This is a genomic window from Halopiger thermotolerans (assembly GCF_054654555.1).
Genome location: NZ_BAAIEU010000004.1, coordinates 222,359 through 275,863 on the forward strand (window position 1 = coordinate 222,359; position 53,505 = coordinate 275,863).

A 53,505-nucleotide genomic window follows, 5' to 3' on the forward strand; every position below is an offset into this window, starting at 1 on the left:
GACGCCGGTCAGGAGGACGGGCGGCTCGCCGCGGGTTTCGGGGCCGTCGCCACCGCCGCCTTCGGAAAATCCCGCCCGCTCGAGGCGTTCGTCGACGTACGCCCCGAGATCGGTTCGGTCCCACCCGTCCGGAACCGAGACGTTGTACGCGCAGCCGGCGGTCCGGCGGCCGCCGTTCCAGCCGGTCGAGAGCCACTCGGTCTCGCCGTCGCTCGCGGTCTCGGACCTGGCGCGACGAACCCGGAGGACGCCGTCCCGTCGCACCGCCTCGTACGCGCGCTCGCCGTCACCGCGGTCGGTCGGCTCCGTCGTCATCGGTCGGGATCGTCCCGCACGCCGAGCGCGGCGAGCAGTTCGTCGTTCGCCGCGCGATCCTTGACGGCGACGCGAACGTGCGACTCGAGGCCCCGGAACGTCGTCGCGTCGCGGACGGCGACGCCGTTCTCGCGGGCCGATTCGATCACCCCGGCGACGTCGCGGTCGCCGACGTCGCACAGCAGGTAGGGGGCGTCCGAGGGGTGGACGTCGAACTGTCCGTCGAGCGCCTCCCGCAGGCGTTTGCGCTCGCTCGCGACGCGCTCGCGCGTCTCGTGGACGAACTCGTCCCGCCGCAGGCAGTGCGCGCCGACCCGCGCGGCCGGCGTTCCGAGCGACCAGGTCTGGCGGGCCGTCTCGAGCGCGTCACGCTGCCGGCCGCTCGCGACGGCGAAGCCGGCCCGCAGCCCGGGCAGCCCGAACAGTTTGGTCAGCGACCGGGCGACGACCACGTTCTTGAGGTCGCGGTCCCGCGCGCGAAGCGCGGCCGACGGCAGGTCGGTAAACCCGAGAAAGGCCTCGTCGACCAGCAGCGTCGTGCCCGCCCGCTCGCAGCGGGCCGCGAACGCGGCCAGCTCGTCGGGATCGGCCGCCTCGCCGGTCGGATTGTTCGGCGTGCAGACGATCGCGAGCGCGGCCGACTCGAGGCCCTCGCTGCCGAGATCGAACAGGTCGTCGTACCGGATAAACCGCGGCCGGGCGCCCTGCAACTGGACTTCGCGGGCGTACTCGCCGAAGCTCGGGTACGGAACCAGCGCCTCGTCGCCGGGCTCGAGCGCGAGTTCGATAGCGAGCCGGATCGCGGCCAGCCCGCCGGGCGTCGGAATCACGTCGTCGGGGTCGCAGCCGACGAACCGGGCCGCTGCGGTCCGGAAGTCGGGGTACGCGTCGTCCGGGTAGCGCCGCGCGTCCTCGAGCGCGTCGGCGTACACTGCTTCGACGCCGTCGGGCGTCCGGGGGTTCGTGTTCGCCGAGAAATCGAGGACGTCCGGGTTAGGTTCGCCGCCGTGGGGGACGCGCTCGGCGGTGCGCACTGCGTCAGGATGCATCGGTGTCGGTTCGGTGGTTCGATCCGTTCCCACTTGGGTCGTCGCTTTCGATCCCGAGTCGCGCACAGACCACCTCGAACCGGGACCGAACGTCGGCCATCTGGCCGTCCGGCACCAGCGAGAGCGCGCCGCCCATCGCGACGCCCTCCTTCGCCTCGCCGGCGCAGTAGCGGGCCATCGCGACGTGCTCGCGCTCGTGGTCGTCGAAGCCGGGATCGGTCACCGTGAGGTCGCAGTCGAGACGGTCGCAGGCGGCCTCGAGTTCGCTCCCGCGCTCGTCGGCGACGAACGAGGTCGTCGCGATCGACAGCGCCGCGTCGACACCGGCGTGGCGCAAGATTGCGGCGACAGCGACCATCTGCGTGCCGCCCGCCAGCGTGACAGCGGCCCCGGACTCGAGCGCGCCGGCCGCGACGCCGGCAACCGCCGGCTGGACGGGATCGCCGACGGCGCGGATCGCCTCGAGCGGCCTCCCCTCGCACGCGCCGGGCTCAAGGTCGCTGGCGGCCAGCCCCTCGCCGACGACCTGGCGCTTGCGCTTGAGGGGGTTTTCGGGCAGCGAGGAGGAGACGCCGACCGATTCGCCGAGCGCGGTGAGGACGCCCAACGCCGTCGTCGTCCCGCCGGGGATCGTCTCGCCGAGCAGGAACTCGTCGTCCGGGAGGCTCGCGCCGTATTCGAACGCGCGGTCGAAGATTGCCGCCGCGTCCGGGACGGCCGCGGGCTCGCGGACGTCCGCGCCCGGTTCGGCAGGGCCGAGATCGACCGTCGGCGCCGCCGTCGGCTCGGCGAGGCCGGCGTCGACGACCGCGACGTCGAAGCCGACCGTCTCCCGCACGGCGCGGGTGACCGCCGCGGGCGTCGGACAGCCGGTCGGACTCACCGGCGTCACGGGCGCGGCGGCCGGCTCGCCGTACGCGAGGATCTCGGCGTCGGCCGCGGGGGTGTGGGCCATCAGTTCCGGGGACGCGCCGGCGGCGCTTAGCCCCTCGATCAGTGCGGTGTCGGTCGTTCCGGCTGCGAGTAGTACGCGCATGGCTGGGTCACTGCGTATCGTGTTCGTCTCGTTCGGTTGCATCCCTGCGATTCGTCCGTTCCTCCGCGATTCGAGCGTCCGCGAGTCGGTTCACGTTCACCGCGAGTCGCGGATCGAAGTGGACGTCGATCGAATCGGTCGCGTCGGCATCGCCGACGACGTTGACGCCCGTCGGCGCGAGGTGGTCGCGCGACTCGAGTCGCGAGTCCACGCTGACGCCGAGCCGTCGCTTGAGCGCGACGGGGACGCAGACGGTCCGCGACCGACTGCCGTCTCCGCGGCGGTGACGCTCGAGTACCTGATCGATGACCGGTCCCTCGAGCAGCGGGAGGTCGGCGGCGACGGAGAGGATCGGCGTCGAAACGCCGTCGCGCTCGAGGGCGGCCAGCAGGTCGGCGACGTAGCCCTCGCCCGGCGTTTCGATCGTCGTCACGGCCGCCCGGTCGCTCGCGACGCGCTCGAGGTGGGTCCGCGTCTCGGGTGCGTTCGGCGAGACGGCAGCGTAGATCGTCTCGACGCGACTGTCCTCGAGGGCCGCGAGGACGCGGTCGACCATCGGCCGTCCGTCGATCGGGTGCAGCGGCTTCTCGTGGGGGCTCTCGAGGCGCGTGCCTTTCCCGCCGCACATCACGAGAGCGTCCACGCGATCACCCCCGCGTGAACGCCGACGACGCGGCCGAGCTCGTTCGCGGCGCCGAAGACGTCGCCGTTGATGCCGCCGAGGTTGCGGTCGGCCCAGTACCAGGGCAGGCCGATTCCGGCGAGCGCGGCCCACGGCGCGACGGCGGCCGGGTGCGGCCAGACCAGCGCCGTCGCGCCGGCGAGGACCCCCGCCGGAACGACGAATCCGCCCGGCGTCGACGGCTCGGTGAACTGCCGGCCCATCCCCTCGAACCCGGCGGTTCCGAAGCAGGCCATCGCGGCCATGCCGAGTTTCGCGCCGACCTCGGCAGCGATCGCGACCGCGACCGCCGTCAGCGGCGACAGGCCGGCAAGTCCGAGCCCCGCGAGCGCGAGGGCGGCGACGGTCAGCGCCACCGCGAGCACCGCGCCGACGCCGGTCGTCGTGTCCTTCAGCACCTCGCGCCGGCGCGCCGCGTCGCCGTGGACGACGAGGGCGTCGCCCAGATCCGCGATCCCGTCGAGGTGGTGGATCCCCGTCACGGCGTAGACCGCGAGCAGGTAGCCGAGCGCGACGGTCGGTGCCGGCAGCGCGTCGGCCGCAAGCAGCGGCACCGCCGCCAGCGAGCCGGCGACGAGGCCGACGAGCGGAAACGCGGCGGGCCGAGACCGGAACGCGTCCCAGTCGCCCTCGCGGTGGGGGACCGGGAGCCGCGTCAGGAACCCGACCGCGGCGCGGACCGCGCCGAGCCAGCCTCGGCCGCGGGCGGTCATCGGAGCGTCACCTCCGACGCCGCGAGTCGAGACGGCGCCTCGAACGGCGCCACAGCCACATCGGTCACGACCGCGTCGACGCCAACTGCCAGCGCGACGGCGACGAGCACCGCGACCGCCGCGCCGCGACCGACGACGCTCACGGCCCGCTCGCCGTCCGCGATCGTCGGGAAGGGCGTGTCCGGGTTGAGATCGTAGACCCCCGGCTTGCGGAGTCGCACGTCGAGCGCGCAGGCCAGGGTCGCCATCGGCCACCCCGAGTTCGGCGACGGCGGCGCTCGCGCCCACCGTCGCGCCCGCCAGAGCGCGAGCGGGTCGGCGGCGACGGCGATCGCCAGCGCGCTGAGCCGGGCGGGAAGCCACATCACGAAGTCGTCGAGTCGCGCGCTCGCGGTGCCGTGTGGCTTGTCCGGGTAGCCCAGCATCGAGTCGAGCGTGTTGACGCCCTTGACCCACGCGGCCGCAGCGGCCGCGGCAGACGGCGAGATCGGAGCAAGCACCGCGAACGGAACCAGCGTCGCCACGAGCCCGTCCGCGAGGTTCTCGGCCGCGCTCTCGAGGGCGGCGCTGCGGAGCTCCGCCGCCGAGAGCGGTGCTGTCTCGCGGCCGACGAGTCCGCGGACCCGTTCGCGGGCCGTCTCGAGATCCGTTTCGGTCGCCGCGACCACGGCCTCGGTGAGCTCGAGCAGCGAACGCAGGCTCATTGTCAGAAAGAGCACGAGCGCAGCGGCGACGGCGCCGGCGAAGGGGGCGAGCGCGGCCGCGGCGAGGACGAAGACGGCGGCCACGCCGGCGGGGACGAGCGGCGCGAGGAGGGCAATCGCGACGCCGACGCGTCGCTGGCGTCGGTCGCGGGTCCGGTCCGCGTCCTCGCCCGTGGCGTCGTCCGTCCCGCTCCAGTCGCGATCGAGCGCGCCCACGAGCCGGCCGAACCACGCGACCGGATGGGCGACGTTCGGCGGCTCGCCGACCAGGAGATCGAGGCTGAAGGCGAGGCCGATCATCCCCAGCGTCGCGATCACGTCCCTCCCCCCGTTCGTCCGCCGGCGCGGTGCTCGCTCGCGGTCATGGCCCGTCAGTCCTCCTTCCCGGCCGGTAGTTCCGCGGACAGCCGGTCGGGAATCTCCTCGAGCGCCGCGTCCTCGAGCAACAGCGCCGTCCCGCCGACGTCCTCGACGCCGCCGTCGGCGTCCGGATCGTCGCCGACGTGGACGAGTTCCGTCGGGTCGACGCCGAGTTCGTCGGCGGTCAACTCGAAGATCTCGGGTGACGGCTTGCGCCAGCCGCAGCCGACGCTCGTGACGACCGCGTCGAAGGCGTCGCGCTCGAGGTCGGCCCGGATCAGCGTGCGGGCGACCAGTTCCGGGACGCTGCAGTTCGAACAGATCGCGACGGGTCCCCGTTCGCGGGCCGCGTCGACGGCCTCGCGCGCGCCCGGTCTGGTCTCGACGGACGGATCGAACGCCGCGACGACGGCCCGCCTGACCGCGTTTCGCTCGTAGTCGATCCCGCGGCTCGCGAGCGCGCGGGCGACGTGGGCCGGGAGCGGCACCTCGGCGCCCTCGGGGGCGTCGACGTGCGGCTCCGCGTACGCGGTCGCCCAGTCGTCGGGGACCGGCACGTCGCGCTCGGCGAGTTCCGTCGCGACGGCGTCGGCCGGGTCGGACGGCGTGTCGGCGGCGACGAGCGTTCCGAAGAGGTCGAACGATACTCCCACAACGATGTAACTAGGACAACTGAACTTTAATTAAGCGGTCCGACGGAAACCGACGGCACGCCGGGGCAAAACGCCGCGGCGGCGACGGTCGATCAGGCCAGTTCCGCGAACGCGAGGTTGCCGGAGATGTTCTTGATGTAGATTTCGACCACGTCGCCCTCCTCGGCGCCGGGGACGAAGATCGTGTACTCGCCCTTCTCGGCGACGCCGTCGCCCTTGCGGCCGGTGCCGGTGATCTCGACGGTGTAGGTCTCGCCCTCCTCGACGGCCTCCTGCTGCTGTTGCTGCTGGCTGCTGGTCGAGCGCTTGGTGACGGGGCGGAACGCACCGCAGGCGTCACAGCGCAGCATCGGCGTGCGGTCCTCGCGGACGAGGCGGGTGTCCGGCAGGCCGCACTCCGAACAGAGGACGTACTCGTCGACGTAGGCGTCGACGGCCGCGTCGAAGTCCTGCTCGGAGAAGGTGCCGTTGTACCGGCCGCGGCCGTCCTCGAGTTTGCCGCTGGTCCCGAGTTCGCGCTGGATGAACCGGTGGAGGTGTTCGTCCTCGCGCGAGAGGACGTCGGCGATGTCGCCGAGGTTCGTAAATCGCGTGAAGGCGCCGTCCTTCTGGGTCTCGGCGTCCGGAATCTGGAGTCGCTGTTCGTCGCCCCCGATGTCGGGGACATCGTCCATGGCCCGGTCGAGACTCGACTCGTAATCCATACGCGAACGAAGGGGATTGGAACGTAAATCCGTTCTGCTATCACGGTCCGGCGACGGCGCGGCGGTCGAGCACCGGCGCCCTCGAGGTCCGTCGCCTGCGTTCGCCGCTCGCCAGTCTCGAGGTTACAGCGAGTCGCCACCCCGCTCGCTGGGCGGGCCCTGCTTCTCCTCGTCCAGCGTCGTGAGGTCGCGTTCGGGGTTGGCCTCGTTCGGACTGCCCGCCTCGCCGGTGATCTCGCCGTACACCGCCTCGCGGACCTCCTCCGGATCGTCGTACTGCTCGTTCGCCAGGCGGTCGAAGACGCTGCCCAGCGACTCCGTCTCGTTCGGCAGGTCGATCGCCTCGTCGCCGTACTCCGAGGCGAGTTCCTCGCCGGTCACCGGGTACTCGAGGTCGCCGAGGTGGCGCTCGACGTCGTCGAGGATGGATTCGGTGTGCTCGGCCCGCTCGGACTTGCGCTGGTCGATGCGATCCTGTGCGCGGTCGCGACTGGGGCCGTCGTCGCTCATGCCCGATGCTTTCGCGAGGCGAGCGAAAAGGGACCGGCCGGCGCTTGCGGGCCCGATCGCGGCGCCGCTCCTCGCGGTCGGTTCGGTCGCGCTCCTCGACGCTGCCCCCGAATCCGCGGGCCCGCGGTCGTTATCCGCCCCGGCTTGAGGGGCTTGCACAATAGTCAACGAGAGTTTATGTGTTTCCCGTCCCAACCCGGAAATGGCCCTGGTTGATGGTGGCGCGTTGCCCAGCGGCTACCTGATTCTCCAGGGTCATTCATCATTTTCGACTCGAGCGCGACGGCGCCGAGGCGCAGGTGCGGACGGATTCCAAAACCGAGGCCGACAGCGTCGCGGCGGTCCAGTTCGTCTCGCCCTATCGGCTCATGGCGTCGCCGTCACGTCCCCGAAGCGTGGGATGACTTCCTCCTCGATCACTTCGCAGAAGGCCTCCTGATCCGGACTGTGGCTCTGGTAGACGATGTGGTTGAAGCCGGCGTCGACGTACTTCTCGGTGACGTCGACGATGTCCTGCGGATCGGTCGTGATGGTCATCTCCTCCTTGAGGACCTCGGGATCGACCTTGTCGCCGTGGGCCTGGACGACCCGCGGGTCCGCGATGTCCGCCTCGAAGAAGATGTCGAGCATCGTCCCGCGCCACGGGAGACACGGCTCGAGGGCGGCCTCCTCGCTGTCGGGGTCGTAGGAGACGTGGAGGTGGATCGAGCGATCCATCCCCTCGAGGGAGTCGTTCCGGTCGGACCTCTCGACGCCCTTGCGGACCGACGGGAAGAGCTCCTCCTGGACGCGTTCGGGGGATTCGAAGACGGTGACGTAGCCGTCGCCGAGGTCGCCGGCCATCCGAGCGAGCGTCGGCCCGTTACTGGCGATGTAGACCGGCGGCATCTCGTCGGGGCCGGTGTAGAGGTTCGCCTCGTCGAACGACCAGAACTGGCCGTCGTAGCTGACGAACTCGTTCTCGAAGAGCGCGCGCATCATCCGGACCGCCTCGGCGGTGCGCTTGGCGGACTCGCCGAACTCGGGCATCGGCAGGCCGAGCGGACTCTCGTTTAGCGCCTCGCCGGAACCGAGGCCGAGGAAGATCCGGTCGGGGTACATCTCGGCGAGCGTCGCGAGTCGGTGCGCGACGTTGCCCGGATGGTAGCGGTGGATGACCGCGGTGACGCCCGTCCCCATGACGAGATCGTCGGTGCGCTCGAGCGCGGCGGGGAGCCACGACCAGGCGTTGCCGGCGTTGCCAGAGGACCCGTCCTGCTTGTGGTCGAGCCACGGGTGGAAGTGGTCGCTCACCCACGCGGTGTCGAAGCCCGCCTCCTCGGCGAGTTCGACCTGCCGCAGACACTCGTTAGGCGAGAACTCCTCGAGAGAGGCAAACCAGCCAAATCTGACCATATTTTAACCTCCGGTGACGGGGCACTAAGTCCATTCTTCACGGCGAATCTAACCGACATCCGTGACGCCGGTGCCGATCGTATCGGTCCCCGCTTGCGCGGGCGCTCGCGTCGCTCGGCGTCGCGAGTCGTCACGCCAACTCGCTCGAGGGTCGCCGCCGGCACCCCCTCGTTTCGCGTAGCGTTCACGGACTGTAAGACGGCGTATCAGGTCCTATAGCGACACGGCGATTGGCCGCCGTCCACATGCGGGACAGTCCGCCGGTCGCGGCAGTCGGTCCCGCGCCGCATCACCGCTTCCCTCGTCGCTCGCTGCCGGGCAGTCGTCGGACGGCTCGCGGATCCGACCGAAATCGGTCTCGATTACGAGTGCTACCGCGGTTCGACGAGGACGGAAGTCCGCCCGCCCCGATTCGAACGGATGAGAGACGGGCTCGCTTCGCCCGCGAACGTGCGACTCTCGCGTTCAAATCGGCTCGGTTACCCGTTCGTTCCGCTCACGAATTTGGTCGCGGAAAAGCAGTCCGCCCTCCCCGTCGTGAACCCTCAACGTGTTTGGTGTTCTCTGATTCCGTCATGGCTATTTTCATAGTTCGAAGAAGCTACGGCGCTGTTCGGCCTTCTGGCGCTTGCTGCGTCGGTCGTAGTGCTTATCGAGAATCTCCTCGCTCGCGTTCATGCGATCGGACACAAGCGATCGGTCCTGGTCGGCCAGTCGGTGAGCGGTCACTCGACCACTTCGGACGTCGTGGGGAGACCGAGCCGACGGGCACTTGCTGTACTTCGAGTAGTCCGTCGCCTCGCAGTTCTCCGGCTCGCGGTCGTGGGGACACTCCTTCCCGCGCCAACAGGGGCGAGTAACACGGTAGAGGGTCGTCCGACAGGCGTTCGTCGAGACGCGTCCATGTTCAGTCGTTACCAGCGGTCGGCGACCGTGTTCGTCGGTGATATCAACCCGCGGTCCGTCCTCAGCAATGTAGTCCTCGAGCACTTCGGCGACTCGCGGCGCAATCGCGTTCCACCGCTCGCCGTTCTGCTTGTTCTTCAGCGGCGTGTCCGTCTCTGGCCGATGGACGAAATGGACTGCTGGCCCTTCGGCACGCGGACGATCGCCCTCGAGGTCGAGGTCTCCGAGATCGAGCGCACGGAGCTCGCCGACGCGGCACCCGGTGTGCCACAGCATCAGGACGATAACGTGCATCCGACTGGCGTACTCGTAGCGGTTGAGCCAATCGACGATCTCAATTGCGCGGTCGGGATCAAGCGTGCTATTGCTCACTTCCTCTTGACCGTCCAACCGCGGGAGCGGGACCTGATCGTACAGGCCCTCTTTCACCGCGTCGATCTCTCCACAGAACCGGAGGAACGCGCGCAACGTCGCGAGATCGCCCCGAAGGGTGATCGTCTTCAGTTCTTCATCGGAGTAGTTTCCTTCTCGTCGCCAGACGCGATACGCGTAGAGGTCACGGCCTGATAGCGTGTTCAGGTTCGCGATCCCCTCTTCGTCACACCACGCGACGAAGGCCCGCAGGCGATAGTACTGTCCATCGAGGGTCTTCTCCGAGGTATCGTCGCTCCGCGACTCGAGGTACAGGTCGAGTGCTTCGGACGGCTCGAGCGGCTCGAGATTTTCACTCATCGGCTCTCACCATCCTTCCAGTTCTCCGGGGCACCCCAGCGGAGTTCGGGGTGTTCGTCTTCGGCGCGATCGCGATCGAACAGCCGATCCTGAACGTCCCTCTGGAGTGCGCGGCCGGATCGATCGCGGGGTTCGCTCTCGGCGTGGTGGTGATCATCCACCCGCGCGGCGAGATCGTCCATCGCTTCCAGGTACTCGCACAGAACCGCGTTCTGATATCGCAGTTCCGTCGCGATCGCCTCGAGCGCCTCGGCTTGCCGCTCGAGAACATCGGCCTGTCGCTCGAGAGCGAGCCGGTCTCTATCCATCGTGATCACACTCCGTGTAGCCGGCAGGCCATGTCCAAATCGAGTCGCCGTAGGCGCCGCAGCCGCACTCGTATCGTCGCTTCCGCCATTGACCGCCCGGTCCGATTTCATCGACAAACTCGATGTCGTCGTCAGACTCGCAGAACGGACAAACGCCGGGCTCGTCTGCGGGTCGCCGGTATCGGACCCGCATAACGGGGAAGACTCCGCCGTCGCTCGTCGTCTCGATGTCTCTCAACTCGAATCGTGTCGTGCTGTTAGAAGCAGATTCACTCATCGCGATCACCCTTGTAGTAGGCTTTTCCGGACCCACCGCTCGGGAACCGTTCGGGTCGTTCGGGACAGCCGTACTGGTGGCCGTATTCGTCGCCGTCCGTACCGCGCGTACAGCGCGCGTTGCAGGTGCCACAGATGAACTCGCGCGATTTCTCGGGGACCGGATTCGAGTGCCGCTGCGCCAGCGTATTCGACTTACTCATCGAGCATCGCCTCCTCTGCCTCGAGAACTCGCTGAAATTCCTCTCGATTGCCGCCGACATCCGGATGGCAGGCCTTCTTTTTCTGCCTCGCTGCCGCTTCGACGATCTCTGGATCGGCGTCGGGCGCAACGTCGAGAATCTCGTGCGGTGGCTCTTTCGGGGCAGCAAGCTCGTCGTCCGCCGATGGAAGGCGCGCACTGGCGAACTCGGATTGTCCCGTCTTGACCGGCCGCTGGCTCATCTTGCGCTTTTCGTGGATGTAGAGGTACAGCGTCCGGATATTGTCGCGGAGCCGCGTGTACGCGTCACACGCGACTGCATACTGTCCGTTCTCCATCGTCCACCGGACTACCGCACCGGGATCGTCCGGGTTCTGATTCGCGTAGGGGTAGGACGGATTCTGATTCTGGTGGCGAGCGTCCGTCGAGAGACGCCACTCGTCGGCTCCGATCAGCTCGAGTTCATCCTCGAGTTGATCGATCGTGTCGCGTAGCGACGTCCGGAAGCGTTTGTTTCGCGTTCGGTGCTCGGCCAGCGTCCGCTCGAAGCCGTCGGGCCACTCGAGGGTCATCGCGCATCACCGTCCTCGAGAAGATCGCCTCCGTCGGTCGCGGCCAGCGCGATCTCGCAGGTGTCTGCGAGGCGCTTGGTGCGTTCGCGGAGAAGCGTGCGCCCGTCGTCCGTGAGCGCGTACTCATTCGTGCGTCTATCGTAGCTCGACTTTTCGATCAGGTCGAGTTCGACGAGCGTATCCAGATTCGGGTAGAGCCGCCCGTGATTTACTTCGCCGTACTCACGCTCGAGTTCGTGTTTGATCCCGTTTCCGTGGCGCTTCTGATCGTTGCGCTCGAGACGAGCGAGTGCCTCGAGGCAGTCGCGCTGGAACCCGGTGAGATCGGTCCACGTCGCGCCGCCGTCGGCGACGAGTCGTTGGTCAGTTGCGAGTGATGCGTCTGTCGTGTCGGGGCTTTCAAGGCCCCGCGAATCATCGGCGTACATGGCTTGCGTAGCCTGGTTACGCGAGCCGCGCGGACCCGGTGTCCCTAGCACCGGACCGCAATTTTCGTACGGTCCCAACGGACAGTCGGGACCGCGTGGTACTCGCGTTACAAACAGTCTCGTTTGTCTACACATAAATTTTACCAACAGATGCGTTTGTCTATCATACAAGATTGTTATATGGGGGAAAGTCATGAAAATAGTCAAACGAGGGGCGTTCGTTGTCAAATTAGATGCGCCCGAGGCTCGCAGACTGGATGACTCCTGTCGATAGAGACATCCTTGAACTCCTACGAAATGAGGGTGGGCGCACTGAACTTGTCCTAACACCCCGACTAATCGCGGAGAATACCGATTGGGGACGGCAAACAGTAAGAGAACATCTAATGGTTCTCCGAGAGAAAGACATGGTGGAATATTACGACGAATCCGGGGGAATCCACCAGCTCTCTGACCGCGGGCGTGCTTACCTCGAGGGCGAGATAGCCGTCGAAGAACTCGAAGACGACGGGGAGTGACTGGTGTCCGTTCTCGGCTTCGGCAGGGCGTAGAAATCGACGCCGTGAGTTTATATCTGAAACCGGGAGCAACTGTGGTATGCGGACCGATCATCCGCAGGATGACCTGCTGATTGCTGACGCACTGCTCCGACTGCAGTACCGACTCGAAGAGACGAACCCCGAGCGGGCAAATCGAGCAAACGACCTCGCTGCTCAGATCGTCGCAGTGCACGGACTGACCCTGAACGAACTCCAGACCCAGATCGACAGGGACTATCCGGACGGCGATCGCGTTTCGACTACTCTCGAGCCCGACGACGAGTGAGCGAACGCTTATCACCGCCGTTTTCACGTCTGGTGCGAGTGGATCGCCGAGAATTTGTAACATCACTTCTCGACCCCCTCGACACCGATCCGTTGCAGCAAGGGCTCGAGCCAGTTGGGGAACTCCTCTTCCTCGGAAAACGCCGCGCCGTGTAGGTCGATCAGGCCGGCAGTCTTCCCCTCAATTGCGAAGACCCACTTCCGACCGCCGTCGACATCAACATCGACGCGCCTCTTGTTATTCGTCGCCCCAACGATCTCGATATCGACAGTCCGCCCATCCTCGAGTTCCGTCCGTAATCGCGGCTCTTCTGCGTTCGAATCGAGCGTTTTGATAGACATACTCGACTCGAGGGAAGAAATGGGATTAAAACTACACCGGGGATGGGCAAAAGACGACCCGAATCCGCTCTATTCACTGATACCGAGGGAATCATGCCCTAACTCGCGATGGGCAAAAGATGGGCAAATGGAGAAAAGTGGTTCTGTTGAAACCGTCTGCACCTGATAGGAATAGCGTGCTGTATACAGAGTATCCATTCATCAAATGATTTGACCGGAGAGGACCACTATTCGTAAAAGAGATTATCAAATTATGATTCCAGTTGATGTTGGTCCAGAACTGGTCCTACTTGTGGTCACAGTCTGCCTGAGTTCGATGAATGTAATTTTGGCTTATGACACAAGGGTGTTCCAAAAGCGGGCTACTATTCGGGAAGCACTGGAACAGTTAGATCCGTTTATTGAAGAGAAGCCAGACTTTAAAATTGACCACAGTTTGATAGATTTCAGGTATTTGTCACGGACACAAGGTGTTACCATTTTGTTTCGGTATATTTCTCTATTCAATGCAACAACTGCAACTGGGGGACAACCGCGTAGATTTCACGAGATATTAAGAGCAGGCACCCCATTTCCGGGACCAGAAACCATCATAGATGATGTCAACAATATTGAGGGCGTTTCGGACTCTAAATTCACAGATCGCGGTCTTGAGGTAGAGATAAATTCGACTGATCCAATTCAAATTGTGGACATAATTCATCAAGTCCAACGGATCTTCCGATTCCAATTAAGAAAATCTAATCCAATAGAATAATTTGATACTCTGAAGGTGAAACCCGGTCAATGGGAGGAGAATACTGTGCTGCAGACGCGCTCTATATTCAGCACGACCTCTAGGAGCTATCACTAATTGAGGGTTTCAACAAGGCCAGCAAAGTCACTCGTCGACTACCGTATAGGTCCGCCCTCGCGTCGATCCGTTCGACGCAATCAACTCGTATTTATTCTCGAGCGCGTCGAGATAGCGGCCGCGAGTCGTGTCACCGCGCGGGTTCTGCGCGCGCTCCTCATACGTTTCCTTCAGCTCGGTCGCCGAGATCGTCCCGGCCCGCTGGATGATATCGTAGAGGAGTCGCTTGTGCGTCCCCAAGGCGTCGATGTGGCCCTGCCGTTTCTCCGCGATCGCATCCTCCTCGACGGCGTCGACGTCGCCGACCGTGATCTCTGAGCGGTCGTCGCCGATCACGCGCTTAGTCGCGCGTCGCAGCAGGATCAACGCCTCGCGCGCGTCCCCAGCCGCCATGTTCGCAATGTACTCGACGACATACTCATCGATCACGCCGGGTTTCAGTCCGGCTTCGATCCGCGCCCACAGAATGTCCTCGAGTTCGTGCTGCTCGTACTTGTGGAGGCGAATTTTCTCGTTGCGCCCGAACCGCGACTGCACACGCCCGTCGAATCGTGGATCGGAAAAGAAGTCATTCTCGTTGATCGTGATCATCACGAGCGTCACATTCGGAATCTCCGACAGCGCGAGTAGCGTCGACTCGTCATCCAGGACGTCGACCTCGTCAACGATCGCGACGATGTGGTCGTCCGTATCCTCGAAACAGTTGAGATAGCGAGTTGCGGACACGCCGTCCTTCGGCAAGTGCCGCCCGATCCCGGAGTCATCGACGAGCCCGTGCAGCACGTCGGTCTTCGCTGACGCGGACATGCAGTTGTGATACGCCCGCCGAACGCCGAACGCTTCCTCCTGGAGCTTCCGGACGACGAACTTCGCGAGCGTCGTCTTCCCCGTTCCACTTGGACCGAAAATAAACGAGTGCTCGCCCGCCATCCCGTGGACGATTGGCTTCAACTCGCCGACGAGCTGGTCGATCTTCCCCTCCCGGTGCTCGAGATCCTGCGGAACGTAGGCCGTCTCGAGCGCTCGAGCGTTATCGATCATACACACAATCTATACCTAAATTTCATAAATCGAACTAAATTGGTGTGGAAGCAAATATAATCCTGATAACGATCATCTTAGATAGCTCTACGAAGATTGCCGGAACCTCTATTAATCCCGTTATCGACTTTTGACGAAAGATGGCACTCTCAGATTCCCATATAGGGATACACCCAGATGAAGGGGTAGTTCAGAAACGTAGTGAGTTAGATGTTGAGGATTGGGTGAAGGTTGCACAGCGAGAGTCAAAGATCATCAAGGTGGGATCTCGATACGGAAATCACTATATTGATTGCAGAGATTCAGATGATTTCTTGGCAGTTTTCTCTGGTCCTCATGGTCCTGAAAATGCACCAGCGACAATAGATGAAGATAATATTAAACGTCTTTTGACTGCTTCTAATGAAATTGAGATTGTGGATTTGTCTGAGTCCCCTTATGCGAGGATTGAGATTCAAACCAATCCGGGAGTCTGAGCCTATTTCCAGAACTCCCAGATCTTGGGGCCTCCGACGACTTGATCAGCGACTTGGTTGCGGATCAGCTTCTGCAACTGCTCCGTCGACATTCCCTTAGCACGCGAGTGATGGGAAGGAGCATGGTCTTTCACCAGCTGTAGAAGCTGATTCCGGCTTTCGGTGATCACGACGTACTCTCCGTTGATGATGTACGCGGGGATCACCTTCGACTTGCTACCGTTGATCTTGCCGTCGTCTTTCAGGTCCTTGCAAGCTTGGCGGACTTGCCTGGTACTAAATCCAAGCGCATCCGACATCTCACCAGTAGTGGACCGCCCATTGCTACGAAGGTAGTCCTGAATGTCTTGGTAAATTGTGGTCATGTTTCTCACCTCCTTTATTGACCCCCGCCTCGCAACAATGGGCAAATTTCTAGTGGATGCAGATACTACCCGCACCTGCTGACTAATCCCTTTGCCCAAAGTGGAGACGGATTCGGTTCGACCCGTTGCTTGATCGTGATGGGTTGTGGAACGGGTTGAACGATCCGCCAACATTTCTTCGGTGACCATCGCTTCGACAGCCTCTAGTATATTCTAACCCCATATAAAGGTACCGACGGCATACCCCGAAAACACTAACTCCATTGCGAGAAATAGGGACGACATAAGCCGAAACCAACTATGACATCATTCGATAGTCCGATACCAGATGACAGTCGTCCGAGAGGTATTTTGAGTGAAGCAGATAGGAATTTCCTAAGAGGTAAAAAGGAATACGCTAGCGAACAGTCAGAAAGGGATGCTAGGTATAGAATACGTCAAAGGCTAACAAATTCGTTCTTAGACTTCAGCATTTTGTACAGATTCATGGATAAGAGAGATAAAGATCAAGTCTTTGCGCCACTCAGTCGGGAACCAGAGACTTTTTCTGAACTCACAGAACAACCGTCTGAAGAATCAATTTCTGAGATGGTCGAAGATGCGATGTTCGTAGCAGGTGTTTCTGATGCTATAGGTTTCCTGTATCAAGAAACTCGTGGACAAACAATTTCCTTTGAAGATTTGTTAGAAGAAGCTGTCTCTGATATTGAGAATGATCGTGGGTTCATTGTAGAAGATGTCGAAGTAAATGTTGAAGTTAAAAAAAGAAAGCCAGATACAGAAGTATTGTTACAGCGGCTAAATGAGGGTGAAGGGCTAACAAGAGAGGAAATATCTACATTAATTCGGTCCGACGAGTTTGACCTTACACCAGAACATCTGGATGAGATATTTTCTAAATTAGCGGAAGATGCAGTAGATGAAGATGAAGAAGAATGACACTAAATGGTCTGGTCTAGAACTTCTTTGACATTCTTTGTTGAATGGTTTTCAGCATATATCTCAATGCTCCGTCTCCATTTCCGTAGGTGGTTACCAGTCTTTGAGGTACCCAGCTCATTCAGAGTTTCCTTATATGTCGATTCAGCCTCTTTGACCTCTTCTAAGGATTCCTGTAGAGACTGGTCAAATATACGGTTCTTGTGGATCCCTCGTGTGGAGATATAGTGGCTCTGCAAGAAATCTGGATCCTCCCCTACCTCGAACAGGTCATCCCAACTTGAGAGAGTAGACTGACACTCATTACAACTACAGATCGGTGTGGAACCTAAGTCTGTTAGCGTGTCCACATCAGCTACGTTAAGAAATTCTTTGACCGGGTCAAAGTAGTAGCGTTTCAGGTTGCTTCCATCTCCTCCTGACTCTTCCTTTTTTTCTGATTTCGATTCGCTGTGGTATACACCAAATCCCACACCAGTCGCTCCAAAGTATGCTAGTAGATGAGAAAAATATGACCCATAGAGACTATGAACGCCGATCCCAATTTCAGATAGTTCATCTACTATTTTGAGGATATTAAGATGAGTTCCGATTCCCGAGGATTTGTCAAAACCTTCCACCCAAAGGAAGATTTCACTACACTCTATTTTCTTTACACTTTCTATAAGTGAATCCCTATTTGTGGAATCAGTAATAAAATCTGGAGTGATAAATAGACATGGTTTTATTGGGAGGTTTGTAGCCTGATTAGTGAGTTGCGCTAATTCTCTGTTGCGAGGTATATCTTTAGGTTCTGTAATTTTGTGGTACCAGGGGATGATTGCCTCAGGCCGTAGATCGTCAACAACAAAATCATACTTCCCAGTAGAATTCTCTGCTGCGTCTTTCACAAAATTCTCTTGGAAGTCTGCAGTGCTTTTACAAATTGACTCTCGTTCTTCTTGAGTCAGATTCTCATACTGGATTTGAGTATGGTCATCAAAAAGATCTTGGACTTTTTCACCCAGTATCTCTATATATTTCTGGTACCATGGGCTCAGCTCGTCATTTTGATCATCCAAGAAATTTGTACCTACTCTAAGATTTGTTATTGCGGGATTGATATAGAACCGAGTATCATGCTCTTTCCGTAGCTCATTGAGTAACGTCGGTACCTTACCACTTCCATAGGCTACCAAGTGTGAAGTAAGAATGATCGAATCGATCTGATCTGCATTCTCTTCTATTGCTGGCCTATCAGCAAAACTTAGGTAGTGTATTGAATTTTCAAATTTGGTCATGAATTATATCCTTCACCCGCGTTTTCGCATAATCGCTAGGGTTTGACTCACTAGCAGGTGATAAACGTTTCACTTCAGTATCTATTTCAAGTAAGCCAATATCTGAATCTTCTAGACGCTCTACAGCATCTTTAGGGATATTTTCTTTCCACATTGCTAGATAAGAATAATCGACAAAGGAACAATTTCGTTCTGCTTGCTTTCTACCACGCTTAAAATCCTTGGATTTTAGCTCGATGGCAATTGTATCTTCTCCGTTGAACCCAACAATATCAACTCGAACTGCGTAGAGTTTCGCCTCTGTTGTGAATTCCCACCCCTCTTCCCGGAGGAAAGGAGTGATAATCCCTAGTTGATATTTCTCTGAAATGTATTCGCCCATATCAATCTAGTACTTCTTCTTTGATCTTTGAATTTCGAGCATACTCCGGGTATTGTTCATAGACGTATTCCAATATCTCGTCAGTACTCATTTCATTATAATGCTCCATCATATCTGAGAGATCTTGGCTCGTTTCTTCGTCAACGATCTCCGAAAGTTCTCTACTAATCTTCTGCCCCTTTTCAGTGAGCCGAAACCGCTTCCCGGCAAACTCATTTGAATTATCCGAATCAACGTAGTCTGAGATGTCATAATCAGGAGAAACAGGCTCTAAAGCACCCATATTGACTAGGAGTTCTATCTCATCATATACTTGTTCAGAAAAAGGACCGTAATCGTAAGCTTCGAAATCAAAAGACAAGTCTGGATATTCCTCAGCTAGCTCTGACTCCTGCTCAAGGAGAAAGAGTAACTTCTGAATCTTGGTTAGACCATCTACGTCGCCAGCCTCGTAGAACGATAGAAATACTAAATCGGTTTCTCGGTCAATAGTATCGATCTTTGTCATTGGGTTATTCTGGTCTACGAGCCTGCAAGACGTTTTCGAATAAATGATCCTTGAGTAAGATCAGAATTGTGACCATGGAGAACGATCTTCCGCCGGATAATGTATGTTGATCAGTACCGACCTCTGTGCCCTTAGCTTCGAGATCCAAGATTACACTTTCATCAGTATATTATATTGATTATGAGGAGAATTGAACCAAAAGCCGCAATCAGGCCCCCATAGAAGTTACAGGTCTGCTCAAGGGTTAGGTCTATAATTTCAATGAATCCTTTTTGTGGATCTCCTCCTCTATAGAATTCTTCTTTTTCTCCATCATCGTACTCCGCAATTATTTTTGCAGCGCCTGTAGAGATCTGTTTTGGTACTTCTCTCGGTGGCTCTTCTAATCCTTTTCTGTCAATGTAGTCTACAAAACTCCTGCAAACATGTTTGTTTCTAACTTTAATTATTCTTCCTCTTGATGCATGCACAGTCTCTACCCTCTTTTTGTACGGTTGTTTTGTCCAAGGTAGATGGGAGAATATTTTAACCCGAATGTGCCGCGGGAATTTTGGCAAGACTCGAATGAGTAATCCAGCAAGCCCAGTGATCGTTCCGAGAAGCGCCAGTATAGCACCAACCTGCATTCTAATCTCATAGCAAACTATGAATTCAGATCCCTTAGGCAAACAGATTCCATGAGATGAGTTCTTCTTTGCTATCAAATCATCACTCTATTCATGTCAATTCTAAACCCTTGCCTATCCAATGGCTGCACGTCGACAAGCCAGATAATGTGCACCGCCTCAAGAGGTATCCTCGAACGGGAGAACGTGTGAGTTGAGTACAGAAAGCGATCTTAGCCGATAATCTCCCACGTTATGACTGCGCCGTGCTGATGAACGGGATGCTGTAGCCCTTCGAACGGAGCAATATTCCGCGTTTCAACCTCGAAGTCGTACCAGTGATCGACGTCCATACAGAATTTCTCGGCAATCGCTGCAGCACTCATGCGTTCGTACGGTTCGTCGATCTTCTCATAGTACAGCCCCAGAACCCCGCCGTTTGATTCGAATCCTGATTCATAGAGTTTCTGCGTATCGGTTAACAGTGACGACGAACTCCGTTCGGGGAACGGCGTGAAAATCCGTGCAAAGCTATTCGGATCGATATTTCCGTTGTCGTACCTGAACCGGAGTAATTTTGCTTCGATTGGGATCCGGAGTCCGTCAGACTCGAGCACAAGATCACACCGTTGCTCGCCATTCAGATAGCCCACTTCGGTCTTGATCTCGTCCCGAAGTGGCCGCCCCTCGAGGGTATCGAGGATCATTTCGATCTGATTTTCTTCCTCGAATGGACCAATGCCGGGTTTCCACCGGTCGTGTTCGGCGATTGCGTCCGCCTCAGGAATAGCGGAAGCAAATTCATCGGATAACCGCTCGAGGGCGTCGGATGTACCCGTCATGTCTTTCTAAATTCCAACTCAGCCGTAAATATCTCCTTGATTGACTATCGAGTTTGATCTACGTCTACCAACTGATGATCGAAGATATTCCAGCTGTTTCAGAACTCGAGGAGGGGGAAACGTATCATCGGGTCGAACTACACGAGAAGTACGGCGGAGCTCGATATCGGGGAATTGCGCCCTGTAGTGATTATCCGTACGTCTTCCTTTTTACTGGCGACGAGGGCAAAGAACACGGCTACGAGGACGAATTCCGTGGCGACACGTTCGTCTACACGGGCGAAGGTCGGGAAGGAGACATGGAAATGACCCAGGGGAACAAGGCGATTCGTGATCACCACGATGACGGTCGCGAGCTCCACCTCTTCGAGAGCAACGACGAAGCCTGGAGCGTTACTTACCTCGGACAATTCGAATATGTCGACTGCTTCACTGAGGAACTCCCCGATACGAACGATAATCCTCGAGACGCGATTCGATTTAAACTTGAGCCGGTCGAGAACGAGGTTACGATCGAGGCCGATGATCTCGACGATCTCGATCTCGAAACGCTATACGAGCGTGCGAAAGGAAACTCCGCACCCGGACCCGAGGAAGGCAAGACCACGACGACAACACGCAAAACCTACTCCCGGTCAAAATCGGTGAAGGAGTACGCACTCCGCACTGCTGATGGCGTTTGCCAAGGCTGTGAAGAAACCGCTCCGTTCATCGGGCGAGATGGTAACCCGTTCCTCGAGGTCCATCACCTCTATCGTCGTAGCGATGGGGGTCCCGATCATCCTGATAACGTTATCGCCCTCTGCCCGAACTGTCATCGACGGGTCCACTATGGCGAAGACGGAGACGAGTTTAATCAAGAGCTCATCGAAAAGAGTCAGAATTGAGACTGCGGAGATTGGTCCGTAGTGAGATAGTGCGCGCCGATCAGATCGGTTTCGATCTCCGTGCGTTTGTGCTTGGCCTCGAGGCCCTCCACGGTTGCAACTGAAAAAAGCGCATCACTGCCGAAGGTGTCCTCATGTCGTCGCAGCCGCCCTGTAAAGTCTGATGTCTCACCGATGTATGCCAGTGGTGGCGCATCTCCTTGGTACCAGATCCGATAGACGCCGTTGTCGGGTAACTCGGGCTCGAGACGATCGGCGAGGGGGTATGGCTCGGACCACTCGAGGCCCATCCAGGATGGACCGATCACGTTCTCCGTCTTCTCCCACGGAACTGGGCCACGTCCGGGCGCGCTATTCGGTTCGGTTTCTCCCTCAGGTAACGGACCGCCGACGATTCCGTGCTTGCTATAGCTCGACTGTTTGTAGCCATCGATGATCCGACCGAAGTTGGCCGTCGGACTCTCACCCATTTCGCGCCGTGCAAGCGCGATCAGCGCGGCCTCGATTGCCTTCCGTTCCTGCTTGTCCTCAGCTGCCGGTGGTACTGCGTACGAAACCTCGAGTTCCGGACCGTATCGATCGCGAATTGACCACAGACACGGAGCAGCCGTGTGTGGATCTCGGTACGGCATCTCTTCGGCGTACACCCCTCGAGCAAGAGAACCAACGCGTCCGCGTGTACTCCGGCCGGTTTCCCCGATGTACTCGAGGCCATCGCGGTCTTGGTGACGGACTCGGTACAGTCCTGGATCGGTCGAGATTGTTCCCAAGTCGCCATTCTCCCGATCGAGTGATAGCCATGGAGACCATTCGAGCCCTAACCAGTCAGTGTTGTAGATGCCTGTCTTGTTCATGTCGATTAGTCAGACAAACAAAACCCTTCACCTGTCATCAAACTTTATAAATCATTGGTGACTTCGCTAATGTGATTCAGTTATCAGTCGCAACAGAAGTCATATACTTGCCATGGGTAGACCAGTGAAATTTTGATTGTAGGGTATTAGATTAAGAGTTTTCTCTTCCGTTCGCACCGGTCTCAAGTACCAGTCAAACTATGAACATACTTTTAATCGAGAAGGATTGATGTCTATTGAGAGAATCGAGAGTAGTCTATGGTGGAATGTGATACTATCTCCGAGGCTAATTGCGCCTTGCCAGATGAGGTCGTAGAGGAAATAATAGCGGGTGTAAGACCGGTATGTCCAACGAGGCTTGCCTTATTTGGGTCAGCGGTTGAATTAGGACTTAAAGCAAATGATATCGACCTATTAATTTTATCTGATGACTTCAGGGGAGTCCGATTTGATATGCGCCGTTCTCTGCTTAGATTTCCAGAAGACCTCTTCATAGATTTGTGGTTATATACGCCCACTGAATTCGACAAGATCCATCCAGAGGAGAGCCAATTTCGACGAAGACTCGATGAAGAGTCAGTCGATTTACTACACCTGATGAGGGGTGATTAAATGCACGAATATCGGGAAGAATTCGGAGAAGGAATGAGGGACGTTCGCAAAGTGCTTGGAAAAATTGATCCGAATTATGAAGAAAGGCAGGATATCGGCGAATTGGTTCGCTTCAGTGCAAGAGCAAGCTCTAGCGATCAGTTTTCTGAGATAGAGACAGCACATCTAGAATCTTGGATCACACGGGGACAACACGTTTTACAGCGTTCATATACGATGAATGAGTCACTTGCTTTGAGAAACTATAGTAGTAATTTACGACAAAACCCATGGAGGGCCCGAAAAAGGGGTATGGGCATAATATTGTCTCTGAGCGGTATTGAGGTTCGTGAAGCAAAAATCGACAGAAGTAGTTCGAAGTGGCGGGAGACTCTAAAATCATTAAATGGGCTAGCAAGAGGCGCTCCAACAGTTCTTACTGACGAGAATTTAGATGATCACCATGGAATAACCTGGTTTATTGTACTCAACGCTCTGGAGGCGCTCTCGTCGATTATTCAGGGAGAAGGGCATAATACAGAGGATGAACTCGATCACGCTGCCCCAACATCAGAGGAGCTACAAACACAATTTGAGAGTATTGTTGTTGACCACGCGGACTTGTTGAGAAGTGGTTTTGAGCATTCTACCGGGCTTCAAGTGTACGCATATAATTTGGCTGAACAAGAGATATTACCCATCAGTGTTGGAAAGCCGGATGAAGCGGAAGTTTCCTCAAATAGAACGCAAATCTTCCATACTCTTGGGAAATTAAGGCGTGAGGTGGAAGTCGCGGCAAGTGACCTTCCAGAAAGTAAACCTAGTGAGAAACCCCACCTATGGGCTATCGCACGTGCTTGGATGAGAGCAAACATACAGGAACCGACCGGAGTCATCCCATTTTTCCTCCGCGTGAATATTGATTCAGTGTTCCAAGAGGTTTGGAATACTAAAGAATCAGCTATTCAATCAGTATCATCTAATCAGAATGATTTGGAAGAAGTTCGCTCGATGGATGATGAGGAGATTCAAGTTAAACTCAGATCAATATTTTCGAATAACACCTCTATTTCTCCAACAAGTAGAGCTACTCTTTCGCAAGAGGTTAATAAATCACATGGTGGGGCAGAAATATCTGATTTTGATATCGAAATCGATAGAGGGGATCAAAACTCGGTTTTTGTATCGTTCCCGATAAAATCAGCTAGGGAAACTGGTGCAAAAAGTGCGAATAAGCTAAGTGAACAGTATCTTCACCAAATTCTGCGTCCCTTTGTTCGATTTGAAAAATGTGCGGTGTTTCCTATAATCATTGCTGCCCATACTCTACCGATGAATGAGACAGTCAAAATACTCCGGAATCGGCTTGATATCCCAATACGGATTATTGACGAGGAATTGTTCACTCAGATTTTGAAGCACCATGATGAGTTGTAATTCTACGAGTGGAATAAAGTAGATCACATTGCCAACAATTGATAATGTCACAGGATACGGATGTTGCTTTAGTGCTAATTCAATTGGTTGCTCTAGCTCTACCAGCAATAGCGATATTTATGGAACGAATTGAGAATTTCTATGGAAATATGGGGCAATCTGCATCTGGAAGGCCAGGTTACAAACGAGCACGCCAAAGTGTATACTTCGTAGTTTTAGGTTCCGTCTTTGTGGCTGGTTATCTCTTTTCTGCTTCAATATCCCTAATCCTCAAATTTGGAGTGGGCTCTATTACCGTGGGGTTGGTCATCTTAGCATATAGTCTCCGGATCGTATTCCCTCGCGGACGGACAAAATAAGATCTAATCAAAATACCAAATAGATACGGAAAAGTGCAACATAGATACTCTCATGGCACTCCTAACCTAACCCCAAGAGGTTACACATCGACAAAACCTGATCTCCGATTTTGCACATTGACTGCGGCTACCGTTGCAGAAGACCGATATCAGTCAGAGCAACGATTGCGACGATCGCCCCAGAAACATGTCCCAATCAGACCTTCTGTAAGTGTGACTGGCCTTTGAGTGACTCGAATAGGCTATAATTCCAATGGGGTTGTGCAAATTGGGCTCAGTAACTAGAATCTCCCCGGCTATACCCGCGGTTAGATGTTGGAGAGATCAAGTCCTTCTATCATACTGTAAAGAAAATTCTATTTAGGTCCGATGCACAAATCCAGTAATCAATGAATGGGAGTGCTACTTTCACAGGTAACCTTGTCTTCTTTCTCTTCCTTCTCATTCCTGGCTATGTGACGATTAGGGCATATCTGTGGTCTAATGTTGCGTTAGATAATATGGAACGGATTACGAAAATTGTGTTAATGGCGACTGGCGGGTATTTTTCATTAGTGTCCGTCGAATTGGCCCGAATATCTGGAATATCTTCCAAAATATCTTCATCATTGCCCGAATTCATAACTAAACCATTTTCTTTAACGGAATCTTTGAGTATGGATTCTATTTCTGACCTTACTATATTAGAATCATTCAACTTGATCACATCTCAAATTTTCATGGGGTTGATAATTGGGATTCTTTTTGGAATGTCAAAGTACCTTTTGTTTGATGAACAGCACAAAAAGAAGCGGGACTTAGACCAGCCTTGGGAAACAGCGATTCAACAAGCATCACGGACAGATCTTGTAAATATAGTCACTGTTGACGGGAAAGAGATTAAAGGATATATAGAACAGGTTGGGTCTCCATCAGAAAACTATGATCTCCTCTTATCTGGTTCGAAGGAAATTAGTCGTAACCAGTTAGGTGAAGTAGAAGAAAGATCATTAGAGGGAATTACATACCATCATCACCAAGACATTTCTAGGATAGAATTCAATCAAGAATCCCTAGATAAGAACCGATCTTGGTATGACCGATATTATATGCGGTTCCTTCAGTCATGCCTGGATCAAAAAAGAAATATCCTAAACTCTCAGTTCTGGAAAGATCCTTCACTTCCTTCATGGCCAGAATTCAATCTTAGAAGGAAAAACGAGGATAATTCCAATACAATTAAAGTGGAAATCACACAGGGCAGAATGAGTCTTAAAGATCTGGATAAAGATCAGGAACTAAACGGGGTGTTGAAGAGTGGTAAGAAAGATAAGGGGAGTGACGGTGAAGAAGCAGAAAATGGAGGTGAAGAAGCAGAATTAACATTTGATGGTTAAAAGGCTTAAATTCAATATTCGTATACGCTATTTTCCTTATACTCTGGATATTCATCGTAGACATATTCAACGAGCTTTCGAATGGGATATTCATTGTATTGCTCTGTAATCTCCTTTGCGGAGTTATGCAATTCCTCAGCATCATCGACATTATTGAACAGCAGATTCGCTAACTGTTCGCCTTCGTTTGTTAATTTATAGTCGTATCTGGTGTTGCCGCTGAAAGTGCGCTTAGTATCTACTTCAATAAATCCCTCTTCTTTAAAGAAGTCAACATCTTCCATTAGCTGTTTGGAAAATGGCCCATAATCATACTTTATAAATTTATAAAGATCCTTCTCCTCACCTACTTCTTCCTTGTCCAACAAAAAGGCAAGCTTTTGCAATCGGGTCTTGCCTTTTATCTTACTCTCTTCAGAAGAGAATAAAAGGGCGAGAAGGCTGACTTGCTCAGGCTTAATCTCTAAGGTGGTTGGCTCTGAGCGAGTCATAGGTCTTGGATGTTGATTACTACTCTTCCAATATAACCGTTCTGTGTCTAATCTGTTACTGGACTATACAACAGATTATTTGCGGTATATCTTTGTTCATAGGATCGTTCAAATCACTCTCCCACCGGTTGTGCGTCGACGAAACCGATTTCCCCGATATGAACACGAGTCGCGAGCGCCCGTGTTCATATCCGCCCGCTCGCGACCACCAGCGCCCGCCCGCCGACGCGATAATGAACGCGCCTGCGCCCGCCCCTTATAAATGCGCGCGCTTTCAGTCACCGGAGAATACTAGGAAATCCAGCTCGTGTTCACGAGCATGGCACGATCCGACGACGTCCCCGGCTCCGTCCGGATCCGGACCGGAGACGGCAACGAATGGCGATTCGACCAGATAGAACGGGTCTCGAGCTACTACGATTGTAATCGATCCGACGCCGTCGCGTTCGCGTGTCACGACGTCGTCGAGCTTATCGCGAACGTCGAGCAAGTCCTTTCCCGCGACGATCTCACTCTCGAGCAACGACGCGAGATCGCCGCCACGCTGTCGACCGGCAAGACCACATTCAGCGTCGAGACCGACGTCGACGTCGAAACGCCGAGCGACTAATTCTCCGCGCCCTCGAGCGCGAGCGCCGCCGCTCGCGCGTCTCCGTGTCCGTACGCCCGCCAGCGTAGAATATGCGCGTTAGCCCGCCCGTCTGTCCGCGGTCTCGTCCGTGCGCTCGCGGTCCTGGTCGCGCTCGAGCTCGCCCGCGAACCCGTCCGTCTCCGCGAGCGCGGACGAGTGGAGCGTGACGTCATGCGTGCGCTGGTGTACGTGACAGAGATCCGCGCCGGGATCCCGCTCGAGCCGACAGCGCGAGCCGTCGTTCGTCTCCGCCTTACAGCGCCCGCCCTCGAGATCGACGCCGGCCGCTCGGAGTACGGAAACGACCGATCCGATCGCCGCGATCACCAGGAACCCCGCGACGACGCCGGACCACTCCGACGGAATCACCGTGTGCCGCGCGATCCACCCGGAGCCGTTCAGCGCCACCAGCGCCAGCGGCCACCCGAGCGACTCGACGACGTCGTCGACGCTCACCGATCGATCCCCTCCGCGATCGCGTGCATGTCGCTCATTGGACCACCTTGCCAGCCGCGAGCGCGCCCACGACGAGCGCGAATCCGATCTCCGATCCGAGCCCCCAACCGACCGAGATCACGCCAGCGCCCGCCAGCATGCCGAGCGCGACCGACGCGCCGAACCATGCGATTAGCGTTACACCGATACCCGTCCCAAGTGCCATTACAAGCTTTGAGAATCCACTAATTGCGCTCATTTGTTATCACCCAGTTTAAACGTGACTCGCGTATCCGGCCCGGTACGGCCTTGCCACCAGCGAACGACCATATACGCACCCAGTCCGACGACGATCAACGTCACGGCCGGCATCACCCGGCCGACCCGCGACGATAGCATCACGATCGCCGAACTAAGCCCGTCCGAGATCGTCCCCGGCGAGATCGTCTCGAGCCCGAACACGCCGACCAGCACGGCGCCGACTCCCGCGATCCATACCGGGAGTCCCGTGCGCCGAGCGAGCAACGCGAGCCCGCCGACCGCCGCCGTCGCGACGACCAGGATGATCGTCGGCGACACGCCGCCGGCCGTCGACGTCGCCGTCGAGACCGGACCGCCGCCACCGACGCCGCCACCGCCGCCCGACGACGAGCTCGAGTCCGAGCCCGAGTCGAGCAAGATCGCCAGCGTCTCCGAATAGCCGTCGTCGGTGAGCGAGACCGGCGACTGTGCCGTATCGCTGTCGCGCACGACGTCGTGCGTGTCGCTATACAGGTAGTATTTCTCTCCCGAGACCGTGTCGTGATACTTGTACGTCACCGACGACGCCGCTCTCGACGGATCCACACTAAAGCGCATTTCCTGGTCCTCCGACGTCGTCTCGAGGATCTCGAGAGTCGCCGAGCCCGTGTTCGGCGCTGCCTCGAGCGGGAGCGTGCGAACGCGCGTAGTACTGCCCGCGCTCGCGCCCGGAATGTGGATCGTTTGCGCTCCGTCCGCGCCGACCGTGACCGACGTCTCCGGCGCTGTCCAGCTCTCGTTATACGTGTCGTGGATCCAATTGCCGGCGACGGTGCCCCCGACGTCGATCGCGAACGAATCCGAGTGATCGGTGATCTTGACTTTCGAATTGAGCGTATCGCCCTCCGTCGTCGGCTCGAGCACTTCGATCGAGCCGCCGGAGACGTCGACCTTCGATCCGGTCGCACGAACCCCGACCGTGTCTCCCTCCGCGAGACTGCCCAACTCCGCCGTGAGCGTCGTTCCGTCGAGCTGGTAGCTCTCGAGCGGTTGCCACGAGCCACCGTTCACCCGATACTCGACGTCCCGGATCCCGACGACGCGATCCGACGCAAACGGAATCGTCACGCTCGCGTCTTGTGTCGCCGAATCCCACTTGCGCGAGATATTGTACGTCTCCGACCACGTCTCGCCGCGATAGTCGACCGTCTGGTTTGCTGTCGCGACGTGCGAGTACTCGAGCCCGACGTCGGTCGCAATCCCGTTTGCGCTCCCCGTATGGAGCGTGAGCGTGTTTTTCCCGTCTTGCAGCGCCGACGGGTCGAGATCGACGGACGTCCGCTCGCCGTCTCCGAGCGACGAGATCGTTTGGCTCTGTTGCCCATTCAGTGAGACAGCCGCGTCTTTGGTCGTTCCGGTCGCCGTATAGTCTAAAGTCCACTCGACAGGCCCGTTATCCGCCGAAAACGACAGCGTATCCGATTGATCCGCGAGCGCGATCGACGACGGCGATTCGTCGGTGAGCGTGACCGAATCCGACGATGACGAGACGTCGACCTGTGTCGGGTTCGGAGACCGATATATTACATTTGTGATGTCAACCCCGCTCATGTAGTTATTGCGGTCAGGGTCGTACTCATACGTCACATTCATCTCCTTACTCGGCGTCTCAATCTCGCTAAAGCTCACTGTCCGCGTGACCGTACTACCGTCGAGGAATTTCGGGCTCCCGACTTTCTGTCCGTTAATGTAGATGTTCGCGTAGCCATCATAGCCCGAGGAACCAAATGTTATTTCCAGCTCATTAACCGATAACAAGCCCGTCTGATACGTTTTTGTGACTGTTTGCGGCCGATAGTCGCTCGAGCCCCCAATACCGAACGTCTCCCCGTAGCTCACGGATCCATCGTCGACTTTGGCGCTTATCTCCGCGGATTGCGTCGTCTCGCCGATTAGCGAGACCGATTCCGACGACCCGGCGCTCGTCGTGCCGGTGATCGTCTCCGACGCCGTACTCTGGTGGCCGATTAGCTCCGCCGAGATCGTGTCGACGCCGCTACTGTTGTCAATCTGGTACGTGAGCTGTGAGCCGTCCGCGGCTCGAGAGACGTGTGCCGTCACGGTGCCGGTAAACCGAATATCGTTGGTAGAGAACTTCTCTACCTCGATTAGCGCATAGCCGTCGGAATATGCGATCTCGTCGGTCCACCGATCACCGCTCGAGTGTTCGCCGACCGCTTTCTCCGGTCGGTAGCCGATCGCGTCGACCAGCGTCGTCGCGTCGATCGCGAGCGTCCGCCCGTCGTGGTTCACGTCGTCGCTCGCGCGGAGTAGCGGATCCCCGCTCGACGTCGTGCCGATCTCTATCTCGAGCGTATCCGCGTGTGCGGAGCTATAGACGTCCCACGCGCTGGCGTCTCCGTGCGTCGCCGTGATTTGATCCGCCGGCACGCCGACCATGCCCGACGGCGCCGAGCTCGTCGACGCGGTCGCCGTCGACGCCGCCGCGATCGGCACGACCAGCGACGTCGCCACCAGCAAAATCATCACCAGCGTTACCACTCTCCGAGCGCCCGCGCCGCCGCGCATTATGCTGGCGCGCACCCGCGGGGGGACCCCTACGCGCTTATCTGATATACGCGCGCGTGAAAACGGCGAGATTGCCGCGATCGCGCGGACCCCGGTCCGAGATCGATTTTCGTCCGATCTCTCTAATTTTTTAAATTTCATCGAACCCCCTCCAACTGAATGCGGAGCTTGTAGTCGTGCGTCGTTGGCATGTCTGTGAAACGGAAATCGTCGAAATTCGTCTCTGTGTACATCAACGCCTTGTCAATCGGGAAGTTTGACGTCTGGTCGGCGTTCATCGGGACGCTTTCGAACCCGACGAGATCGCTTTTCGTCGTCGGGTTCGCCGTTCCACGCATCTGAACCCGCCAGCGGAGCTTTTTCCGGATCATTTGATGAATGTCCGTCTCCGCGTGGCCGAAACAGTAGATCGACAGCCCGAACTTGCGGGCGTCGACCCACGTGTCCTTGAGCATCTCGACTTTCTGGTACGTCCCGAACTGGTCTTTCTTCGCGCTCTGTGGCGCGATATCACCGACCTCGTCGAAGATCAACGACGTCCAATGATGGGGCCCGTGTTCGACTCGGGCGAGTACCCAGGCGAACCACCAGTGCGACGCCGGATCGTCTTCATGGAACAGTTGCTCCCGATTCCCCGGCGCCTCGTACGTCCGCTCCGGACTTTCCTGATAGACGCGCTCGCAGCCGCGCATCCGCGGATCCGGGTACACGACGTGAAACGCGCCTTCCTGCAATTTCTGGTTAAGATCGATCGGATCCTCGTAATACACGATCTCCCGCACGATCGCGTCGAGATCGTCGATCCGGAGCTCAACCGCCGGCTTGCGCGGATCCTTGCTCTCGAGCCGTGCCGAGATACCAACACCGGCCGGGAGACAGAGGCGTGTCCACGGCGCCAGCGGGAGCCACTCCGACCGCGAGCTCGAGCCGCGCCACACGACACGCTCGTCGTTGATATCCATCAACCGCGCCGCGAGATAATTCGCGAGCGTCGACTTTCCGCTCCCCGGCTTTCCACGCACCAGCGCGTCTGTCCCGCCCGAATCCTCATTCAGCGGCGCGTCCCACGTATGTTCAAGACAGTTGGGGACGACCGACGGGTACTCGAATGCGTCCCGGTCCCACGCCGGGATCCCGAAGTGTTCACGGATTGAGCGCGCGTCTATATGCCGACGCGAGTCGTCGGTCGCCTGTTGCGTGTTGGTTACGGGCTCCTGAAACTGGGCCAGAGCCTCCTCGCGATACTCCTGATTCGTCTTCGACTGTGATCCTTTGATACTCATGCGTAGGGAGTCTCTTTCTCCGGTTTATCTGCGTCTGGCTGTTCCCCGGCGCGACCCGCAAGGTCGCGCACGCCCGCATTATACGCGGGGATAATGTGATACGCCGCGAACAACTCGCGAGCGCGCTTATCCGCCTGGTCCGTCGACGTCAACAGCGACGCCACCGACGGCTCCCGGTAGCATCGTTCGATGAACGACTCGGCGATCTCGCCGTGCGTCGCCAGCTCGAGATCCTCCCCCCACTCGAGGATCTCGCCGCGATCCTCGAGCCCGTCAAGACACGTCGACAGCGCCCGCTGTTGGTAGGTCTCGAGCTCGTCGAGCGCCGGCCGCATAGCGATAAACCGCTGCATTCGCGGGTCGTGTTTGCTCTCGCTGTCGGCGTCGTCGAGATATTCGCCCGCGTCCGACCGGAGCTCCCGAAACGCCCGGTGCTCTGACGACGACAGCAAGACCGCAGCGAGCCGCTCGCGGAGCCCGTCGACGGCGTCCGGATCCAACTCCCGTGTCCGTTCCTCCGACGTCAACAGCGCCGACAACAGCGCCCGCTCGCGACCGCTCGAGGGAACGCCCCTGAATTGCCGCGCCAGCTCGAGATACCACGACTGCCGGATCTCGCCGAGCGTCCGCACCGTCAACCGTTGCGACCACTCGAGGATCTCCCGGCGCGAGCCGAATCCCGTCAACAGCTCCTCGCGGAGCTGGCGAATGTCGATCTCGAGCTTTTTCAGCGCTGGCCGGTGCGACTCGAGGATCTCGTCGGCGACGTCGCTCGAGCGATCGTCGTTACACTCGCCGTGTAATGACGATCCCCGTCGACCGTCCCGATCGCCGTCGACGTCGGCGCCGTCGCGATCTAGATCGCGATCAGTCATCGGCCGGCACCTCCGGGATCTCCTGGTCGGCTCGCTCGCGATCCCGATCGTCGCTCGAGTCCGTCGCCGAGCTCGCGTCGTCGACGAGCCGCCGGTCGACGTCCGACCCGAACATCTCCTCAACCAGCGTCGCGTCTTGCGTCTCGAGCGCCTCGTCGACGTCTCGCTCGGAGCGCGCCCGCTCGCGAATGAGCTTCTTGCGCGCCGACTCGAGCGTCTCCGCGTCGTCGTGGTTCTCCGCCAGGTACATCATGCTGATAAACGCCGCCCGCTCGTGACCGTTCGCGGGATCGACGCGAGCCGCCGTCTCCGTCGGCGTCGCGCACACCAGCGCGATCACCACGAGCCCGGCGCCGATCCCCCACGCCCACGACGCCAGAAATCCGACGAGCAACACGATTCCGACCGTCACGGCACCGCCCGTCGCGATCTCGAGCGCGTCGCCCCAGTCGGTCAGCTCCGGCACCTCGAATTTCCATCCCTCCGGCGTGTAGTCGAGCGTCTCGTCGGCGTCCGGGTCGACTAAGATCAATTGATCCCATTCGCTTTCCGCCAGGTTGATCTCCGTCGTGAGCGGCCGCGACGGGTCGAGTACCGCTTTCCCGCCGAACACTCGAGAGAGGAACGGCCGCACACCCGGCCGTACGACCGCTTTCGCGCCGTTATGGAGATCGACGACTTTCTCCGTCTTCATGTCCGCCAGGAGCGAGTCTTTCGCGTCGTCGCCGCGAGCGTTCGCGACGTCGACCAAGTGCGGCCGGAGGAACACCGTCTCCTTGACATTCGACTGTTGGCCCTCGAGCACGACGATCCCGACGATCCCGACGACGTACGCCGACAGAATTAGCGGTGCGCGGGCCACGAGATCCGCCAGCGTCGTGAATTGCCACGAGACAAATATGAACGTCGCCAGCGTGAGCCCGACGATCCACGGCACGTAGCCGTATTGCGGCCCCACGCCCGCGCGTTTAACCCCCCGATTCGCGGCGCCGCCGACCACGAACGACCTGCCCGCGATCGGTAGCAGGAACTCCATGAGCGCCCGCGAGAGATAGTCCCCCTCGCCGTCGATCCCCGCGTCCGCCGCCGTCGCGAGCGAGTGGTGTTTAAATGTCCACTGCGCGCCGTCGACGCGATCCCCGGAGCTGTCCTCGAGCCACATCGTTACCCGCCGCGACTCGTCGCTCCGCCGGAGATCGACGGTCTCATGCGCGAACGCGCCCTCAATCGGGAGCTCTTTGCGGTCCTCCGCTTGCACGTTCGCGACGGGGACCGTCGCATTCCCGCGCTGGCGCGTCCCTTCGGTCCAGTAGACGACGACGAGCTCGTACGTCTCACTCTCCGCGTTCCGCAGCCGAGTCGCGTGGAACGTGAGCTCGTTTACCCGCACGAGATCGCCGTTCGCTAACAGGTTCTCCGCTTCCCATTCCTCCGTCTTTCCGGAGGTTAGCGGGTTCGCGCTACTGTAATCGACGTACATGCTCCCGCTGTCGCCGAGCCACCGCGTCGATGGATCCGCGCCCGACACGGTCCGACCGCCGCTCCGGAGCGTCTCGAGCGAATACTTGCCCTCGAGCTCGGCGCTGTCGGTGATCGTCTCATTCGTCGGCTCGTCCGGTTGCGCGACCGCCGTCGCCGTGCCGAGCGCGACCGACGCGACCAGCACCAGCACCAGCGCGACCAGTCCGTAACGCGTGGCTCGAGTCATGCTATCCACCGACCCCGCGGTCGATCACGAACAGCACGAGCAACATGGTGCCGGTCAACAGGATCCACGTTTTCGGCGTGATCGCGTTGGCGCCGATCGCCAGGTAGCCGAGCCCGATCGCGAACAGATTCGACAGCACCGGCCCGCCGACTAAGTCCGCAATCTGCGCGAGCGCGTCCGCGCCCTCTGCGCCCGCTGTCGAGACGACAGTCACGAGTCCGACCACCAGCGACCCAATGGCCCCGACGACCGTCGACGTCGCGCTCTCGGCGTCTCCGTGCCGCACGTAGCTTAGGAGCCACGCCGCACTCACCAGCGCCAGCACGCCGCCGCCGACGACCAGCGCGATCACGCGAAACCACCCCTCGAGGAATCTCCCTCGAGCTCGCCGACGCGATCTCCCCGCTCCGAGCGATCGAAATTATACGACGCGTGTAACGACGATCGCTCGAGCGGCGTTCGATTCCACCGTCCGCTGTGCTTTCTTCCGTTCATGTTGCACGCTCATAGATTCGCTCGAGGATCCCGATCGCCAGCACGACGACCGCGACCAGGATCAGGAAATTGTATGCCGATTCGACCGCGCCGGCCGGGAGCCACTCGACGCGCGACGCGTACGTCGACAGCACCGATAGGAACGACAGGAGCGACGTCGGATCCGTGAAGACCAGCGTGAGCGCCGAGACCAGCATATCCCCGCCGAACATCACGAAATCCGACACGACCGCCGCTAACCCTGCCAGCGCGCTTGCGATCGCGCGATCACTGTCCGGACTCATGTCGAGATCACCGGGAGACGCCCCACGATTTGCGACCACGCCAGCGAGCCGAGCCCGATCACGATCGCCGTCACGCTGGTCCAAAGCACCATATAAATGAACGGTGCGAACGGCCCCGCCGCCGTCGACGCCGACACGAACACGTCATGCATCAGTCGGAGCATGTCGATCGGGATCTCGCCGATCACCGCGAATGCGTCGTAGAACGCCCGTAGCGCCGTCCCGACCGACGAGTAGAGGATCGCCGCCCCTATCTGCCGGAGCATGTCGAGCCCTTCGAACACCAGCGATAGGAACGCCTCTACAATTAGCTGGTAGACGTGCTCTCGCAGCCATTCCGTCGGATTCGACGCTAAGTCCGACAGCGTATCCGCGTGGTCCGCGAGCCCCGACGCTCCGCCGGAGCCGCTCGAGCTCGACGTCATGTCAATCCCCCCACGACGGTCCGTATCAGTCGCTCCGCGACCGCCAGCAGGATCACGCCGATCACGATCCCCACGACGAGCCCGAGGATTCCCGACGCTTCAACCAGCACGTACACCTCCGAGATCGTCGTCTCGAGCCCGTCCGCCGGCAGCGTGAACAGTAGCGACGCGACGTCTCCGATCCACGTCGAGACGCTCGCGATCGCCGTCTTAATCCACCCCGTCGCAAAGTCGACGACGTCGGTGATCCAGTAGAAATAGCCGACCACGAACGCCCCGGCCGTATCTCGGACTAACTCTCCCCATTTGATTGAGCCGTCGGAGACGTACCGCTCGGCGTACGACGACGCCGTCGACGCCCAATTGTCGTCTCCGCCGCCGCCACCACCTCCGGATCGGAATCTGACCATCTTCACTAATTACCCCGACTGAATAGATTGGTGATGTGTTCGATCGGCGAGTAATCCACACGCTCCCACCACCAATCTAAGACAATCAACGACAGCGCGACCACGAACACCGACGCAGGGAGCGCTGCCGGGCCAAAGAACGACCCTATGCCCTCAAGGAATGAATTTGCGGACGCTTGCCCGCCCGCATTGATGACGCGAGCGCCGGCCCCGGCTGTTGCATCGATGTACGTCCCGACCGCGGCCATGATCCTGCCGAACGGCCCGAATAGCCGCTCAAAGAACGAGCCCATGATCCCCGTCACGGAGAACACCCACGACAGGAATATGGTGCCGAACCCGCCCTTGAGTAGCCGGCTCCAGCCGCCCTCGTCGAGCGTCTCGAGCGCCCGCTTGTATAGTGAATCAGGGTCTTGCGGCATCTATATCACCCCGAAAACGGCAGTCGGCGCTTGACGATCCCGAAGTAGCCGGTGAGCGTCGCGAACACGGCCAGGAGCGCGCCGCGAGCGCCGGAGAACCACCCGCCGCCGCCCGTCGAGCGAGCGCCGCCACCGCCGCCCATCGTGCCGACCGACGTCGCCGTGTCGTACTCGTCGCTCGTTAGGATCTCACGGATCCGCACCGTGTACTCCTTGCCCGACTCGACGAGATCCTCGAGCACGACCGTCGAACCCACGCCCGACAGCGATCCCGAGACGTCGGAGAACGACATGTCCTCCGGGTCGTCTTTCGACGACGTCCCCGTCGCCAGCTCGAGCGTGTGATAGCGGTCCGTCGGGAGCGTCTGTTCCAGTTCGAGTTTGAGATTCGAATGCGAGAGATCGATCGCCGTCTCCGTCTCGAGCCGTTCGACCTGCTCGAGCCGGTGATCGAATTGCGGGTAGTTGTCCGCCGACGTCGACGACGCCGAGCCCGCGTCCGATGCGGCCGCCGTGTATTTCACCGGCACCTCGAGATCGTGGATCGTCGCGTTCGACAGAATCTCACCGTCCAGGCTCGTGTACGTCTCGACGCCCGGTCCCGGCTCGTAGACCGTGACCGTCTCCTCGTCGTCGGTGTTTTCGTTCTTGACGTGTCTGCCGAACTCCCATTTCGACTTCCGCTCGAGATCGATCCCGAACAGCTCGACGGTCGCGTCCGCTTCCGCGACGTCGACCTCGAGCGCCTGGATGTTATTGATCGCGCCGTCGCCCGATCCCTGGACCGTGAGATCCGCGAGCTGTTTCTGAAAGACGATCCCGGCGCCGGTCGCGGTCGCGATCACGTTCGTCGAGCTCGAGTCCGCCGACGGATCGATCACGCCCGCTTTGTAGTCGCCGTCTTCGTCGACGGCGCGGATCTCGACGACCGCGCCCGACGTGAGCGCGTCGACGTTAAGACAGAGCTGCAGGTACCGCTTTTCTTCGTCGCTCGTGATCTCCGCGTTATGCGCGGTTAAGTCAAACGTCGCCGTCGCGTTCTCTCCGCTCGCGATCGACGACGCCGCGATTCGCACGCTGTCGACCTCGTCGCCGCCGTTCTCAACCGTGAGCGAGCCCGACGTGTTCGATGTGTCCGTCGACCAGTGCGTCGCGTCGACGGCAGTAACGGCCGTCTCCGCGTCTCCGTCGCCCGACTCGTCATATTTCGTGTCGCGCGGCCACGCATTATACGCGCCCGTAGAGACCTTGTCCGCCCGGAATCCGAACAGATTTTGCGTCGTCTCGTCCGCGTTGTCCGGGTGCCGATCGTTGATCTCCGCCGGCAGCTCGACGTCTTCCCCGTTGTCGTTCTCAAACATCAGCGGCGAGTCATACCCCGACTTGTGGGTGCCGATCGTCACGTCCGCCGAAATGAACGGATTCGCGACGACGTCCGAGCTGTAGTTAAGCGTGAGATCGCCGTCGCCCTCTTGTGCCGCCGCCGCGCCCGTCGCCGCCAGCGCGACCGTCCCCGCCGCGCCGACGCAAAACGCGCGTCGACCGATTTCGTTCGTGTTCGATTCTGATTCGACCGTCTCGCCAGTGTTTGCGCTCATGTTGGTTTCCGAAGAATGCCCGTTTCCGGCGGGCTCGCCGTAGTTAGCACACAACTTGGAGACATACTCGCGGAACGCCGGACCCGTGACGAGACCATCCGGATCCCACGTCATGCGATCTCCCTCCGGTCGCGGACGTTGGACCAATCCCTAAACGCTGGTACATCGTCTGTATCGTCTGATTTCTCAGGTTTCTCCATTGTATCACTACCCCACCGCAGACGGATAGGGCGTACAGCGAACGCACCTCGCGTTCGCCTGCGACGGAGCACATTTCCCCACTCAATAACATTCAGGAATGTAACGGGTTCTCCGGGGTGCGACCCCCCGGAAGCACCACCCTTTATGGAGGGGGGACGAGGGGAACCGCTGTATCATGCCGATCAGAAAACTCAGAAATATGGACGGATCCGGCGGCGTGACGCTCCCAAAAGACGACCTCGAGCGCGACGGCTTGGTCAACGAGAACGGCGAACTCAAAGACGCCCGGCTCGCAGTTGACCGTGTCGGTGACGGAGAGTACCGAATTACAGCAATCGAACTGGATAATTCCTAACCAAGTATTCGGTTCTTGAGTTTCTGACTGTAGATACCCGTTCTACTATTTCACTTTCACAAGGGTGTATATCGTATCTCAGACAAGATATCGCCGAATCGGCCCGTATCCACTGACACTCTCTTAGAAGGAGTTGGCGAAAGACCTTGCCACCTGAATAACCGCTGCTACTGCCAGTAGAATAGCTCTCACGCGGAGATCGTACCCAGTCCGGCTTTGTGCGGTAGGCCGGGGGCGATATGCCCCCGGCCGTTTTACCCTGCCGCCCCAGCGGCACTATACGCTATGGGGGGTTGGCAGGGAGCCGTGCCGACAGAAAATGATAGATACCGCTCTACAGCGGTCGAAGCGCCGTCAAAACCGGGTTCCAAGACGTGCGCGTGTGACTGCTGGTGCGCGCGGTCGACGCGATCTCGAGCACGCCGGGGTAAAGAACTGTCCGTGTAGCCACTGAAATAAAAAACAGACAGCAGGATTGTAAAAGACAGTCGACAAGACGGGTGAAAATCGGCGATTCAGACGAATGCTGTAGCTAAGGGAAAAAGAGTGCCCGTCGCGACGGACCCGATTAGCCCGTCGCGTTCAGCCAGCTGTAGTCTGTGATCCGGACCTTTACGTCCTGAGCCTCGATATCACCGCGTTCGATGAACCGACCGATATTCGCAGGCGAGTACGGCAGCGTGTCGATCACTCGCCAGTCGTCGCGATCGCGTCGATCGTCGCGACCGTCGTCGCCACTCTCTTCCTGGTCGTCCTCGTCGCGATCTTCCTGTCGTTGCTGGCGTTCTTCGCGACGCTCGTCAGCGCGTTCGCTCTTCTGTTCCGGTGTATCGTCTGGATGAACCTCGTCAAGTGCGTCGTCAGCAGCGTCTTCGAAAAACCGCGACGAGAACGCCACCCAGGTCTGAACGCCCTGTACTTTCTTCAGGATCCCCGGTTCATCGCTCTCGGGATCGTCGCCTGGATAGGAGAGACGGCTCACGTGCTCACGAACGGTCCGATAGGCCGCACCGGTTTCGTCCATGAGCGTCTGATACGAGACAGTCCCGTGCCGACGCACGGTATCGAGAATATCGTAGACGAGCTGGGTATTCGGTTTCGTCACCTCACGATACAGCTCGGGAACCAGCGACTCGTAATGCTGTTTCAGCCACCAGCGCCGGCCCTCCGGATGCTGCCACGTATACGGATCGGCAGTCGGACCCTCGAAGACGTCGTCAGCAACGAGATCGGTGACACCGATATCGGCCCACACCAGGTGCGATAGCACGATCTCGCGAAGCGCCCGCATGATATTGTCCCACTCGTCCCAGTGGTAGTTGTCGCCATTCGGATTCCCCAGCAGCGCCGCCTCAATTTTCGGCTGATCGAACGGGTACTCGACGGCTTTCGGATTGTCCGTGTAGTACACTTTCAGCAGGATGTTCGCGTCCAGCTGAGGGAATCCAAGTTGGTGCCAGTCCCGCGTCGTGATCTTTGCCTCGAGCCAATCCCCGTCGGACGCGAGCCCTTGCGTCTCGACGTCAGCGGCGTGTTCAGCGAGGAGATCCGCACTTTGACGGACCGTGTGAACGAGATCGTCGGTTTTCGCGTCGTCGCACCGGACGTGTGTCTCGGCTTTCCAGAAGCCCTTACTCTCCTCGTTGATCTCGAGTTCCTCAAGTTCGTAATCGAAGACGTGTGCGACCAGGTCGGCAGCGCGATCGGCGAGCACTTCCGGATGCTCGACCCACGTCGTTTGCACGTGAACGAGCGTCCCGGTTCCGTACGGGAGATTCACTGGATCACCGTCGCTGTCGACCATGCCCTCGTACTGCGGTTGAATCTTCAACGAGAGCGCATTCAGTGGCGTTCGCGACCACTCGACGTTACCGTCGCTATCGAGCGGTTTCAGCGTCACGTCGTACTTGTAGAACGGCCGGTAGTTCGATCCCTGACCGCGGCCACCACGCCACCGGCTGTCCGTCAGCGTGACCGCGTGAGGAACGCCATCAACGACGTAGTCTCGGGAGAGAACGATCCGTTCTTTCCCCTCGTGATCGGTGACGATCTCGTCCTCGTGCGCATAATACGCGGCGCGTGCGTGCTGGTAAAGCGACCCGTCGGGGATCTTTCGGTTCTCCCCAGCATCGAACGGGACGCTCTCAGCGGACCGATGCGCGTCGTTTAGCACGAACTTCCCACCGCCACCGTGTCCGGGAGGTGTCGGATAGGTCTTCGCCGTCGTCTCAATTCCCTCATTTCGCGGGAGATCGTAGTCACCACCAGGAACGACCGTCGACTCGCCGCTCGGATTAGCCGCTCCCGAGCTCACGTCTCGTCACCCCCCTCGAGATCGTCGAAGAACTTCGACCACGGCAGCTGTACGAACGGGCCATCGTCGTGTCGCGACCGTCCCGATGACCACCACGAATCGATCATAGCGTCGACGGTCGTCGCCGACGTCAGCGCGGCCCGCAGAACGTCCGTCGAATCGTTCTCGAGAACGACGATCGCGTACTCGCCGCCAGCCTCAAGCAGTCGCTCGTGGTTTCGCTTGGTGATCTTGATCCGACCGCAGCGGCCGGTATTGTACGACCGCCAGCAGGACTTTGTATCGACTGGTGTGTCCTGCGAAAGAACGGTACATCCAAGGTCAGTGACAATGTCTGTTCGGGCACGGGCGTCGAGCCAATCCGGCGCGTCAGCGTCGTTGGCCAGATGCTCGAGGTTCCACTGATCGCAGGCGTGTTGCTCCGCAACGAGTCCGCGATCGGCGTTGTCGCTGCGGCTCACGCGCGCTCACCTCCGTCTGTGTGTACGAGCACGTCGTCGATGACCCGGACGAGAACGTCACAGTGGCACGCTGGATCGTCGTCGTCGAGACGGCGGCACCAGCATCCGAGCACGGTTCCCTCGCCCTGTAGTTCCCCAAGGGCGTCACGGAACTCGACGTCCTGCTCGCACCGGAGCAAAACCGCATGCGTGTACATCGCGATAGCCTGCTCGCGCCCGAACTCGTCGACCGGATACGGGTTTCCCAACCAGCCACGGTCGCCGGGCTCGGTATTCAGCAGGTGTTTTTCACCGCCGTCGGCGCGTCCCGCGTAGACGTCGCAGTCGTCTTCCATCCATAGTCCGACACGAGTTCGATCGTCGCTCGCATCGTCCTGGTCGCCGATCTCCTCGAGCGGGCGCTCGGGAAGATCGCCCTGATGGATCGGGATCCAGTGCGTCGACTGGTCGCCAAATTGCGCGCGAACGCCCGTCCACGTGCTCGAAGCGAATCCAGCGGCGTCACGACCTGAAACCGTCCGCGGGAGCACGACCTCGTCGTTTCGGCAGTGGTGGCCGCGTGAACGAACGTAGTCACGATTGAACTCCTTGAGGGTCGCACGGAGATCGTCGTCGGCGAGTCGCCGAACGGGAACTTCAACAATTCCCTCGGAATGCTCGACGGAATTCGAACAGACGGGGCAAGCAGTTTCTCCGAAGCGGTTTCTCGTTGTCTTACGGAGCGACTCGACGCTCGTTACCCCGAACTGCTCGAGACTCACGCTGAATCACCCCGCTGTTCAGCTTCCGGCTGTAGTGACCGATTTGAACCGACTGTCGGAATTCGGTGACCTACGGTATATCTATTAAAGGGGTTGAAGTTGCTGGGTCTGTTTTGATACTCTGAGGTGATTCCCTTGGGCGACCACAACCGAAAAGTGGCCGTCTGTCGCCGCTGTGGTTCGGCATATGCGGCGAGAGAGCTCAGAAATGGACGGCTCCGTCCGATAGGAGTTAACTCCTGTAAGTGCGGATCCCAATCGTTCCACACTCTCGGGTGAATCGTGTCGGCCTCAACCAACGACGCCCCCTCGTTTTTTCGGAACGTAATCACCTGCTGGGCCAGTTCCCGATCAGTGCCGTCTGCGGAGTGATCGGTCACTGTCGCTCACCTCCGTCGGTCGCGACTTCGGCAGCGCCGTCACGACAGACTGCCTGAACCTGCGACGGCAGATCTTCGTAGCTCTCGTTGAACCGCGTCGGATCCTCGAGCGGATCGGAGATCGGGACGTTCTTCCCTGCGGCGCTGCCGTCCGTTAATCGCGTGTACGTGTCGCAGTTCGGGCAGCGATGGGCACGGTCGTTCTTATCGCCGTAGCCGCGCCGGAACTCGGGCGTGACATGCGACCCGCAGGTGAGACAACGCTGGGTGTCGCAGGCGGTGGGATCCCAGCGCTGCATTACCGCTCACCCCCTACGATTTCTGCTATGAAATTCGCCCGAAGGCCCCGGGGTGCGACTTGGGGCAAGTCCAACTCAAGAATTTCCGGGTACTCTCCGAAACAGGAATCCGGGAGTAGAGTTATTTTAACGGCTGCAAACGTGGCTTCTGACTTCTGCCACAATTCGACGAGGAAGGAAGTCCGCCCTCCCCGATTTGAACGGGGGACAAGTCGATCTACAGTCGACTGCTCTACCAGTCTGAGCTAAGGGCGGTTACACCCGTACGTAGCCGCCGTGGACAACATAAGGGTTATCATTCTCGACGACGGCGACCCGTCGGGAGTCACGAACGGCAGAATGATTGATATGGGAGGCGTCATAATGTGGCTGTATCCGGTCCATGAGCAAGATCACGTTTCGCGCCGACGACGACCTCGTCGACGAACTCGAGGCGCTCGAGACCTCCAAGAGCGAGGCGATGCGGGAGGCGCTCCGGGCGTACCTCGAGGACGAGGCGAGCGAGGCGTCGGCGCGGGACGGGGCCGACGGCGACGACGGGGCGCGGACGGACGACACGGCGATCGACGAGCTGGTTCGCGAGCGCGTCGACGAACTGGTGACGGAACGGCTGGCCGAACTAGGCTACACCGCGCACGGGCGCGACGGGCGCGAGCGACAACCGCGCGCGCGTCGACGCCCAGCCGAACCGCGGGACGTGAACGTCACGATCGCGCTCGAGGACGAGCGAGCGCGTCGCGTCGATGACGACGAGACACGGGACCCGGTCTCGTCGCACGCGCCCGCCCGTCCGCAGGCGCAGTCCGACACACGAGCGTCGGACGAGCACGGCCGGGGCCACAACGCGAACCGAGACGATCGCCCGCAGCGACAGCAGGGCGGGGCCCAGTCCCCGACGTCGGACCGACGACGCACGTGCGGCCAGTGCGGCGAGGACGTCGACGGCGAGCACGTCTTCTGTCCCAACTGCGGGGAGAAGGTTTCCCGGCGGTTGTTCTGCGACTGCGGCGACGAACTGCGATCGGACTGGGCGTTCTGTCCCAGCTGCGGGCGTCGGACGCCTTCCGCGGACGTACTCGAGTCGAACGGTCAGCGGTCGTGACTGTTGTAAGACAGTGAGAGTTGCGTCTGACGAAACTTTTATTATCCAAGACAGTATTGCGTTTATTCGCGTAAGACGGTCGTCTTACAGCGGCCGACGGACGTCGGAAACCGCCCGATGTCGGGCGATTCCGGTGTAAGACACGTCGCGTCAGACAGGGGCGCGCTGCCGTCTTACCTCAACGGGGAATACCAACCATGGAGCGTGTGACACTGCGCATTCCGAAACAGCAGATCGAGGAGGTCGAACAGTTAGTTGACTCGGGCGAGTTCCCGAACCGGAGCGAGGCGATCCGGTCGGCCGTCCGCGAGATGATCAACGAAGAGTACGACGGACAGACCGAGCAGTCCCGTCAGCGCAATTGGGCCAAGGTGTAACGATGCAGGATATCGTTCAGGACGCCCTCGAGAACGCCGAACAGGAAGCCCGTCAGATGGACGCCGAGATGGACGGGGACGAGTTCGGCGATCCGCGCATCGTCATCGTCGGCTGCGGCGGCGCCGGCAACAACACCGTCAACCGGCTGTACAACATCGGCGTCGACGGCGCCGACACCGTGGCGATCAACACGGACAAGCAGCACCTCAAGATGATCGAGGCCGACACGAAGATCCTCGTCGGCAAGTCCCTGACCAACGGGCTCGGCGCGGGCGGCGACCCCTCGATGGGCGAGCGCGCGACCGAGATGGCCCAGGGCACGATCAAGGAAGTGCTCGGCGACGCGGACCTCGTGTTCGTGACCGCCGGCATGGGCGGCGGGACCGGCACCGGCGCCGCGCCGGTAGTCTCGGAGATCGCCAAGGAGCAGGGCGCGATCGTCGTCGGCATGGTCTCGACGCCCTTTAACGTCGAGCGTGCACGTACGGTCAAGGCCGAGGAGGGCCTCGAGAAACTGCGCGAGCAGGCCGACTCGATCATCGTGCTCGATAACAATCGGCTGCTCGATTACGTCCCGAACCTCCCGATCGGCAAGGCGTTCTCGGTGATGGACCAGATCATCGCCGAGACGGTCAAGGGCATCTCGGAGACGATCACCCAGCCCTCGCTGATCAACCTGGACTACGCCGACATGTCCACGATCATGAACCAGGGCGGCGTCGCCGTCATGCTGGTCGGCGAAACCCAGGACAAGAACAAGACCGACGAGGTCGTCAAGGACGCGATGAACCACCCGCTGCTGGACGTCGACTACCGCGGCGCCTCCGGCGGACTGGTCCACATCACGGGCGGTCCCGACCTCACCCTCAAAGAGGCCGAGGGGATCGCAGACAACATCACGGAGCGACTCGAGGCGTCCGCGAACGTCATCTGGGGCGCCCGCATCCAGGAGAACTACAAGGGCAAGGTCCGCGTCATGGCGATCATGACCGGCGTCCAGAGCGCCCAGGTGCTGGGTCCGACGACCCAGAAGCAGGCCGACAAGTCCCGTGCGAGCATCGAAGGGCTCGACGACGCCGACTTCGACGCGAGCAACAACGTCGAAACCGCGAAATCGAGTACCGGCACCGGCTACGGCGCCCAGAGCGACGGCGGCCGCGAGGAGGTCGAACAGCAAAACGGCGTCGACGTGATCCGCTAGCCGGCACGTCGCCGTAATACGGTTCGCTCTCGTACTCGGATCCGTTTTCGAACACCTGTTTTCTCGTACCGCACGCCGGCCTCGCTGGCGAGCGGCGGCGATAGTCGGTCTCGGTTCGTGAGGGGATCTCGTTAGTACTGCACGTACTGCGCGTTTACGGCCGTATACGGACGTGAGAACGAGGGCGACGATTGGCAGGGCGTGACCGTTCGACCCGTCGTGCGCCGCTCGAGCCGGTCTCGCCTTCCGACCTCGACTCGAGTTCCGCCGCCGACCGTTCCGCTACCGATGCTAGCTGATCGAAGCCCGTGACGAACGATCCGGACTGCGGCACGCCGAACGATCCGGACCGGCCGACATGCGAGTACCGCGATGCGGACCTGTAAGACGCGTTCAGAGTGACAGAGACAGTTACGCTACACTACGGTAAAACGGCGACAGCCGAGCAGAAGCCGCGACGATCGAGAAACCTGAAGCCGCGTTCAAACCAGCGTCTCGAGCAGCGAGCACTTCCGGCAGACGTCGCGGGTCGTCATCGAGCCGCACTGCTCGCACTCCTGCAGGTCGGCGCCGTCCTCGTCGTCGCCGTCGCCGTTGAACTCCGTCGCTGCCATCTCGGCCAGTTCCTCGTACCCCGACAGGATCGAGTGGCGAGTTCCGGGGTGGTTCTCCTCGAGATCGTAGAGCAACTGCTGGATCTCGCCGCGGTAGGCCTCGCTGGCGTGGGGACACTCGGTGATGTGCGCCGGGAGGTCGTTGAGATGTGCGTAGAGCGCGACTTCCTTCTCGGGGACGTCCCGCAGCGGCTTCGCGCGCGGGATAAAATCGTCCTGCTCCTCGCGCTCCGAGAGCGGGCCGAGGCTGGCGTCGAAGTGTTTGGCGATCTGGGCGACGTCGCCCTCGAGGAAGTTCATCAGCGCCGTCTGGGCCTCGTCGTCCAAGTTGTGGCCCGTCAGCAGGAGGTCGGCCCCGTACTCGTCGGCGTAGCGCTCCAAGATGTCCCGCCGGAAGACGCCGCAGTAGGCGCAGGCGGCCATGTTTTCGGGGTCGTCCTCGACGACATCGTCCATCCGAATGCCGAACTCGTCCTCGTAGCTGACGAGTTCGTGGCGAATGTCGAGCTCCTCGGAGAGTTCGACGCAGGCGTCGACCGACTTGTCGCGGTAGCCCTCGATCCCCTCGTGGATCGTCAGTCCGACGAGCTCGATGCGCGGGTCCTCGGCGAAGGTGTCGTGGAGGATCTGCGTGAGGACGACGCTGTCTTTCCCCCCGGAGAGGCCGATGACCCAGGTCTCGGGGTCGTCGGGCGAGGCGTCCTGCGGCACGAGGTCGTCCCGTCGAACCCGTCGACGAACCCGCTTCTCGACCGACTCGCGGAAGTGGTCCTCGCAGAGGTGTGCCCCCGAATAGGCGGCGTGCATGACCGCCTCGTCGTCACACCGGTTACAGTCCATCGCGGTCAGGTAGCCGACGAACGCGTATGTCCGTTTCGTCTCCCAGCCATCCCGTTCGACCGCTTCATCGGGGCACTCGAGGAGACGCTACCTGGCTGAACGTGTCAGTCGATACGCCTTTTGACGTCCCTTGAGAGGGTGTCCGCATGGGAACGTACGATCGGTCGCCGCCGACGGGGTATCGGCTCATCGACGAGTTCGACGGCGGGTTCGGCTGGATCGCGCACCCCGACGAGGCGGGACTGCGCGCGAGCCACGCCCTCGTCGGGACGGAAGGCTCGCGGGCGCCCCGGTCCGACCCCGATTCCGACTCCGACGGCGGCGACGTCTGGCTGTTCGACCCGCTCGAGGCGCCCGGAATCGACGACGAAATCGAATCGCTCGGCGACGTCGCGGGCGTCGTCGTCTGCTCCGACTACCACGCCCGCGACGCCGGCGCGTTCGCGCGTCGGTTCGACGTTCCAGTTTACGTCCCGGCGTGGCTCGATCGGGTGCCCGACCGCGTCGATGCGCCGCTCGAGGTCGTCGACGGCGAACTCGGCACGTCGGGGTTTACGCTCCGCGAGGCGGCGCCGCTGCCGGGCTGGCGGGAGGCGATCGCGTACCGCCGCGCGGACGCGACGCTATACGTTCCGGATCTGCTCGGCACTGCGCCGCCGTATCTCACCGGCGACGAACGGCTGGCCGTCTACCTCCTCTGTCGGCTTCGCCCGCCGACGGCGGCGTTCGAGGGAATCGCACCCGAGCGAATTCTGCTCGGCCACGGCCCCGGCGTCTTCGACGATGCGGCGGCGGCACTCGCTGACGCGCTCGAGACCGCGCGCCGGGGATTCCCTCGTGCGCTCGTTACGAACGGGCCGACGCAACTACGGGCGCTTCTCGACGCGCTGTAAATCGGGTTTGAAGACGGATCGACCGTCTCAAGCCGGTACTGCCGCTTCCTCGTCCGCTGTTTCCGCTTCGACGGCCTCGGCCCCCTCCTCGAGCGCGGCCAGCAGCGTGTCGATGTGCCGGTCCCGGCTCGCCGAGGAGAACAGTTCGTGGCCCCCGTTGTAGAGGACGACGTGCTCTGCGGGGACGCGCTCGCCGATCGGCCGGAGATCGATGACCGGATCGCGCAGCGAGCAGAAGACGACCGCGTCGTGATCGATCGCGAGCAGTTCTTCTTGGGCGTGGCGCGTCTCGCGGACGAACGCCGGCGACACCCAGCGGGGCAGCGTCGCGAGCTGGTGGTCGGTCGCCTTCTCGCCCAGCGCCGACCGGTCCATCTCGCCGGCGGGGAGGAAGGGAAACGTCGTCGGCACCCGCGAGACTGCCTCGAGGACCGGCTCGGGGTAGGCGTCGCCGTACCCCCACCACGGGCTCAGGTAGACGTGGTTGTCCGCGCCGTCTAAGGCCTGCGCGACGAGCGCGCCGGCGCTGTGGGCCAGCAGCTGGTAGCCGTCGAGGTCGCGGACGTACTCGGCGACCGGCTCGAGCCAGTCGGCTTTGAAGTCGTCGATGTTCGTGGGCAGTTCGAACGCGTGGACCCGGTAGCCGCCGTCGGTCAGCTTCCCGATGAGCCAGCTGACGTTCTCGTGGGTCCAGCGGTTGCCCCAGCCCATGACGAAGACGAGTTCCTCGTCGCCGTCCTCGTTGAAAACGCGGTGTCGCATATGATTCCCTTCGATCGGTGTCGATAAAAAGGTGCGCTCTCGACCGATCCGCGACCGTCTTCGCGCCCGCACCCACTGCAGTTGTGACTGAGAAACGGTTTTGCGCCTCGAGTCCCCAGTTCCGGTAATGACTGGCTTTGACCGCAGCGACGCGGTCGATCGACTCGAGGACCTCGTCGACACCGTCGAGAACGACCGGATGCCCGTGCCGGTGCGGGAGGTCTGGGCGTTCGGCGACGTCGCGCTGGGGCTCGACCCCGTCGAGCGACTCGACGTCTACCTGACGAAAGACATTCTGATGCGCGACGACAGCGTCGGCGACGCGGACGCCGCGAGCGACGCGAGCGGCGAGTACGACGACCCCGAAACGCGGTTCCGCGAGTCCCACGGCGTCGAGGGCGTCGGCAAGTCCGTCCGGGCCGACTGGGCCGCTGAACACCCCGAGTACCTCCGGGCGAACGCCGCCGGCCACGCCGCCCCCGAGAAGTGTCTCGCCGCCCACCTGATCGGCGACGACGACGAGCCGATCCACCTCGAGGTCTGCAACTCCCCCTTCGAGGACAACGTCACCCAGCGCCTGCGCGGCGCGAAGTTGCGCGACGACTACACCCAGTTGCTCGATCCCCGCGGCGTCTGTCTCTGGGCCGACGGCGTGCGCAGCGACGAGGCGTTCCGTAAGCTCCGCGAGAGCGAACTCGCCCTCCCGACGCTGTCGGACGCCCTCGAGATGCTCGGCATGGACGGCGACGAGGCGACCGAGGCGGCCAAAGAACTCCACGCTTGGCGCGAGGATCAGGAGGGCGTAACGGTTCGGGGCGACGTCGTCTGACCGGCTACCGGTCTTCTCGTCCCCGTCCGGTCGACACGTCCTCCAGATTCGCGACGGTCGCCCGAACGCGCTCGAGCAGCGCCGCGGTCGTATCGCGATCGAGGTAGACGGCCCCGCTGCGGCGCTCGTACTCCACCATGCCGGCCTCGGCGAGCGCGGGAAGGTGCCGGTGGTGAAGGTCCGTCTCGAGCGTTTGCCTGTCGCAGTCCTCCCCCGTCTCGGTCGCTACCGTCGCCTCGTCGGCGAGGTAGTCCACGAGTTCCTCGATCGTGACGATGTCGGCGTTCGTTCGCAACGCATACCGACAGAGCGCCCGACGGTACGGGTCGCCAAGCGCGGCGAACCCGCGGTCGATCGGAACATCTTCGTCGTCCCCCGTGTACCTCCCAGTCATCGATCATTACTGAACATGTCTGTCGGTTAGTTACCGCGCGTAAGTATTCACGCTATTTATTAGCGTCCGAAGTTCCTGCTGTGCAGGCCGAAACCCCGAAGGGAGGGCGGGGCCTGTACAACGTACCCACGACGATGATCTTCGCTACTCTCCTGATCGACTATCCCATTCTCCGCGAGACGCTCGAGCGAGTCCCCGACGCGACGGTGACGTGGGAGCAATCGGACCTCACCGGCGACGGCGCCCACCGGACGCTCGTCTGGGTCGACGGCGACGACGACGCGCTCGAGGCGTTCGACGACGCGCTCGAGGCGGATCCGACCGTGGCCGAACTCCTGCGCGTCGTCGAGTTCGACGACCGTCGGCTCTACCACCTCGAACTCACCTGCGAAGGCCATCAAGCGAGCGTCTATCCCATTGTCATCGAGGGGGGCGGCGTTCTGCGAGACGTCACCGCGACGGGCGAGGGGTGGTTCTTTCGCGTCGCGTTTCCGAGCACCGAGACGTTCGGCCGGTTCCACGAGTTCTTCGCCGAGCGGGACCTCGACGTCGAGGTGCGGCAACTGCGTGACGAGTCCGACGCGGCCGGCGATTCGACCACCGCATCGAAGTTCGAGTTCGGCCTGACCGACCGCCAGCGGGAGGCGCTCGTCGCCGCCGTCGACGCCGGCTACCTCGACATCCCCCGCTCCTGTTCGCTGGCCGAACTCGCGGATCGGTTCGACATCTCCTCGAACGCGGCGTCGGAACGGTTTCGCCGCGGCGTCCGAACCCTCATCGAGAACACGGTCTACCCGGACGACCGATCGCGCGACTAAGCCGCGATCCCTCGACGAGCCGCGATCGGAAACGCGGCCGCCAGCGGCCGGTGCTGCCCTCGACGCGCAGGGGTGGGATCACCGACCGTCTCGAGGTCACTCGAATCAGGCGATATCGCGCCGTCGGAACCACCACTGACTCGCGGCCAGCAGGACGAGCGTCATCGCGACGAGCACGCCCGCGTCGACGGGGTCGTAGCTGCTCTCGAGCAGGATCGCGTTCGGATCGAAGTACCGCATCGGCGCGATCGCGCCGACGGCCTCGTAGTCGGTCCCCTCGAGCAGTGACTCGAGCATGAACAGGCCGAAGGTGACTCCGAGCGCGAGCCGCTGGGCGACGCTCGCCCGGTCGACGACGACGGACGCGACGAGGCCGATGCCGGCGCAGGCGAACAAATAGGGAACGGCGAACGCGTGGAGCGCGAGCAGGTCGGCGGCCGAGACGGATTCGTCGACCAGCGCGGCCGCGACGTAGACGACGACCGGCACGACGGCGTTGACGACGACGATCGGGACGGCCAGCGAGGCGAACTTCTCCGCGACGGTTCGGGACCGCGAGATCGGCATCGACAGGAGGACGTCCATCCGCCCGCGTTCGACGTCGCCGGCGATCGTCCCGGCGGCGAGGTAGGCCAGGTAGAGCCCGAGCATGATCGTCCAGCCGAAGACGTAGAGTTCGAAAGCGAGGAAGCCCTCGAGGACGGCCATCGTGCGGATGTCGAACACCTGGATGACTCCCTCGGGATACGCCTGGAGGAACTGTTCGTCGACGTCCTCGAACGAGCCGCTGAACGAGGGGTAGATCCAGACGACGATCGCGGCCAGCGCCGACATCGCGATCGACAGGTAGACGCTCCCCTTGAGACGGTGGCGGCCGTCGTACCGGGCGAGTTCAAGCATCGTCGGTCACCCCGCTCGCGGCGCCCGCGTTTTCCCTCTCCCCCGCCGGCGGCTCGGGCCCGGACGCGGATCTCGCTTCGGCGACGACGTCCTCGCCGTCGCCGTAAAACCGCATGAAAACGTCCTCGAGCGGCGCTTCCTCGATCGAGAGATCGAGCAGTCGGTGCTCGCGAAGCCGCTCGAGCAGCGCGTTGACGTCGCCGGTGAACGTGAACGTACACTCCGTGACTGCGCCGGGCTCGCCGCTGTCCGCCGCATCCGTCTCGCGCGATTCGTCGCCGGCCGACCGATCCCGGCCCGTCTCGAGGTCGTGCACGCCGTCGAGATCGAGCGCCGCCGCCGGGATCGGATCGGCGGCCCGGAGGTGGACGACCTTGCCGCTTCGGTCGAGCAGGGCGTCGACGGGTTCGACCGCGACGAGGCGACCGTCTCGGATGATGCCGACGCGGTCGCAGAGCCGGCGCACCTCGCTCAGCACGTGCGAGGAGAAAAACACCGTCACGCCGCGGTCCCGTTCGGCCCGCAGGAACTCGGCGAACCGCTGTTGCATCAGCGGGTCGAGGCCGCCCGTCGGCTCGTCCAGGACGACGAGGTCGGGATCGTGCATGAACGTCGTCACCAGCCCGAGTTTGCGGACGTTCCCGTGGGAGTACTCCCGCACCTCGCGGTCCAGCGGCGGATCGAACAGCTCGAGCAGGGCCGCGCTGCGCTCGTCGCCCTTGATCGAGGCGTGGAGGTCGAGAATCTCCCGCCCGGTCGCCGACTCGTCGAACGCCGGGTTGTCGGGCAGGTAGCCAAGGTTCCGTTTCGCCGCGAGCAGTTCCGACTCGTCGGTGACGTCGCGGCCGAGCAGCCGCGCGGTGCCGGCCGTCGGCGAGATGAAGCCGAGCAGCGTCCGGATCGTCGTGGTCTTGCCCGCGCCGTTGGGCCCGAGGTAGCCGAAGATTTCGCCCGCCTCGACCTCGAACGTCACGTCGTCGTTGGCCACCACCTCGCCGTAGTCCTTCGTGAGCCCCTCGAGTTCGATCGCGGCCATACCGTCCGCAATGAGGGCCACTACCATGTAGGTGTGGCCTCGCTGACACCGGTTGCGACGCTCGACGGCGCGACTACGACTCCAACCCGGCGCCGTCGACGCGGCCGACGGTGACGAAGAACGGCACCGTCTCCTCGCGCTCGTAGTCGCCGGTTTCCATCTGGTCGACGACGTCCCGGCCCATCTCCCGCCACGCGCTCCGGAGGTCGTCGTACTCCGCTTCCGTCAGCGCGCCCTCGAGCATCGTCTCGCGGTCGTCGGCCAGCCCCGCGCCCGTCGCCTTCCGGCGGGCCTCGAGCAACGCACCCTCGTCGTAGGGCGGTTCGACGGTCCGGACGTGATCGTACCGCCGCGTTTCGAGCACCTCGAGGCCGGCGTCCGCGAAGGCCTCACGGGCGTCGGCCCCGAGCGCGACGTCGGTGTCGACGCCGTCGAGGTAGGCCCGCCGCGCCCGCCGCTCGAGGGCGTCCTCGCGGTCGACGCTCGAGTCGACCTCGACGGCGGCGTTGTTCGGCTCGACGGCGGCGACCAGGTCCGAGGAGACGCGGGCGAATTCGGCCACTGCAGCCGTCGGGTCGGGCAGGTTGATCAACAGCGCCTGACAGACGACGAGATCGAATGCGTTGTCCGAAAACGGCAGTCGAAGGGCGTCACCGGCGACGACCGGCACGCGCTCGCCGGCGATCTCGAGGAGCGCTGGATCGGCGTCGCAGCCGACGACCTCGCACGCCGCGGGCGACTCGTCGGCGAGGACTCGACTCAACTTGCCGGTACCGCAGCCGACGTCTAAGATCCGCCCGCGGGACTCGAGGCTCAGGGGATCGAGGGCCTCCCGGGAGTCGTCCCACATCCCCCGGCGGGTTCGGCGAAGGTAGTCTTCGGAGAACTCGCGCACGGGGCCGAATAGTGGCGTCTGGAGTAAAAACGGGTCGATTCGACGCGAGGTTGACGATCGAGCGACGACTGTCGTCGCTGTGCCGTCGTCCGTTACTCTTCGCGCAGTTCCTTGACCTTCTGAATGTTCCACTCGAAGCCGCGACCGTCTTCGGTCGGCGTCTCGAGCGCGAACGGTAGATCGCGCAAGTCCGGGTGGTTGACGAGGGCCTTCATGCCGTCCTCGCCGATGTAGCCCTCGCCGATGTGGGCGTGTTCGTCCTTGTGCGTGCCGACGTCGTGTTTCGAGTCGTTGAGGTGGATGTACTCGAGGTACTCGAGGCCGACCTCGTCGTCGAACCGCTGGACGGTCTCGTCGACCGCCTCGGGGGTGGTGAGGTCGTTGCCCGCGACGAGCGTGTGGGCGGTGTCGATGCAGATGCCGATGTCCGTCTCGGTGCGGTCGATGATGCCCGCGAGGTGCTCGAACTCGCCGCCGAGCTTCGTGCCGCTGCCCGCGTCGGACTCGATGAGGATCTGTACGTCCTCGGGGACCTCGAGTTCGTCGATGAGACTCGCCGCGTTGTCGAGGCCGCCCTCGACGCCGGCGCCGGTGTGGGCGCCGAGGTGGACGTTGACATAGGGAATCCTGAGCTTGTCGGCGGCGTCGAGCTCCGCCTGCATGCTCTCCTTGGACTTCCG

General features: G+C 60.6%; 65 protein-coding genes and 1 tRNA gene (2 of these 66 only partly in view). 17 read left to right on the forward strand and 49 right to left on the reverse strand.

From position 1 onward, the window contains the following. The 15 genes from ACYQ26_RS08725 to ACYQ26_RS08795 all read right to left on the reverse strand — a co-directional run. Positions 1-315: the 5' portion of an adenosylcobinamide amidohydrolase gene (locus ACYQ26_RS08725; protein WP_459808507.1), read on the reverse strand. The gene continues 552 nt to the left of window position 1, outside the view; the window shows 315 of its 867 coding nt (coding positions 1-315); the start codon lies at positions 313-315; its stop codon lies beyond the left edge, outside the window. Then, on the reverse strand, positions 312-1,364 hold the full coding sequence (gene cobD / locus ACYQ26_RS08730; protein ID WP_459808508.1) for a threonine-phosphate decarboxylase CobD: 1,053 nt from the start codon (positions 1,362-1,364) through the stop codon (positions 312-314). The genes ACYQ26_RS08725 and cobD overlap by 4 nt, the downstream gene beginning before the upstream one ends. Then, positions 1,354-2,400, reverse strand: coding sequence for a nicotinate-nucleotide--dimethylbenzimidazole phosphoribosyltransferase (locus tag ACYQ26_RS08735; RefSeq protein WP_459808509.1), 1,047 nt, complete (start codon positions 2,398-2,400; stop codon positions 1,354-1,356). Before ACYQ26_RS08735 ends, cobD begins: the two co-directional genes overlap by 11 nt. A 7-nt stretch (positions 2,401-2,407) precedes the next feature. Next, positions 2,408-3,028, reverse strand: coding sequence for an NTP transferase domain-containing protein (locus ACYQ26_RS08740; RefSeq protein ID WP_459810731.1), 621 nt, complete (start codon positions 3,026-3,028; stop codon positions 2,408-2,410). Further along, positions 3,028-3,795 (reverse strand): adenosylcobinamide-GDP ribazoletransferase, encoded by a 768-nt coding sequence (gene cobS, locus ACYQ26_RS08745; RefSeq protein WP_459808510.1) that lies wholly within the window; start codon positions 3,793-3,795, stop codon positions 3,028-3,030. The genes ACYQ26_RS08740 and cobS overlap by 1 nt, the downstream gene beginning before the upstream one ends. After that, positions 3,792-4,799: an adenosylcobinamide-phosphate synthase CbiB gene (cbiB, locus tag ACYQ26_RS08750; protein ID WP_459810732.1), complete on the reverse strand. Its 1,008-nt coding sequence runs from the start codon at positions 4,797-4,799 to the stop codon at positions 3,792-3,794. Before cbiB ends, cobS begins: the two co-directional genes overlap by 4 nt. A gap of 71 nt (positions 4,800-4,870) precedes the next feature. Next, positions 4,871-5,512, reverse strand: a complete 642-nt coding sequence (locus tag ACYQ26_RS08755; RefSeq protein WP_459808511.1) for an HAD family hydrolase — start codon at positions 5,510-5,512, stop codon at positions 4,871-4,873. A gap of 92 nt (positions 5,513-5,604) precedes the next feature. Next, a complete protein-coding gene (locus tag ACYQ26_RS08760; protein ID WP_459808512.1) occupies positions 5,605-6,216 on the reverse strand; it encodes a translation initiation factor IF-2 subunit beta in 612 nt (203 codons plus the stop codon). Positions 6,217-6,339: 123 nt separating this feature from the next. Then, on the reverse strand, positions 6,340-6,726 hold the full coding sequence (locus ACYQ26_RS08765) for a DUF5789 family protein (RefSeq protein ID WP_459808513.1): 387 nt from the start codon (positions 6,724-6,726) through the stop codon (positions 6,340-6,342). A 366-nt stretch (positions 6,727-7,092) separates the two neighbouring features. Next, entirely contained in the window at positions 7,093-8,121 is a 1,029-nt protein-coding gene (locus ACYQ26_RS08770; protein WP_459808514.1) for a TIGR03557 family F420-dependent LLM class oxidoreductase, read from the reverse strand. 585 nt (positions 8,122-8,706) lie between these two features. Continuing rightward, complete coding sequence (locus ACYQ26_RS08775; RefSeq protein WP_459808515.1) at positions 8,707-9,759, reverse strand: tyrosine-type recombinase/integrase; 1,053 nt, start codon at positions 9,757-9,759, stop codon at positions 8,707-8,709. After that, positions 9,756-10,067, reverse strand: a complete 312-nt coding sequence (locus ACYQ26_RS08780) for a hypothetical protein (RefSeq protein WP_459808516.1) — start codon at positions 10,065-10,067, stop codon at positions 9,756-9,758. Before ACYQ26_RS08780 ends, ACYQ26_RS08775 begins: the two co-directional genes overlap by 4 nt. Before the next feature lie 269 nt (positions 10,068-10,336). Then, complete coding sequence (locus tag ACYQ26_RS08785) at positions 10,337-10,546, reverse strand: hypothetical protein (RefSeq protein WP_459808517.1); 210 nt, start codon at positions 10,544-10,546, stop codon at positions 10,337-10,339. Continuing rightward, complete coding sequence (locus tag ACYQ26_RS08790; protein ID WP_459808518.1) at positions 10,539-11,117, reverse strand: J domain-containing protein; 579 nt, start codon at positions 11,115-11,117, stop codon at positions 10,539-10,541. Before ACYQ26_RS08790 ends, ACYQ26_RS08785 begins: the two co-directional genes overlap by 8 nt. Then, positions 11,114-11,545 (reverse strand): helix-turn-helix transcriptional regulator, encoded by a 432-nt coding sequence (locus tag ACYQ26_RS08795; protein WP_459808519.1) that lies wholly within the window; start codon positions 11,543-11,545, stop codon positions 11,114-11,116. Before ACYQ26_RS08795 ends, ACYQ26_RS08790 begins: the two co-directional genes overlap by 4 nt. Before the next feature lie 386 nt (positions 11,546-11,931). On the opposite strand from ACYQ26_RS08795, the gene ACYQ26_RS08800 reads away from it, so the two are divergent. Both ACYQ26_RS08800 and ACYQ26_RS08805 read left to right on the forward strand, forming a co-directional pair. Then, entirely contained in the window at positions 11,932-12,063 is a 132-nt protein-coding gene (locus tag ACYQ26_RS08800; RefSeq protein ID WP_459808520.1) for a hypothetical protein, read from the forward strand. Positions 12,064-12,142: 79 nt separating this feature from the next. Then, positions 12,143-12,370: a hypothetical protein gene (locus ACYQ26_RS08805; protein ID WP_459808521.1), complete on the forward strand. Its 228-nt coding sequence runs from the start codon at positions 12,143-12,145 to the stop codon at positions 12,368-12,370. 62 nt (positions 12,371-12,432) lie between these two features. Here the strand turns inward: ACYQ26_RS08805 and ACYQ26_RS08810 are convergent, their stop codons facing one another. Further along, positions 12,433-12,711, reverse strand: coding sequence for a hypothetical protein (locus tag ACYQ26_RS08810; protein ID WP_459808522.1), 279 nt, complete (start codon positions 12,709-12,711; stop codon positions 12,433-12,435). 253 nt (positions 12,712-12,964) lie between these two features. On the opposite strand from ACYQ26_RS08810, the gene ACYQ26_RS08815 reads away from it, so the two are divergent. Further along, complete coding sequence (locus tag ACYQ26_RS08815) at positions 12,965-13,468, forward strand: hypothetical protein (protein ID WP_459808523.1); 504 nt, start codon at positions 12,965-12,967, stop codon at positions 13,466-13,468. 123 nt (positions 13,469-13,591) lie between these two features. Here ACYQ26_RS08815 and ACYQ26_RS08820 read toward each other — a convergent pair whose 3' ends face one another. Beyond that, the gene (locus ACYQ26_RS08820) at positions 13,592-14,605 is read right to left on the reverse strand and encodes a Cdc6/Cdc18 family protein (RefSeq protein ID WP_459808524.1); all 1,014 of its coding nucleotides are present in this window, start codon (positions 14,603-14,605) and stop codon (positions 13,592-13,594) included. A gap of 140 nt (positions 14,606-14,745) precedes the next feature. Here ACYQ26_RS08820 and ACYQ26_RS08825 point away from each other — a divergent pair, with 140 nt between their 5' ends. After that, a complete protein-coding gene (locus ACYQ26_RS08825; protein ID WP_459808525.1) occupies positions 14,746-15,081 on the forward strand; it encodes a hypothetical protein in 336 nt (111 codons plus the stop codon). Between the two features lie 2 nt (positions 15,082-15,083). Here ACYQ26_RS08825 and ACYQ26_RS08830 read toward each other — a convergent pair whose 3' ends face one another. Continuing rightward, the gene (locus ACYQ26_RS08830; RefSeq protein WP_459808526.1) at positions 15,084-15,446 is read right to left on the reverse strand and encodes a winged helix-turn-helix domain-containing protein; all 363 of its coding nucleotides are present in this window, start codon (positions 15,444-15,446) and stop codon (positions 15,084-15,086) included. Positions 15,447-15,746: 300 nt separating this feature from the next. On the opposite strand from ACYQ26_RS08830, the gene ACYQ26_RS08835 reads away from it, so the two are divergent. Then, complete coding sequence (locus ACYQ26_RS08835; RefSeq protein WP_487247246.1) at positions 15,747-16,385, forward strand: DUF8102 family protein; 639 nt, start codon at positions 15,747-15,749, stop codon at positions 16,383-16,385. Between the two features lie 2 nt (positions 16,386-16,387). Here the strand turns inward: ACYQ26_RS08835 and ACYQ26_RS08840 are convergent, their stop codons facing one another. From ACYQ26_RS08840 to ACYQ26_RS08860, 5 genes are all read right to left on the reverse strand, one after another. Then, positions 16,388-17,665 carry a hypothetical protein gene (locus ACYQ26_RS08840; RefSeq protein WP_459808528.1) on the reverse strand — a complete coding sequence of 426 codons (1,278 nt, stop codon included), beginning with the start codon at positions 17,663-17,665 and terminating at the stop codon, positions 16,388-16,390. After that, positions 17,652-18,047 carry a hypothetical protein gene (locus tag ACYQ26_RS08845; RefSeq protein WP_459808529.1) on the reverse strand — a complete coding sequence of 132 codons (396 nt, stop codon included), beginning with the start codon at positions 18,045-18,047 and terminating at the stop codon, positions 17,652-17,654. The genes ACYQ26_RS08840 and ACYQ26_RS08845 overlap by 14 nt, the downstream gene beginning before the upstream one ends. Before the next feature lies 1 nt (position 18,048). After that, positions 18,049-18,555 carry a type II toxin-antitoxin system antitoxin SocA domain-containing protein gene (locus tag ACYQ26_RS08850; RefSeq protein WP_459808530.1) on the reverse strand — a complete coding sequence of 169 codons (507 nt, stop codon included), beginning with the start codon at positions 18,553-18,555 and terminating at the stop codon, positions 18,049-18,051. A gap of 161 nt (positions 18,556-18,716) precedes the next feature. Further along, on the reverse strand, positions 18,717-19,259 hold the full coding sequence (locus ACYQ26_RS08855; RefSeq protein WP_459808531.1) for a hypothetical protein: 543 nt from the start codon (positions 19,257-19,259) through the stop codon (positions 18,717-18,719). 134 nt (positions 19,260-19,393) lie between these two features. Then, positions 19,394-20,002, reverse strand: a complete 609-nt coding sequence (locus ACYQ26_RS08860; protein WP_459808532.1) for a transcriptional regulator — start codon at positions 20,000-20,002, stop codon at positions 19,394-19,396. Between the two features lie 74 nt (positions 20,003-20,076). On the opposite strand from ACYQ26_RS08860, the gene ACYQ26_RS08865 reads away from it, so the two are divergent. Further along, positions 20,077-20,889 carry an HNH endonuclease gene (locus ACYQ26_RS08865; RefSeq protein WP_459808533.1) on the forward strand — a complete coding sequence of 271 codons (813 nt, stop codon included), beginning with the start codon at positions 20,077-20,079 and terminating at the stop codon, positions 20,887-20,889. Here ACYQ26_RS08865 and ACYQ26_RS08870 read toward each other — a convergent pair. Beyond that, a complete protein-coding gene (locus ACYQ26_RS08870) occupies positions 20,880-21,743 on the reverse strand; it encodes a GIY-YIG nuclease family protein (RefSeq protein WP_459808534.1) in 864 nt (287 codons plus the stop codon). The genes ACYQ26_RS08865 and ACYQ26_RS08870 overlap by 10 nt on opposite strands. Positions 21,744-22,001: 258 nt before the next feature. On the opposite strand from ACYQ26_RS08870, the gene ACYQ26_RS08875 reads away from it, so the two are divergent. The 3 genes from ACYQ26_RS08875 to ACYQ26_RS08885 all read left to right on the forward strand — a co-directional run bounded on the left by ACYQ26_RS08875 (position 22,002) and on the right by ACYQ26_RS08885 (position 25,506). Further along, a complete protein-coding gene (locus ACYQ26_RS08875; protein ID WP_459808535.1) occupies positions 22,002-22,355 on the forward strand; it encodes a hypothetical protein in 354 nt (117 codons plus the stop codon). Continuing rightward, positions 22,356-23,771, forward strand: coding sequence for a hypothetical protein (locus tag ACYQ26_RS08880; protein WP_459808536.1), 1,416 nt, complete (start codon positions 22,356-22,358; stop codon positions 23,769-23,771). A gap of 859 nt (positions 23,772-24,630) precedes the next feature. After that, entirely contained in the window at positions 24,631-25,506 is an 876-nt protein-coding gene (locus tag ACYQ26_RS08885; RefSeq protein WP_459808537.1) for a hypothetical protein, read from the forward strand. 11 nt (positions 25,507-25,517) lie between these two features. Here ACYQ26_RS08885 and ACYQ26_RS08890 read toward each other — a convergent pair whose 3' ends face one another. Continuing rightward, positions 25,518-25,997, reverse strand: a complete 480-nt coding sequence (locus ACYQ26_RS08890) for a PadR family transcriptional regulator (protein ID WP_459808538.1) — start codon at positions 25,995-25,997, stop codon at positions 25,518-25,520. A gap of 319 nt (positions 25,998-26,316) precedes the next feature. Between ACYQ26_RS08890 and ACYQ26_RS08895 the strand changes: the two genes are divergently transcribed. Further along, the gene (locus ACYQ26_RS08895; protein WP_459808539.1) at positions 26,317-26,607 is read left to right on the forward strand and encodes a DUF7692 domain-containing protein; all 291 of its coding nucleotides are present in this window, start codon (positions 26,317-26,319) and stop codon (positions 26,605-26,607) included. A 78-nt stretch (positions 26,608-26,685) separates the two neighbouring features. Here the strand turns inward: ACYQ26_RS08895 and ACYQ26_RS08900 are convergent, their stop codons facing one another. From ACYQ26_RS08900 to ACYQ26_RS08955, 12 genes are all read right to left on the reverse strand, one after another. Continuing rightward, positions 26,686-27,084 (reverse strand): hypothetical protein, encoded by a 399-nt coding sequence (locus ACYQ26_RS08900; protein WP_459808540.1) that lies wholly within the window; start codon positions 27,082-27,084, stop codon positions 26,686-26,688. Between the two features lie 34 nt (positions 27,085-27,118). After that, the gene (locus ACYQ26_RS08905) at positions 27,119-27,322 is read right to left on the reverse strand and encodes a hypothetical protein (RefSeq protein ID WP_459808541.1); all 204 of its coding nucleotides are present in this window, start codon (positions 27,320-27,322) and stop codon (positions 27,119-27,121) included. Beyond that, positions 27,319-29,850: an FxsA family protein gene (locus ACYQ26_RS08910; protein ID WP_459808542.1), complete on the reverse strand. Its 2,532-nt coding sequence runs from the start codon at positions 29,848-29,850 to the stop codon at positions 27,319-27,321. Before ACYQ26_RS08910 ends, ACYQ26_RS08905 begins: the two co-directional genes overlap by 4 nt. Positions 29,851-30,029: 179 nt before the next feature. Next, complete coding sequence (locus ACYQ26_RS08915) at positions 30,030-30,674, reverse strand: hypothetical protein (RefSeq protein WP_459808543.1); 645 nt, start codon at positions 30,672-30,674, stop codon at positions 30,030-30,032. 497 nt (positions 30,675-31,171) lie between these two features. After that, complete coding sequence (locus ACYQ26_RS08920) at positions 31,172-32,050, reverse strand: hypothetical protein (RefSeq protein WP_459808544.1); 879 nt, start codon at positions 32,048-32,050, stop codon at positions 31,172-31,174. Then, complete coding sequence (locus tag ACYQ26_RS08925) at positions 32,043-33,758, reverse strand: hypothetical protein (RefSeq protein ID WP_459808546.1); 1,716 nt, start codon at positions 33,756-33,758, stop codon at positions 32,043-32,045. The genes ACYQ26_RS08920 and ACYQ26_RS08925 overlap by 8 nt, the downstream gene beginning before the upstream one ends. 1 nt (position 33,759) lies before the next feature. After that, positions 33,760-34,110: a hypothetical protein gene (locus ACYQ26_RS08930; protein WP_459808547.1), complete on the reverse strand. Its 351-nt coding sequence runs from the start codon at positions 34,108-34,110 to the stop codon at positions 33,760-33,762. Positions 34,111-34,249: 139 nt separating this feature from the next. Then, positions 34,250-34,537, reverse strand: a complete 288-nt coding sequence (locus tag ACYQ26_RS08935) for a hypothetical protein (protein WP_459808548.1) — start codon at positions 34,535-34,537, stop codon at positions 34,250-34,252. After that, entirely contained in the window at positions 34,534-34,821 is a 288-nt protein-coding gene (locus tag ACYQ26_RS08940; RefSeq protein WP_459808549.1) for a hypothetical protein, read from the reverse strand. Before ACYQ26_RS08940 ends, ACYQ26_RS08935 begins: the two co-directional genes overlap by 4 nt. A 137-nt stretch (positions 34,822-34,958) precedes the next feature. Then, the gene (locus ACYQ26_RS08945; protein WP_459808550.1) at positions 34,959-35,372 is read right to left on the reverse strand and encodes a hypothetical protein; all 414 of its coding nucleotides are present in this window, start codon (positions 35,370-35,372) and stop codon (positions 34,959-34,961) included. A gap of 5 nt (positions 35,373-35,377) precedes the next feature. Continuing rightward, positions 35,378-35,794, reverse strand: a complete 417-nt coding sequence (locus ACYQ26_RS08950; protein ID WP_459808552.1) for a hypothetical protein — start codon at positions 35,792-35,794, stop codon at positions 35,378-35,380. Positions 35,795-35,799: 5 nt separating this feature from the next. Further along, a complete protein-coding gene (locus ACYQ26_RS08955) occupies positions 35,800-37,392 on the reverse strand; it encodes a hypothetical protein (RefSeq protein ID WP_459808553.1) in 1,593 nt (530 codons plus the stop codon). Between the two features lie 376 nt (positions 37,393-37,768). Between ACYQ26_RS08955 and ACYQ26_RS08960 the strand changes: the two genes are divergently transcribed. After that, on the forward strand, positions 37,769-37,948 hold the full coding sequence (locus ACYQ26_RS08960; RefSeq protein WP_460525791.1) for a DUF8053 family protein: 180 nt from the start codon (positions 37,769-37,771) through the stop codon (positions 37,946-37,948). A gap of 568 nt (positions 37,949-38,516) precedes the next feature. Here ACYQ26_RS08960 and ACYQ26_RS08965 read toward each other — a convergent pair. The 5 genes from ACYQ26_RS08965 to ACYQ26_RS08985 all read right to left on the reverse strand — a co-directional run bounded on the left by ACYQ26_RS08965 (position 38,517) and on the right by ACYQ26_RS08985 (position 42,418). Beyond that, a complete protein-coding gene (locus tag ACYQ26_RS08965) occupies positions 38,517-40,262 on the reverse strand; it encodes a DUF7845 domain-containing protein (RefSeq protein WP_459808555.1) in 1,746 nt (581 codons plus the stop codon). Continuing rightward, positions 40,259-40,723, reverse strand: coding sequence for a PD-(D/E)XK family putative nuclease (locus ACYQ26_RS08970; RefSeq protein WP_459808556.1), 465 nt, complete (start codon positions 40,721-40,723; stop codon positions 40,259-40,261). Before ACYQ26_RS08970 ends, ACYQ26_RS08965 begins: the two co-directional genes overlap by 4 nt. Beyond that, positions 40,720-41,484: a DUF4326 domain-containing protein gene (locus ACYQ26_RS08975; RefSeq protein WP_459808557.1), complete on the reverse strand. Its 765-nt coding sequence runs from the start codon at positions 41,482-41,484 to the stop codon at positions 40,720-40,722. The genes ACYQ26_RS08970 and ACYQ26_RS08975 overlap by 4 nt, the downstream gene beginning before the upstream one ends. Before the next feature lie 376 nt (positions 41,485-41,860). After that, positions 41,861-42,163, reverse strand: a complete 303-nt coding sequence (locus ACYQ26_RS08980) for a DUF7563 family protein (protein WP_459808558.1) — start codon at positions 42,161-42,163, stop codon at positions 41,861-41,863. Between the two features lie 181 nt (positions 42,164-42,344). After that, positions 42,345-42,418 (reverse strand) — tRNA-Tyr (locus tag ACYQ26_RS08985). A gap of 127 nt (positions 42,419-42,545) precedes the next feature. Here ACYQ26_RS08985 and ACYQ26_RS08990 point away from each other — a divergent pair. The 3 genes from ACYQ26_RS08990 (at position 42,546) to ftsZ (ending at position 44,844) form a co-directional block, all read left to right on the forward strand. After that, positions 42,546-43,265 (forward strand): double zinc ribbon domain-containing protein, encoded by a 720-nt coding sequence (locus ACYQ26_RS08990; RefSeq protein WP_459808559.1) that lies wholly within the window; start codon positions 42,546-42,548, stop codon positions 43,263-43,265. A gap of 197 nt (positions 43,266-43,462) precedes the next feature. Next, positions 43,463-43,642, forward strand: a complete 180-nt coding sequence (locus tag ACYQ26_RS08995; RefSeq protein WP_013879759.1) for a transcriptional regulator CdrS — start codon at positions 43,463-43,465, stop codon at positions 43,640-43,642. A gap of 2 nt (positions 43,643-43,644) precedes the next feature. Beyond that, entirely contained in the window at positions 43,645-44,844 is a 1,200-nt protein-coding gene (ftsZ, locus tag ACYQ26_RS09000; RefSeq protein ID WP_459808560.1) for a cell division protein FtsZ, read from the forward strand. 482 nt (positions 44,845-45,326) lie between these two features. Here ftsZ and ncsA read toward each other — a convergent pair whose 3' ends face one another. Beyond that, entirely contained in the window at positions 45,327-46,298 is a 972-nt protein-coding gene (gene ncsA / locus ACYQ26_RS09005; RefSeq protein WP_459808561.1) for a tRNA 2-thiolation protein NcsA, read from the reverse strand. A 146-nt stretch (positions 46,299-46,444) separates the two neighbouring features. On the opposite strand from ncsA, the gene ACYQ26_RS09010 reads away from it, so the two are divergent. Next, positions 46,445-47,191: a hypothetical protein gene (locus ACYQ26_RS09010; protein ID WP_459808562.1), complete on the forward strand. Its 747-nt coding sequence runs from the start codon at positions 46,445-46,447 to the stop codon at positions 47,189-47,191. A gap of 27 nt (positions 47,192-47,218) precedes the next feature. Here ACYQ26_RS09010 and ACYQ26_RS09015 read toward each other — a convergent pair whose 3' ends face one another. Next, a complete protein-coding gene (locus ACYQ26_RS09015) occupies positions 47,219-47,953 on the reverse strand; it encodes an alpha/beta hydrolase (protein ID WP_459808563.1) in 735 nt (244 codons plus the stop codon). Positions 47,954-48,080: 127 nt separating this feature from the next. Here ACYQ26_RS09015 and ACYQ26_RS09020 point away from each other — a divergent pair, with 127 nt between their 5' ends. Continuing rightward, positions 48,081-48,782, forward strand: a complete 702-nt coding sequence (locus ACYQ26_RS09020) for a DUF7095 family protein (RefSeq protein WP_459808564.1) — start codon at positions 48,081-48,083, stop codon at positions 48,780-48,782. A 4-nt stretch (positions 48,783-48,786) separates the two neighbouring features. Here the strand turns inward: ACYQ26_RS09020 and ACYQ26_RS09025 are convergent, their stop codons facing one another. Next, positions 48,787-49,176, reverse strand: coding sequence for a DUF7344 domain-containing protein (locus ACYQ26_RS09025; protein ID WP_459808565.1), 390 nt, complete (start codon positions 49,174-49,176; stop codon positions 48,787-48,789). An 80-nt stretch (positions 49,177-49,256) separates the two neighbouring features. Here ACYQ26_RS09025 and ACYQ26_RS09030 point away from each other — a divergent pair, with 80 nt between their 5' ends. Beyond that, positions 49,257-49,994, forward strand: coding sequence for a helix-turn-helix domain-containing protein (locus ACYQ26_RS09030; protein ID WP_459808566.1), 738 nt, complete (start codon positions 49,257-49,259; stop codon positions 49,992-49,994). Positions 49,995-50,099: 105 nt separating this feature from the next. On the opposite strand, the gene ACYQ26_RS09035 is transcribed toward ACYQ26_RS09030, so the two are convergent. From ACYQ26_RS09035 to ACYQ26_RS09050, 4 genes are all read right to left on the reverse strand, one after another. Continuing rightward, on the reverse strand, positions 50,100-50,894 hold the full coding sequence (locus ACYQ26_RS09035) for an ABC transporter permease subunit (protein WP_459808567.1): 795 nt from the start codon (positions 50,892-50,894) through the stop codon (positions 50,100-50,102). Continuing rightward, positions 50,887-51,930, reverse strand: coding sequence for an ABC transporter ATP-binding protein (locus tag ACYQ26_RS09040; protein WP_459808568.1), 1,044 nt, complete (start codon positions 51,928-51,930; stop codon positions 50,887-50,889). The genes ACYQ26_RS09035 and ACYQ26_RS09040 overlap by 8 nt, the downstream gene beginning before the upstream one ends. Positions 51,931-52,003: 73 nt before the next feature. Further along, positions 52,004-52,825 (reverse strand): class I SAM-dependent methyltransferase, encoded by an 822-nt coding sequence (locus ACYQ26_RS09045; RefSeq protein WP_459808569.1) that lies wholly within the window; start codon positions 52,823-52,825, stop codon positions 52,004-52,006. A 92-nt stretch (positions 52,826-52,917) separates the two neighbouring features. Next, positions 52,918-53,505, reverse strand: partial view of a deoxyribonuclease IV gene (locus ACYQ26_RS09050; RefSeq protein ID WP_459810733.1) — the 3' portion only. 282 nt of this gene lie beyond the right edge of the window; 588 of the gene's 870 nt are visible here — the last part of the coding sequence; its start codon lies off the right edge, out of view — the gene reads right to left on this strand; its stop codon occupies positions 52,918-52,920.

Excerpts from the sequence above, each read along its gene's own strand:
- ACYQ26_RS08895 (WP_459808539.1), top strand. The coding sequence starts at position 26,317 with ATGGCACGATCCGACGACGTCCCCGGCTCCGTCCGGATCCGGACCGGA.
- ACYQ26_RS08890 (WP_459808538.1), bottom strand. The coding sequence starts at position 25,997 with ATGACTCGCTCAGAGCCAACCACCTTAGAGATTAAGCCTGAGCAAGTC.
- cobS (WP_459808510.1), bottom strand. The coding sequence starts at position 3,795 with ATGACCGCCCGCGGCCGAGGCTGGCTCGGCGCGGTCCGCGCCGCGGTC.
- ACYQ26_RS08955 (WP_459808553.1), bottom strand. The coding sequence starts at position 37,392 with ATGAGCGCAAACACTGGCGAGACGGTCGAATCAGAATCGAACACGAAC.
- ACYQ26_RS08905 (WP_459808541.1), bottom strand. The coding sequence starts at position 27,322 with ATGAGCGCAATTAGTGGATTCTCAAAGCTTGTAATGGCACTTGGGACG.
- ACYQ26_RS08835 (WP_487247246.1), top strand. The coding sequence starts at position 15,747 with ATGACATCATTCGATAGTCCGATACCAGATGACAGTCGTCCGAGAGGT.
- ACYQ26_RS09010 (WP_459808562.1), top strand. The coding sequence starts at position 46,445 with ATGGGAACGTACGATCGGTCGCCGCCGACGGGGTATCGGCTCATCGAC.
- ACYQ26_RS08780 (WP_459808516.1), bottom strand. The coding sequence starts at position 10,067 with ATGGATAGAGACCGGCTCGCTCTCGAGCGACAGGCCGATGTTCTCGAG.
- ACYQ26_RS08960 (WP_460525791.1), top strand. The coding sequence starts at position 37,769 with ATGCCGATCAGAAAACTCAGAAATATGGACGGATCCGGCGGCGTGACG.
- cbiB (WP_459810732.1), bottom strand. The coding sequence starts at position 4,799 with ATGATCGGCCTCGCCTTCAGCCTCGATCTCCTGGTCGGCGAGCCGCCG.
- ACYQ26_RS08935 (WP_459808548.1), bottom strand. The coding sequence starts at position 34,537 with ATGAGTCCGGACAGTGATCGCGCGATCGCAAGCGCGCTGGCAGGGTTA.
- ACYQ26_RS08945 (WP_459808550.1), bottom strand. The coding sequence starts at position 35,372 with ATGGTCAGATTCCGATCCGGAGGTGGTGGCGGCGGCGGAGACGACAAT.
- ACYQ26_RS08840 (WP_459808528.1), bottom strand. The coding sequence starts at position 17,665 with ATGACCAAATTTGAAAATTCAATACACTACCTAAGTTTTGCTGATAGG.
- ACYQ26_RS08770 (WP_459808514.1), bottom strand. The coding sequence starts at position 8,121 with ATGGTCAGATTTGGCTGGTTTGCCTCTCTCGAGGAGTTCTCGCCTAAC.
- ACYQ26_RS08910 (WP_459808542.1), bottom strand. The coding sequence starts at position 29,850 with ATGATTTTGCTGGTGGCGACGTCGCTGGTCGTGCCGATCGCGGCGGCG.
- ACYQ26_RS08980 (WP_459808558.1), bottom strand. The coding sequence starts at position 42,163 with ATGCAGCGCTGGGATCCCACCGCCTGCGACACCCAGCGTTGTCTCACC.
- ACYQ26_RS09040 (WP_459808568.1), bottom strand. The coding sequence starts at position 51,930 with ATGGCCGCGATCGAACTCGAGGGGCTCACGAAGGACTACGGCGAGGTG.
- ACYQ26_RS08845 (WP_459808529.1), bottom strand. The coding sequence starts at position 18,047 with ATGGGCGAATACATTTCAGAGAAATATCAACTAGGGATTATCACTCCT.
- ACYQ26_RS08995 (WP_013879759.1), top strand. The coding sequence starts at position 43,463 with ATGGAGCGTGTGACACTGCGCATTCCGAAACAGCAGATCGAGGAGGTC.
- ACYQ26_RS08820 (WP_459808524.1), bottom strand. The coding sequence starts at position 14,605 with ATGATCGATAACGCTCGAGCGCTCGAGACGGCCTACGTTCCGCAGGAT.
- ACYQ26_RS08815 (WP_459808523.1), top strand. The coding sequence starts at position 12,965 with ATGATTCCAGTTGATGTTGGTCCAGAACTGGTCCTACTTGTGGTCACA.
- ACYQ26_RS08805 (WP_459808521.1), top strand. The coding sequence starts at position 12,143 with ATGCGGACCGATCATCCGCAGGATGACCTGCTGATTGCTGACGCACTG.
- ACYQ26_RS08870 (WP_459808534.1), bottom strand. The coding sequence starts at position 21,743 with ATGAACAAGACAGGCATCTACAACACTGACTGGTTAGGGCTCGAATGG.
- ACYQ26_RS08885 (WP_459808537.1), top strand. The coding sequence starts at position 24,631 with ATGGAACGGATTACGAAAATTGTGTTAATGGCGACTGGCGGGTATTTT.
- ACYQ26_RS08795 (WP_459808519.1), bottom strand. The coding sequence starts at position 11,545 with ATGTACGCCGATGATTCGCGGGGCCTTGAAAGCCCCGACACGACAGAC.
- ACYQ26_RS08735 (WP_459808509.1), bottom strand. The coding sequence starts at position 2,400 with ATGCGCGTACTACTCGCAGCCGGAACGACCGACACCGCACTGATCGAG.
- ACYQ26_RS08880 (WP_459808536.1), top strand. The coding sequence starts at position 22,356 with ATGCACGAATATCGGGAAGAATTCGGAGAAGGAATGAGGGACGTTCGC.
- ACYQ26_RS08810 (WP_459808522.1), bottom strand. The coding sequence starts at position 12,711 with ATGTCTATCAAAACGCTCGATTCGAACGCAGAAGAGCCGCGATTACGG.
- ACYQ26_RS08990 (WP_459808559.1), top strand. The coding sequence starts at position 42,546 with ATGAGCAAGATCACGTTTCGCGCCGACGACGACCTCGTCGACGAACTC.
- ACYQ26_RS08790 (WP_459808518.1), bottom strand. The coding sequence starts at position 11,117 with ATGACCCTCGAGTGGCCCGACGGCTTCGAGCGGACGCTGGCCGAGCAC.
- ACYQ26_RS08775 (WP_459808515.1), bottom strand. The coding sequence starts at position 9,759 with ATGAGTGAAAATCTCGAGCCGCTCGAGCCGTCCGAAGCACTCGACCTG.
- ACYQ26_RS08785 (WP_459808517.1), bottom strand. The coding sequence starts at position 10,546 with ATGAGTAAGTCGAATACGCTGGCGCAGCGGCACTCGAATCCGGTCCCC.
- ACYQ26_RS08850 (WP_459808530.1), bottom strand. The coding sequence starts at position 18,555 with ATGACAAAGATCGATACTATTGACCGAGAAACCGATTTAGTATTTCTA.
- ftsZ (WP_459808560.1), top strand. The coding sequence starts at position 43,645 with ATGCAGGATATCGTTCAGGACGCCCTCGAGAACGCCGAACAGGAAGCC.
- ACYQ26_RS08760 (WP_459808512.1), bottom strand. The coding sequence starts at position 6,216 with ATGGATTACGAGTCGAGTCTCGACCGGGCCATGGACGATGTCCCCGAC.
- ACYQ26_RS08920 (WP_459808544.1), bottom strand. The coding sequence starts at position 32,050 with ATGACTGATCGCGATCTAGATCGCGACGGCGCCGACGTCGACGGCGAT.
- ACYQ26_RS09035 (WP_459808567.1), bottom strand. The coding sequence starts at position 50,894 with ATGCTTGAACTCGCCCGGTACGACGGCCGCCACCGTCTCAAGGGGAGC.
- ACYQ26_RS08860 (WP_459808532.1), bottom strand. The coding sequence starts at position 20,002 with ATGACGGGTACATCCGACGCCCTCGAGCGGTTATCCGATGAATTTGCT.
- ACYQ26_RS08925 (WP_459808546.1), bottom strand. The coding sequence starts at position 33,758 with ATGACTCGAGCCACGCGTTACGGACTGGTCGCGCTGGTGCTGGTGCTG.
- ACYQ26_RS08950 (WP_459808552.1), bottom strand. The coding sequence starts at position 35,794 with ATGCCGCAAGACCCTGATTCACTATACAAGCGGGCGCTCGAGACGCTC.
- ACYQ26_RS08875 (WP_459808535.1), top strand. The coding sequence starts at position 22,002 with ATGGTGGAATGTGATACTATCTCCGAGGCTAATTGCGCCTTGCCAGAT.
- ACYQ26_RS08765 (WP_459808513.1), bottom strand. The coding sequence starts at position 6,726 with ATGAGCGACGACGGCCCCAGTCGCGACCGCGCACAGGATCGCATCGAC.
- ACYQ26_RS08825 (WP_459808525.1), top strand. The coding sequence starts at position 14,746 with ATGGCACTCTCAGATTCCCATATAGGGATACACCCAGATGAAGGGGTA.
- cobD (WP_459808508.1), bottom strand. The coding sequence starts at position 1,364 with ATGCATCCTGACGCAGTGCGCACCGCCGAGCGCGTCCCCCACGGCGGC.
- ACYQ26_RS09015 (WP_459808563.1), bottom strand. The coding sequence starts at position 47,953 with ATGCGACACCGCGTTTTCAACGAGGACGGCGACGAGGAACTCGTCTTC.
- ncsA (WP_459808561.1), bottom strand. The coding sequence starts at position 46,298 with ATGGACTGTAACCGGTGTGACGACGAGGCGGTCATGCACGCCGCCTAT.
- ACYQ26_RS08830 (WP_459808526.1), bottom strand. The coding sequence starts at position 15,446 with ATGACCACAATTTACCAAGACATTCAGGACTACCTTCGTAGCAATGGG.
- ACYQ26_RS08865 (WP_459808533.1), top strand. The coding sequence starts at position 20,077 with ATGATCGAAGATATTCCAGCTGTTTCAGAACTCGAGGAGGGGGAAACG.
- ACYQ26_RS08740 (WP_459810731.1), bottom strand. The coding sequence starts at position 3,028 with ATGTGCGGCGGGAAAGGCACGCGCCTCGAGAGCCCCCACGAGAAGCCG.
- ACYQ26_RS08800 (WP_459808520.1), top strand. The coding sequence starts at position 11,932 with ATGGTTCTCCGAGAGAAAGACATGGTGGAATATTACGACGAATCCGGG.
- ACYQ26_RS09025 (WP_459808565.1), bottom strand. The coding sequence starts at position 49,176 with ATGACTGGGAGGTACACGGGGGACGACGAAGATGTTCCGATCGACCGC.
- ACYQ26_RS09020 (WP_459808564.1), top strand. The coding sequence starts at position 48,081 with ATGACTGGCTTTGACCGCAGCGACGCGGTCGATCGACTCGAGGACCTC.